The sequence below is a fragment of the Streptococcus sp. 27098_8_148 genome (assembly GCF_041432105.1).
GTDB classification, from domain to species: Bacteria; Bacillota; Bacilli; order Lactobacillales; family Streptococcaceae; genus Streptococcus; species Streptococcus parasanguinis_AE.
In genome coordinates, this window is the sequence record NZ_JAPVYY010000006.1 from 1 (window position 1) to 56,549 (window position 56,549).

Here is a 56,549-nt window from a genome sequence, read left to right on the forward strand (position 1 = left end):
CTCTTACTGTCAACACTTTTTTCCAAAAAATTTTATTTTTTTGAAAGTTTTTTTAAAGTAATAAAGAAAAGCCTGCAATAAGACTTTTCTATTAGTCTAGTTCTTTGTTAATGATGAGAAATTTTTCTTCCCTGTAACCTCTTTTAATTAATCCTGCTTTAGCTATGCCTATTAGATCTTTTGAAAAGGATTGTATCGCTTCTTTTTCTTCTGTACTTAGAATTTTCTTTGAATATTTCTTTCTAAGTTTTCGATAATCCTGTTCTTCATTGTAAATGAATGAAGAATCTTCTAAATAGTCTTCTAGTTTTTCTAACTGTACAAATAAGCCCAACTCAAAGGCTATCGGGGCAAAGGTGGTTTCTAATGGTTGTGTACAAACACTTCTAAATTCCACAGTCCCACGAGCAGTTAAATCTTGAAATTGGTAACTTCGATGTTGTTTTAGATCTTCTTTTACAGGGTTAATGATCTTCTCATTTCCATCAGCCGTATAGGCTGTAATTTCTTTTTGATCTAGATAGTCCTCCACTCGAATTGGTTTAAAATAATATGATTTCCCCTCTCTAGTTGCTGTAAAAATAGCCGTTCTAGCGAGATTATTAAAAAACTCTTCTTCGCTTTGGTAGTCCTTAGGATAAATCCCTACATTTTCCTTATAATAACCATGTAAGGATTCTTCCCAGAAAATATCTCTAGCAATTTTTGTATTCCAAGCCTCTGCTGAAAATTCTGAGTTAGAAAACAAATATGCTTTTGCTGCTTCAATTTTATTAAATGCATTAATGATGCGAATATAATTATCGCACCTTACATCCAATTGAACCTGGTTTCCGCATATAAATGCTCCGTACGAAGGATAGGAGTGTGTCTTCATCCCTGTACCATTCATTGCAAGGAAAGCCATTAACATCTTGTATCGTTCGATTTTCACTGGGCTATTATCATTTTCTTTCCACAAAGGATGGATTCCGTGCCCTTGAATTTCGTGATTATTTTCTTGTAAAATCGGTTGAATGATCTTCAAATAAGCCTCAAAACGTTTGGCTACCTCATTTATAGAATGAGCTCTCTCAAATGCAAATTCAATTGTATTGTAACTCAACTCGAATAGAATACGATCTTTAGAAGAACAGTGAATCAATTGAATGGGATTTTGATTGTCATCTATTTTTTCAACTTCAAAATCTGATAAGTTGGCTAAGGTTCGAAAAAGATTTTTCGTCACCTCTATATTTGTTTTGTTTCCATTTGTTTCTACAATCGGAAACTCTAATTCAACTCCGACAAAGAGTTCCGAATCCTCTTTCATATTACTAAGGTACTTCTCTTTTAGTAATTTAATTGCTTGTTGTTTTGTCATTGAATCCTTTTTCTTCTATTGGAGATATGGGTTCCATTATATCATTTTTTGCTATTCTCGACTACTCATGAAAAGCAAGACAAAACGCCTGCTTACGAAATTGTTTTAAATTAAAGCAATTTCGTAAACAAGCGTCTACCATTCATTCAATATGATGAGTGTTCCCGCTGGGGAAAATCCCCAGCGGTAGACCAGAGCTAGACTAAGAATAACAGTGTATTCCATCATCATAACACTCAACAAAATTGATGATATTATACCAATTCGATGATAGCCATTGGCGCAGCATCACCACGACGTGGTTCAGTTTTAAGGATACGAGTATATCCACCATTGCGCTCAGCATAACGAGGTGCTAATTCAGAGAACAATTTTTGAAGTGCAGTTGTTTCTGAGTATTTACCTGTTTCTTCATCAAAGTTTTGTGATGCAACTTCGTTACGTACGAATGCAGCAGCTTGACGACGTGCATGCAAATCACCACGTTTACCCAAAGTAATCATTTTTTCAACTGATTTACGGATTTCTTTCGCACGTGCTTCAGTTGTTACAATTGCTTCATTGATGATAAGATCTGTAGTCAAATCGCGAAGCATTGCTTTACGTTGTGAGCTAGTGCGTCCTAGTTTACGGTAAGCCATGTATTCCTCCTCTATTTATCGTTTTTTAACCCAAGGCCTAAGTCGGCAAGTTTGATTTTAACTTCTTCAAGACTCTTACGTCCTAAGTTACGAACTTTCATCATTTCTGCTTCTGATTTTTCAGTCAAATCGTAAACAGTATTGATGCCAGCACGTTTCAAACAGTTATATGAACGAACTGAAAGATCTAATTCTTCGATCGTACGTTCTAAAATACGATCATCAGAAGTTGTATCTACTTCTTTCATAACATCTGTTGCAATAGCAATTTCAGTTAAGTTTGTAAATAGATTTAGGTGTTCTGTCAAAATACGGGCAGACAAACCTAAGGCATCTTCTGGAATGATTGTCCCATTTGTCAAAATTTCAAGGGTTAGCTTGTCAAAACCGTCATTGCTACCAACGCGAGCTGGTTCAACTTGGTAATTGACTTTTGTCACTGGCGTATAGATTGAATCTACAGCAAGTGTTCCCACTGGTGCATCATCTTTTTTGTTTTGATCAGCTGGAACATAGCCACGTCCACTGTTTACAGTAAGCGTTGCTTTCAAAGACGCTCCTTCTCCGATCGTAAATAGATAATGATCAGGGTTTACAATTTCGATGTCACTATCCGTAAGAATGTCACCGGCAGTAACTTCTGCTGGTCCTTCTACATCAAGTTCAATAATCTTTTCGTCTTGGACGTAAGATTTAACGGCGATTCCTTTAACGTTAAGAATAATTTGCATAACGTCTTCACGGACTCCTGGAACCGTATCAAATTCGTGGAGTACACCTTCAATGTTGATTGAAGTAACAGCCGCACCTGGAAGTGAAGCTAGAAGTACACGACGAAGTGAGTTTCCAAGTGTTGTACCATAGCCACGTTCAAGTGGTTCTACGACAAACACGCCATAATCTTTATTTTCATCAATTTTTGTTATATTTGGTTTTTCAAACTCAATCATTTGCTATACTCCCTCTTAAACGAAAAGCTGTGTAATTGTTGATGATTATACACGGCGACGTTTTGGAGGACGAGCACCATTGTGTGGTACAGGAGTTACATCGCGGATTGCAGTTACTTCAAGACCAGCAGCAGCAAGTGCACGAATAGCAGACTCACGACCTGAACCAGGACCTTTAACAGTTACTTCAACAGATTTAAGTCCGTGTTCTTGAGCAGCTTTTGCAGCAGCTTCTGATGCCATTTGAGCAGCAAATGGTGTAGATTTACGAGAACCTTTAAATCCAAGTGCACCTGCAGATGACCAAGCGATTGCGTTACCATGCACATCAGTAATCATAACAATTGTGTTGTTAAATGTAGCGTGAATATGAGCAATACCAGATTCGATATTCTTTTTCACACGACGTTTACGTGTTGGTTTAGCCAAGATTTTTACCTCCTTATTTTATTTTATTTTTTCTTACCTGCAATCGCAACAGCTTTACCTTTACGAGTGCGAGCATTGTTTTTAGTGTTTTGTCCACGAACTGGAAGTCCACGACGGTGACGGATACCACGGTATGAACCGATTTCCATCAAGCGTTTGATGTTCAAGTTTACTTCACGACGAAGGTCACCTTCAACTTTGATTGCGTCAACTTCACGACGGATAGCATCTTCTTGATCTGGTGTAAGATCGCGAACACGAATATCTTCAGAAACGCCTGCAGCAGCAAGGATTTTCTTAGATGTTGGAAGTCCGATACCGTACACATAAGTCAATGAAATTACTACACGTTTGTCATTTGGAATGTCAACTCCAGCAATACGAGCCATGTTTTCTCCTTTCTATCTTATCCTTGACGTTGTTTGTGTTTTGGATTTGCTGGGCAAATTACCATAACACGACCATTACGACGAATTACTTTACAGTATTCGCAAATTGGTTTGACCGATGGTCTTACTTTCATTTTTATCCCTCCAAGTTTTTCGATTATTTAAAGCGGTATGTGATACGTCCACGTGTCAAATCGTACGGACTCATCTCCACTGTAACACGATCTCCCGCTAAAATACGAATATAGTTTTTACGAATTTTACCAGAAACTGTTGCTAAAATCTGATGTCCATTTTCAAGTTCAACCGTAAACATAGCATTCGGCATAGTATCAACTACTTTGCCTTCTACTTCAATCACATCGTCTTTTGCCACGCAAAAGTACCTCCATAAATTTCGATTCATTCCTCTGAGCACAGAGGTAACAATTATAAGTCAGACTAACTAATTGTATCACTTGTTGTCAAATATTGCAAGTGACTAAAACGTTTTTATTTCAAATTCTCCAAGACTTTTTGGATATCTTTGAAGACGTCGTTGATGTCTTGATTTCCTTCAATATCATGGACCAATCCTTTTGCACGGTAATGAGCAAGAATTGGCTCACCTTGAGCAATATTTACATCCAAACGGCGTTTCACTGTTTCTGGTTTGTCATCTTCACGTTGGTAATAGTCTTCTTCCTTGTAGTCAGCTGGTGGGTTAAATACTTTATGGAAGGTTTCACCTGTTTCACGATGGATGATACGACCACTTAAGCGCTCGAGGAGGCAGGATGGATCCACTTCAATATTGATCACTCCTTCAAGCTCCAAACCAAGGTCTACCAAGATTTGATCCAAGGCATGAGCTTGTTCAATCGTGCGAGGAAAACCGTCCAAAAGGAATCCTTTTTCCTTAATGTCGTCTTGAGCCAAACGTTCTTTTACAATTCCGTTTGTCACATCATCGGGCACCAATTCACCTTTGTCAATGAATGATTTTGCCAATACACCCATTTCAGTTTGGTTAGCCATCGCTGCGCGGAACATATCGCCGGTAGAGATATGCGCTACGTGAAACTCTTCCACGATTTTCGCTGCTTGGGTCCCCTTACCTGCTCCAGGCAACCCCATAATTAAAAGATTCATGATGAATTCTCCTTATTTTGTTTTTAAATGGAAGCAGGAGCGAATTCCTATTTCCATTTAAAAACAAAATAGAAGGCTGACAAAGTCAACCTTATTCTATTCTGTTGTTGTGTCCATAAATCCGACATACTTACGTTTTAATAAGTAGCCTTCTAATTGTTTCATTCCCTCAATACCTGTTGAAATAATGATTAACAAACTAGTTCCTCCAAGAGCAACTGCATCTGTCAAACCAAATAAATCTCGAGCCAGGATTGGAATGATGGTAATAAAGCCAAGGAATACTGATCCGACGCTTGCTAAACGACGTAGCAAACGAGACATAAACTCTTCTGTTCCTTTACCAGGGCGAACGCCTGGGATATAGGCACCACTCTTTTGAAGGTTTTCTGCCGTTTTTTCAGGATTGATCTGAACAAACGTGTAGAAGAAGGTGAAGAGAATGATCAATAAGGCATACATTGCCACACCAGTTGGTGTATTTGTAGCCAACATGGCCTGAGCTGTTTTCACCCATCCTGCATTGTAACCCATAGCGCTAATCACTTGGAAAATTGCAGCAGGCGCTGCTGTAATCGAACTAGCGAAGATGACGGGAATAACTCCTGCTGGGTTTACTTTCAAAGGAAGGTAAGAACTTGATGGAGCTCCTTGTGCAATCTTTGTATATTGGATTGGAATCTTGTATTGTGCTTGCTCTACAAAGGTTGTAAAGTAAACAATAACCAAGACGGCAAGGATTAATACCCCAACAAAAATGAGGGAATTGGTCATTTGACCAGAACGAACGTTCACAAATGCATTTTCATAGATTTCTTTAATCATCTCAGGAATTGATGACACAATCCCTGCAAAGATAATCATTGAAACACCATTACCGTACCCTTTATCTGTGATTTGTTCTCCAAGCCAAGTCACAATCATGGAACCGGTCGTCAGAATCGCACCGATTAACAGATAGGTCTTGGTATTTGGAGTTGCGACTAATTTCGCCTGAGACAAGGTGTGGAAGGTAGCTGTAATCCCGATGGATTGAACAAAGGCTAGAACCAAAGAAATATAGCGTGTTGCTTGGTTGAGCTTTCTTCGACCAACTTCCCCTTGTTTGCCCCATTCAACAAACTTAGGTAACAGATCCATTTGCAAAAGTTGCACGACGATCGAAGCTGTGATGTATGGGCTAACCCCTAATGCGAAAACTGAGAAGTTCCTCATGGCATTCCCAGAAACCAAACTGAGCATGTTCAAGAAGGACACATCTTGAAGGTTGTTCAGAATTTTCGCATTTACACCAGGCACTGTAATCGTGGTCCCAATGCGGAAAACAAGAATGATGAAGATCGTAAATAAAATCTTCGACCGTACTTGTTTCACCTTAAATGCATCTTTTAATAATTTAAAAAACATAGGTCACCTCACTTAGATGACTTCAACTGAACCACCTTTAGCAGTGATAGCTTCTTCAGCTGATTTAGAGAATTTAGCTGCTTTAACAGTCAACTTCTTAGTCAATTCTCCGTTACCAAGAATTTTGATACCTGATTTTTCAGCTTTTACAATTCCTGATTCTACAAGTACTACTGGAGTTACTTCAGCACCATCTTCAAAGGCGTTCAATTGATCAAGGTTCACAATAGCATATTCTTTAGCGTTGATGTTTGTAAATCCACGTTTTGGAAGACGACGGAACAATGGAGTTTGTCCACCTTCAAAACCAAGACGTACACCGCCACCGCTACGAGCTTTTTGACCTTTTTGACCACGGCCAGAAGTTTTACCATTACCAGATGAAGTACCACGACCAACACGGTTGCGGACTTTACGTGAACCTGTAGCAGGTTGTAATTCATGAAGTTTCATTATTAATTTTCTCCTCTTTTGTAAATTGCTAACGCATGTAATCAGGAAAAGGTGTCCTAACTACAAACTCGCCTATACTTATATTTAGTTTTAGGGGATGAGAACCTCTCATACCCCTGAAAACTTTGTTTCTATTTCAAATAGATTATTTTACTTCTTCAACTGTTACTAAGTGAGATACAGCAGTGATCATACCACGTACTGCTGGGTTATCTTCTTTAATAACAGAGCTGTTCAATTTGCCAAGTCCAAGTGCTACAACAGTTTTACGTTGTGACGGGATGCGTCCGATTGGAGACTTAGTCAAAGTAATTTTAATTTGAGCCATTTGAATCTCCTTTCTTAAGCCAAGTCAGAAACTGAAATACCACGAAGGGCAGCAACTTCATCAGCGCGTTTCAATTGTGCCAAACCGTTAACAGTTGCACGAACGATGTTGATTGGAGTGTTTGATCCAAGTGATTTAGATGTAACATCTGCAATACCTGCCAATTCGACAACGGCACGAACTGCTCCACCTGCAGCAACCCCAGCCCCTTCGATAGCTGGTTTCAACAATACACGAGCTCCACCAAATACTGATGTTACTTCATGTGGAATTGTTGTTCCAACCATAGGAACTTCGATCAAGTTTTTCTTAGCATCTTCAACAGCCTTACGGATTGCTTCTGGAACTTCTTGAGCTTTACCAGTACCAAATCCAACACGGCCATTACGGTCACCAACAACTACAAGAGCTGCAAAACGAAGACGACGTCCACCTTTAACAACTTTTGTTACACGGTTGATGGCAACTACGCGTTCTTCAAGTTCAACTGCATTATCTTTAAATGCCATTTTCTAGTGTCCTCCTATTAGAATTTCAATCCGTTTTCACGAGCTGCATCAGCCAAAGCTTTAACACGTCCGTGATATAGATATCCACCGCGGTCGAACACCACTTCAGAAATACCTTTAGCAACTGCACGTTCAGCAACAAGTTTGCCGACAACAACGGCTTGTTCAGTTTTAGTTCCTTTTGAAACTTCTTTGTCAAGAGTTGAAGCGCTTGCGAGCGTTACACCCGCTACGTCATCAATTACTTGAGCGTAGATGCCTGTATTAGAACGGAATACGTTCAAACGTGGGCGATCAGCAGTTCCAGAGAGTTTTCCGCGAACGCGACGGTGGCGTTTTTGACGGATTTTGTTTTTATCTGGTTTCGAAATCACAATTTTCACCTCTTAATTTTAAAATCATGTGCTAAGCACTGAGTTGGTAAGATGAAGGTTGGTTGAAAAACAACCAAACTACATTATTTACCTGTTTTACCTTCTTTGCGGCGAACGTATTCACCAACATAACGGATCCCTTTACCTTTGTATGGTTCAGGTGAACGAAGGCTACGTACATAAGCAGCTGTTTGACCAACTACTTCTTTTGAAATTCCGCTAACAACGATTGTTGTTGGGTTTGGAAGTTCAAAAGTAATTCCTTCTGGAGCTTCAACTTCGTCTGGGTGTGATTTACCAACAGCCAAAACAAGTTTTGATCCTTGAAGTTGTGCACGGTATCCAACCCCGCGCATTTCAAGTTCTTTCTTGAATCCTTCTGATACACCAGTAACCATGTTGTTCAAAAGGGCACGAGTTGTTCCGTGGATTGTTTTCATTTCTTTTGAATCGTTTGGACGGTGAAGTGTTACTTCAGTACCTTCCACACGGATTTCAATATCTTTTGAGAACTCACGAGTAAGTTCTCCTTTAGGTCCTTTTACAGTTACAACGTTGTCATTGTTAGTGATTTCAACACCAGCAGGCAACACGATAACTTTATTACCAATACGTGACATGTTTTTTATTCTCCTGTTAAATTGTCAGGCCTTTGCGGGCCAGTTTTCACGGGGTTTAAATCTTTTTGATTTAAAAGTTAATGTTTAGGTCTCATTTTCTAAGTGAATCAAGGCATTGTCTCGCAGACATAACTTTGGGTTAGGCAAGAGACAATAACGAAGAGTCACAACGAAATCGGGAACTAAATATTACCAAACGTAAGCGATAACTTCCCCACCAACGTTCTTTTGGCGTGCTTCTTTATCAGTAAGCAAACCTTCAGAAGTTGAAAGGATAGCAATTCCAAGTCCGTTAAGAACTTTTGGAAGATCTTCACGTTTTTTGTAAACACGCAAACCTGGTTTAGATACACGTTTCAAGTTTGTGATAACTTTTTCACCGTTTTGTCCGTATTTCAAGAATACACGGATGATGCCTTGTTTGTCATCTTCGATGAATTCAACGTTTTTTACAAAACCTTCGCGTTTAAGGATTTCAGCAATCCCTTTTTTGATGTTTGATGCAGGTACTTCAAGTACTTCGTGTTTTGCTTGGTTAGCGTTACGAATACGTGTAAGGAAGTCTGCGATTGGGTCAGTCATAACCATTATAATTTCTCCTCTTACTAGTAGTTTGCAAGTTGCACTTGCTAGTTAATACATGATACAGTGAGCGTAACAGCGAGAGCAAAAATAGGCAATTTGATGCAGGAGCGATGCTCCAAAGAAAATTGGTCTTTTTTGCCAAAGCTGTAGCTCGTGTTCAAATTGGCAAGCCCAACTGAACCCGGGCTAAACTCTGTGTGAAAAAGATAAACTTTCCTAGAAACTAAAGTTTCTTCGTCAAGTTTCCTATTTTCACTTGGAGTTTTAACGCCCTTGATATCTTAAATTACCAAGATGCTTTTGTGACACCTGGGATTTGACCTTTGTATGCCAATTCACGGAAGCAAACACGGCAAAGTTTAAACTTGCGGTAAACTGAGTGTGGACGTCCACAACGTTCACAGCGAGTGTATGCTTGAGTAGAGAACTTCGCTGGGCGTTTGTTCTTAGCAATCATAGATTTTTTAGCCATTAGTTTTACCTCCTATATTATTTTGCAAACGGCATTCCGAGGCCAGTAAGCAATGCACGTGATTCTTCGTCTGTGTTCGCTGTAGTTACGATTACGATATCCAAACCACGAGTTTTATCAACATCATCAAAGTTGATTTCTGGGAAGATCAATTGTTCTTTCACACCAAGTGTGTAGTTTCCGCGTCCATCAAATGATTTAGTTGGAACACCATGGAAGTCACGTACACGTGGAAGTGAAACTGTTACCAATTTATCCAAGAATTCGTACATACGTTCACCACGAAGGGTAACTTTTGCACCGATCGCAACACCTTCACGAAGACGGAAGCCGGCGATTGATTTTTTAGCCTTAGTGATCAATGGTTTTTGACCTGAGATCAAAGCAAGCTCTTCAGCAGCTTTTTCAAGGTTTTTAGCATTTGATACTGCATCACCAACACCCATGTTCAAAACGATTTTATCAACTTTTGGCACAGCCATAACTGATGAATAGTTGAACTGTTCAGTCAATGATGGTACTACTTCATTAAGGTATTTTTCTTTTAAACGATTAGCCATTATACTTCTCCTTTCCTTCGTGATTAGTCAAGCACTTCGCCTGATTTTTTGTTGTAGCGAACTTTTTTGCCGTCTACAAATTTGTAGCCAACACGTCCAGCAACACCGTTTTTGTCCAAAACTTGAACGTTAGAAGCATGGATTGGAGCTTCTTTTTCAACGATCGCACCTTGAGGGTTTTCGTTATTTGGACGTTGGTGTTTCTTGATGATGTTTACACCTTCTACAACAACTTTATTTACTTTTGGAAGAGCAGTAAGAACAACAGCTTCTACGCCTTTGTCTTTACCAGCGATAACGCGAACTTTGTCGCCTTTTTTTACAAACATTTTATTCTCCTTTTATTCTTACGCCCGATGGGCACCCTGGCTAAGCCAGGGGACTGTGTTTGTTTTTTTATTGATTAAAGTACTTCTGGAGCAAGTGACACGATCTTCATGAAACCACCGTCACGCAATTCACGTGCAACTGGGCCAAAGATACGAGTTCCGCGAGGAGTTTTGTCGTCACGGATGATTACTGCTGCATTTTCGTCGAATTTGATGTATGAACCATCTTTACGACGAGCACCTGATTTAGTACGAACGATAACAGCTTTTACAACGTCACCTTTCTTAACCGCACCACCAGGAGTAGCTTGTTTTACTGATGCAACGATTACATCACCGATGCTCGCGAATTTACGTTTTGAACCACCAAGAACTTTGATTGTCAAGATTTCGCGTGCGCCACTGTTGTCAGCGACTTTCAAACGAGTTTCTGTTTGAATCATTTACGTTTTCTCCTTTCAGGTATGATTAGATGATGACCGCTTCTTCAACGACTTCTACAAGACGGAAGCGTTTTGTAGCTGAAAGCGGACGAGTTTCCATGATACGAACGATATCGCCTTCTTTAGCAACATTGTTTTCATCATGAGCTTTGTATTTTTTAGAATAGTTGATACGTTTACCATAGACTGGGTGGTTACGTTTAGTTTCAACTACAACTGTGATTGTTTTGTCCATTTTGTCAGACACAACGCGTCCAACAAGAACTTTACGATTATTGCGTTCCATTGAAATTCTCCTTCCCTAGTCTATTATTTAGCTTCTGATTGAACAGTTTTGATACGAGCGATTTGTTTTTTCACTTCTTTCAAACGTCCAGTTTGTTCCAATTGACCAGCAGCCGCTTGGAAACGAAGTTCAAACAATTCTTTCTTCAATTCATTTTCACGCTTCGCGAGTTCTTCTTGAGAAAGACCACGAAGTTCTTTAACAAATTCTTTTACTTCTGTAAGTTTCATGACCTCTCCTTATTCTGCTTCACGTTTCACAAATTTAGTTTTAACTGGCAATTTGTGGCTAGCAAGACGAAGCGCTTCGCGTGCGATCTCTTCAGATACACCAGCGATTTCGAACATCACTTTACCACGTTTAACTGGTGCTACCCAACCTTCAGGAGCCCCTTTACCAGATCCCATACGTACCCCGATAGCTTTAGCGGTGTATGATTTGTGTGGGAAAATTTTAATCCAAACTTTACCACCACGTTTCATGTAACGAGTCATGGCGATACGAGCAGCTTCGATTTGACGGTTTGTGATCCAGTGGCTAGTTGTAGCTTGAAGACCGTATTCACCGAATGCTACTTCTTTTCCACCTTTTGCTTCACCGCGCATTTTACCACGGAATTCGCGACGGTGTTTTACACGTTTAGGTACTAACATTGGTTATTTACCTCCTTTAGCGTCTTTACGAGCTGGAAGAACTTCACCACGGTAGATCCATACTTTAACACCAAGTTTACCGTAAGTAGTGTCTGCTTCTTCCCAAGCGTAATCAATATCAGCGCGAAGTGTGTGAAGTGGAACAGTTCCTTCAGAGTATCCTTCTGCACGGGCAATATCTGCACCGTTCAAACGACCTGATACTTGAGTTTTGATTCCTTTAGCTCCAGCACGCATAGCACGTTGGATCGCTTGTTTTTGTGCACGACGGAAAGCAACACGTTGTTCCAATTGACGAGCAATTCCTTCACCAACAAGGTGAGCATCCAAATCAGGACGTTTGATCTCAATGATGTTGATGTGGACTTGTTTACCAGTCAATTTGTTAAGAGCTGCACGAAGTGCATCAACGTTTGCTCCACCTTTACCGATAACCATACCTGGTTTAGCAGTGTGAAGTGAAACGTTAACTTTGTTTACTGCGCGTTCGATTTCAATAGTTGAAACGGCTGCGTCAGCCAATTCTTTTTGAATGAATTTACGGATTGCAAGATCTTCATGAAGGTAATCCGCGTATTCTTTTTCAGCATACCATTTGGCATCCCAATCACGGATGATACCAACACGCATACCAATTGGATGTACTTTTTGACCCACGAGTTTACCTCCTTATTTTTCTGCAACAGCTACTGTGATGTGAGCTGTACGTTTGTTGATTGGTGATGCTGAACCTTTCGCACGTGGACGGAAACGTTTCATAGTTGGTCCTTCGTTTGCGAATGCTTCAGATACTACCAAGTTAGCTTTTTCCAAACCAAAGTTGTTTTCAGCGTTTGCTACTGCTGAGTTCAACACTTTAAGGATGATCCCTGCAGCTTTGTTTGGTGTGAATGTCAAAATAGCGATGGCATCGGCTACGCTTTTACCACGGATGTTGTCAAGAACAAGACGTGATTTACGAGGTGAAACACGCACTGTACGAGCCATTGCTTTAGCTGAAGTAATTTCTGCCATTTATGTTCTCCTTATTTTCTACGTGTCTTCTTGTCGTCTGCCGCGTGACCTTTGTAAGTACGAGTTGGTGCAAATTCACCAAGCTTGTGACCTACCATGTCTTCTTGGATGTAAACAGGTACATGTTTACGTCCATCATAAACTGCGATAGTGTATCCGATGAAACTTGGGAAGATCGTCGAACGACGTGACCAAGTTTTAATTACTTTTTTCTTTTCGTCGTTTGCTTGAGCTTCAACTTTTTTCATCAAATGCTCATCGACGAAAGGTCCTTTTTTAAGACTACGTCCCATTTTTTAATTTTCTCCTTTAAAATTTAGTACCACAGCGGCTTGCGCTGCTATGCAGCGCTACCGAGCTGGCGGAAAGTGTAAGCTAGTTGCTTATGATTATTTTTGGTTGCGACGACGAACGATAAGTTTGTCAGATTTCGCTTTCTTGTTACGAGTTTTAAGACCAAGCGCAGGTTTACCCCAAGGAGTAGATGGCGCTTTACGTCCAACTGGTGCTTTACCTTCACCACCACCGTGTGGGTGATCATTCGGGTTCATTACAGAACCACGAACTGTAGGGCGAACACCTTTCCAGCGGTTACGTCCCGCTTTACCAAGGTTTACAAGTCCATGTTGTTCGTTTCCGACAACACCAACTGTAGCACGGCAAGTTCCAAGAATCATACGAACTTCGCCTGATTGAAGACGAACAAGTACATATTTACCTTCAGAACCCAATACTTGAGCAGAAGCTCCAGCAGCACGTACCAATTCTCCACCTTTACCAGGTTTCAATTCAATGTTGTGGATCAAAGTACCAACTGGGATGTTAGCAAGTGGAAGAGCATTTCCGACTTTGATATCTGCTTCTGGTCCTGATACGATGCGTTGACCTACTTCAAGACCTTTAGGGGCGATGATGTAAGCTTTCACACCGTCAGTGTAGTGTACAAGCGCGATGTTTGCTGAGCGGTTTGGATCGTATTCGATCGTTTTAACGACTGCTTCAACTCCATCTTTGTTACGTTTGAAATCGATCAAACGGTAATGACGTTTGTGTCCACCACCTTGGTGACGAACAGTGATACGACCGTTATTGTTACGACCTGCTTTGTTTTTAAGAGAAACAAGCAAAGTTTTCTCAGGTGTGTTTGTTGTGATTTCAGCGAAATCCAAAGAAGTCATATTACGGCGACCGTTTGTTGTTGGTTTATAAACACGAATTCCCACGATATTTCCTCCTTAGATTATTCAGCTTCAGTAGCAAACAACTCGATTGCTTTAGAATCAGCTGCAAGCGTGATGATAGCTTTTTTAGTTTTTGATGTAAAACCAGTGTAACGTCCAACGCGTTTTGCTTTAGGTTTTACGTTTACAGTGTTCACATTCGCAACTTTTACACCTTCAAACGCAGCTTCAACAGCTTGTTTGATCAAAAGTTTGTGAGCGCGAGTGTCAACTTCGAATACATATTTGCCTGCTTCAAGTTGAGCCATTGACTTTTCAGTGATAACAGGTTTTTTGATAACATCATACAAATTCATTATGCAAGAACCTCCTCGATTTTAGAGATAGCTGCTTGAGTAACAAGAAGTTTGTCACTATTTGCGATGTCAAGAACACTTGCAGTTGTAGCAGTCGCAACTTTCACGTTTGGAAGGTTACGAGCTGAAAGAGCTGCGAATTCGTTTCCTTCTTCAAGAATAACAAGGACTTTAGAATCGATGCTCAAAGCTGCAAGAACTTTTGCAAATTCAGCAGTTTTTGGAGCTGTAAATTCAAGAGAATCAACGGCTACAAATTTGTTTTCAGCAACTTTTTCTGAGTAAACAGATTTAAGTGCAAGGCGACGAACTTTTTGAGGAAGTTTGTACGCATAGCTACGTGGAGTTGGTCCGAAGACGATTCCACCACCACGCCATTGTGGAGAGCGGATAGAACCTTGACGAGCACGTCCAGTTCCTTTTTGACGCCATGGTTTGCGTCCGCCACCTGAAACGGCTGAACGGTTTTTAACAGCGTGAGTTCCTTGACGAAGGCTAGCACGTTGGCTGATGATCACATCAAATACAACTGCTTGGTTTGGTTCGATACCAAAGATCGCATCGTTAAGAACAACTTCGCCCGCTTGTTTACCAGTTTGGTCGAATAATGTTACATTTGCCATTTTGACTGTATTCCCCTTTCCTTATTATTTACCAGCTTTAACTGCTGACTTGATAGTGATAAGAGATTTCTTAGCACCTGGTACGTTACCTTTGATAAGGATAACGTTCTTTTCTGGAACAACTTGTACAACTTCAAGGTTTTGAATCGTTACACGATCGCCACCCATACGTCCTGCAAGGTTTTTACCTTTGAATACGCGGTTAGGTGCAACAGGTCCCATAGAACCTGGACGACGGTGGTAACGAGAACCGTGAGCCATTGGTCCACGTGATTGTCCGTGGCGTTTGATAACACCTTGGAAACCTTTACCTTTAGAAGTACCAGTTACATCAACAATGTCTCCAGCTTCGAAAGTGTCAACTGTGATTTCAGCACCAACTTCCAAGCCTTCAACGTTTTTGAATTCACGAATGAAGCGCTTAGGAGCCGTGTTAGCTTTTGCTACATGTCCTTTAGCAGGTTTGTTGCTCAATACTTCGCGTTTGTCATCGAAACCAACTTGGATAGCGTTGTAACCATCTGTTTCAACAGTTTTAACTTGAAGAACAACGTTTGGAGTTGCTTCGATAACTGTTACAGGGATCAATTCGCCAGCTTCAGTGAAGATTTGAGTCATTCCCACTTTTTTCCCTAAGATTCCTTTTGTCATGAGAAAATAGTTCCTTTTCTATAGTTTTTTATTCAAAAAGTTTTTAACGAGCGTTTTTTATGCTCTCGATCAAGCTTTAGATTAAAGTTTGATTTCTACGTTTACACCACTTGGAAGATCCAATTTCATCAAAGCGTCAACTGTTTTTTGAGTTGGGTTGATGATGTCGATCAAACGTTTGTGTGTACGCATTTCGAATTGTTCGCGAGAATCTTTGTATTTGTGAGTCGCACGAATGATTGTGTAGAGGCTACGCTCAGTTGGAAGTGGGATTGGACCCGCAACTTGTGCACCTGTACGAGTAGCTGATTCTACGATTTTTGCAGCCGCTGTGTCGAGTGTACGGTGTTCGTACGCTTTCAAACGGATGCGGATTTTTTTGTTTGCCATCTTTTTCTCCTTTTCGTCTATTTAAGATAATAGGCTAGCTCCACAAGAAAACCGACGCGCGTTGCGTGGCAATGCAACCGAGCGTGTCGCAACCTCTTGCATCAAAGCTAATAGCTGTTTTTCACAGCACCATAGTAGTTTAACACAAACAAAGGCCCAATGCAAGGGATTTGAGAAGATTTTTTTCGTTTTTTTGATGAAAGTGTTTTCGAAAGAAAAAGCGTGCTAAAAAAGTTGCTATTATATAGGAAAAAGGGAGCGAGACAGAACAAATTTATATCCAATTTGTTCGTCGTCTCGCCCCCGCACAGTTGATTAGGTTATCTTTGGAGCTTAACAAGCGAACAAAGATACCAATCAACCACTGCGTCTAGCAGTTATTCCTATTATTCTCAGATGGCTGTAGTCTTTTTTCTTCCTATTTATCTATTTCTAGAAATTCCGTCCTGACTTGTTATAGCCATATTTTTCGACGAAATGCTCACGGAATTCTAAGAGATTGTCATCCATGATGGCTTGACGGACCTGCTTCATGAGGTTGATCAAGAAATACAAGTTGTGGTAGCTGGTCAAGCGAATGCCGAAGGTCTCATCTGCCTTGAGGAGGTGGCGAAGATAAGCTCGGGTGTAATTCTTACAAGTGTAGCAATCACATTCGGGATCCAGCGGTGTAAAGTCTTCTGCAAATTGCGCATTTTTCACTACTAGGCGACCTTGACTAGTCATACAGGTACCATTTCGCGCAATCCGCGTCGGCAAGACACAGTCAAACATGTCCACTCCACGAATAACGCCATCGATCAGACTGTCTGGAGCTCCTACTCCCATGAGATAGCGTGGCTTGTTTTCTGGTAAGAGCGGAGTTGTGAAATCCAACACGGCATTCATCTCTTCATGGCTTTCCCCAACAGCTAAGCCACCAATGGAATAGCCTGGGAAGTCCATACTGACCAGATCTTGAGCAGACTGACGGCGCAAGTCTTCAAATCCAGCCCCTTGGACAATCCCGAAAAGACCTTGATCATGAGGGCGACGGTGAGCCTTCAGTCCACGTTCTGCCCAACGACTGGTCCGTTCGATCGATTTTTTCACATAATCATAGGGCTGATAGAACTGAGGGCATTCATCAAAGGACATCATGATGTCGCTCCCTAGATTGTTTTGGATGGAGATGGCCTTTTCCGGAGAGAGGAACATCTTTGAGCCGTTGAGGTGGTTTTTAAAGGTTACCCCTTCTTCAGTGATGTTGCGGGTATCCGCTAATGAATAGACCTGGAAGCCTCCACTATCTGTCAAAATCGGCTGGTCCCAGTTCATGAACTGGTGCAATCCTCCTGCTTTTGCAACCAAGTCGTCCCCGGGACGAAGCCAGAGATGGTAGGTGTTGGCCAAGATAATTCCAGAACCCATTTCCTTGAGTTCTTCTGGCGATTGGGTCTTAACGGTTGCCTGAGTCCCTACAGGCATAAACATTGGGGTCGGGAAGGTCCCGTGAGGGGTGATAATTTCTCCCAGACGAGCACCTGTATGCTTTTCTTTTTTGATTAATCGATATTGAATCGGTGAATCTGTCATGGTTACCTCCGTACTGGGAAAAACAGTCCCAGCCTTCTTATTCCTGTCACAGTTTTCCTGTGAGCACCTGTACGATTGTACCAAATTTTACCGGCTCTGTCACGGACTTATGTTATAATAAAAAGTACTACTATGAAGAGAGTGTCATCTATGAACCTTAAACTGATTCGCCTCCGGGCACGTACCATGCAAGTCCAGCAACCGGGCTTAGCTATCCTTTTTGCTCTTCCGGTCCTGTTGACCATTCTTGCTAACTTTCTCTTAAGTGGGCAAGATCTGGTCGATCTACTACCGGATATGACCTTGCAGCAAGCAAGTATCTACATGATCCAGCGACAACTCTTTCCTTCTGTCGTCTCCTTTGTCATCTCCATTTTAGTGGTTGGTGCGACTTTTAGCTATTTAGATACGATTAATCCCAAGATCGAACACCGAACACGCGTCTTAGATATCTTTAAACAAGATCGCTTTACCTCTGTATTTGCCACCTTGATTTTGAAGCAAGCCGTCCTCTTTTTATGGGGACTCATCCTCTATGTGGGGAGTCTCATCAGCACCTACGCCAGCATTCGATTTTTAGCGATTTACGACAAGGTGAGCAACCCTAGCACTTTGAGTGCTTCCAGTCCTGAATTTCAATCTCTCATGCAACAAATGCCTCTGATGACTGCTGGTGTCGTGCTGGGCCTACTTGGCCTCCTCTTTTACCTGCCACAATACTACAGTCTCAGCTTGGTCGAATTGATCCTCTACGAGCAATTACGAGACGGCGACTACAAGGGAGCCTTTGGAGTCCTTCGCCAAAGTCGTGAAACTATGAAAGGGTTCCGCAGCAATCGCTTGGTGCTCGATCTAACCTTGATTGGTTGGTACTTCTTGAATTACTTCACGCGCGATGTCATCGGCTTTTATACCATGCCTTACTTTATTAACTGCCAAATTGCATTTTATGATCAAATCAAGCAGATCAAACAAGGGCCGCGCCATTTTACAGGCCATCCAAGCCATGAGACTGAATAAGAGTAAGAAGAAAACCCCAGCAAGCTGGGGTTTTCTTCTATGTCAATTGTTTATCATTTATAAACCGTATAGGGAGTCTCCTAAGATCAGTCGGGTGTGTTCTCGTTTGATACAGCGGTTCATGACGATATCTTCTCGTCCAGCTCCACGAAGGATTTCTTCTGCTTCTTGATTTTCCAGTTCCAATTGTGCCCAGAAAATTTTCGCATCCGTCTCAATAAAATCACGTGCCACATCTGGTAAAAACTCACTGCGACGGTATACATCGACGATATCTACTGGGAAAGGAATCTCCTGCAGGCTAGCATACACCGTTTCTCCAAGAATCTGGCCACCAGCTGCACGAGGGTTGACAGGAATAATCCGATAGCCCCGCTCTTGCATCTCCTTGCTAACACGATGACTGGTCGTCTCTTCACGGTCAGATAATCCAACCACAGCGATGATCTTGCTGGTTTCTAGGTAATGTTTGATAATGCCATCACTAGGATTGCGAAATGAATAAGCCATAAGAATCTCCTTTTTGTGTTTCTTGTCTTAAGAATTTATATGGTACTGGACGTACTTGTACGACTTCCATTTTATTTGGCTTCATACCATGTTTTGCCTTCGTTCTCATCAGCTTCCAGTGGTACTGCAAGTTCAATAGCGGATTCCATGGTCTCTTTGACGAGTTCTTTGATCGCTGCCAGTTCATCACTTGGTACTTGCAGAACGATTTCATCGTGCACCTGAAGAAGCATCTTGGTCTTGTATGCTCCTGCTTCTAGCGCTTGGTCCAAGTGGATCATGGCAATTTTCAAGATATCTGCTGCAGATCCTTGGATTGGTGAGTTGATAGCCGTCCGCTCCGCAAAGCCTCGAACATTGAAGTTGCGAGAATTGATATCTGGAATCTCCCGACGACGCTTGAAGAGGGTCTCCACATAGCCTTTATCACGCGCTTCCCGTACCACTCTCTCCATATAGTCCTTGATGCCAGGGTAGCGTTCGAAGTAGGTCTCAATATAAGCCTTGGCTTCTTTTCGACTGATCCCTAGGTTGTTAGACAGTCCAAAGTCGGAAATTCCATAAACCACACCGAAGTTTACTGCTTTTGCATTGCGACGGTCGTTCGGCGTCACATCTTCAGGTTTTTCAATATTGAAGACCCGCATAGCGGTCGATGTATGGATATCTGCCCCATGCTGAAAGGCATTGATCAAATGCTCATCTCCTGAAATATGGGCCAAGACGCGCAATTCGATCTGTGAATAGTCCGAACTCAGCAAGACACTGTTTTCCTCTTCTGGGACAAAGGCCTTACGAATGAGACGGCCTTGTTCCAAACGGACAGGAATGTTTTGTAGGTTGGGATCCACACTAGACAAGCGTCCGGTCTGCGTCAAATCCTGTACATAGCGAGTATGGATCTTCCCGTCTTCCAAAATCCAGTCTTGAAGACCGATGACATAGGTCGACTGAATCTTAGCAATTTGGCGGTATTCAAGAATCTTAGACACGATCGGTGCGATGGGAGCTAGGCGTTCCAAGACATCAACAGCTGTGGAATAGCCGGTTTTGGTCTTCTTAGTATATTCAAGAGGGAGTTCCAATTTTTCAAAGAGGATGACACCCAATTGTTTTGGAGAATTGATGTTAAATTCTTCTCCTGCCAACTCGTAGATTTCTTGAGTCAAGCGCTCCAAGACTGCTTCGTTTTCCACCTGCATGTCTTGGAGGGTCTGGCGTTCCACCTTAATCCCTGCGATTTCCATCTTGGCTAAAACAGCCGCTAAGGGTTGCTCCATATCATAGAGCAAATCTAGTTGGTCGTGAGCTTGTAACTGCTCCGTCATAGGCTCTTCAGTGTCTAGTAAAACAGCGACTTTTCTTACCAAATGCTCTAATAGGACCGCCTTTTCTGGAATGGCTTTTTTGGCTCCCTTGCCATAAACGACTTCGTCCAGAGGCAGCGCAATCTGGCTATAGAGACTCGCAATGGTGGAAATTTCATTGTCCTCTACGGTCGACAAGAGATACTTGGCCAATCGACTGTCAAACGCGGGATTTTGAAGGGTAATACCCAAGTGGCTGAGCAAGACTTTGGCCCGTTTGAAGTCATAGACCTTGAGGGGCGTTTTTTCGAGAAATTCTTTGAAAATCGGTGTTTGTAAAAGACCAGTATCTGTACTCGCGTAGAGCTGACCTTTGGTCCCCCACGCGAAACCGATGATGGGTTCCGTATGGTAATTGTCCCCAAACATCTCAAAATGGAAGAAACTATCTTCTGTGAGCATATCTGAAGTGACCTGCTCGACTTCTGTATAGTCAAGGGCTACAGGAGTTGCTGCTTCCCCGCTTAAATCCAAGGCCTGACGGAGTTGCTTAAAGCCCATCTCCTCATAAAACTTGGCGAGATTTTCTAGATGAGGTCCCGTATAGGTGATATCGTCCAGCCCGATCTCAATGGGCGCATTGGTATCAATGGTCGCAAGGGTCTTGGACAGATAGGCCTGTTCCTTATCGTTGATGAGATTTTCCTTCATCTTAGAAGCCTTCATCTCATCGATATGCTCGTAAATGCCATCGAGAGAGCCATACTCAAGGAGCAGTTTGATCCCGGTCTTTTCTCCGATCTTAGTAACACCTGGGATATTATCCGACTTATCTCCCATCAAGGCCTTGAGGTCGATAAATTGCTCTGGTGTCAGTCCCATCTTTTCTTTTAGATAGGCTGGAGTGAATTCTTCAAACTCTGCCACTCCTTTTTTTGAGATTTCAACCACCGTATTGTCATCCGTTAGCTGAATCAAGTCCTTGTCCCCTGAGACAATGGTCACATCAAAAGGAACAGAAGTTGATTCTGCCAACTTGTCCAGCGTTCCAATAATATCATCTGCTTCATATTGAGCTAGCTCATAGTGACGGATTCCCATATGGTCCAGTTGTTCACGAATGAAAGGAAACTGCTCGCGGAACTCATCTGGTGTTTTTGCACGGCCCCCTTTGTAGTCGGCATACATCTCCGTCCGAAAAGTCGTCTTTCCTGCATCAAAAGCAACAAGGACATGGGTTGGTTGGATGCGCTCCAAGAGATGGCTCAACATGAGATTAAAGCCATAGACCGCATTGGTATGCAGACCATTGGCATTTTTGAAGCGATCAATTTGATTATAGAGTGCGAAAAAGGCACGAAAAGCGACGGAAGACCCGTCGATGAGTAGTAATTTGTTCTTTTTTTCCATAGGCCTATTATACCACGAATCACAAGGTCTCTGGTACATAAAAACTCTACCCTTTCGGGTAGAGCCTTCTTTAGGAGTTTCTTATGAAAAATGAAGAGAAGTGTTTATTCGCCGTAACAAGAACCTTGTTGTGGCAATTTCTTAAAGCGTTTTGGATAATTAACTGAGATTTTCATTTTCTGTACCTCATTTCTTATTGGATGAGTACAGTATACAAGAGAAACCTAAACGATTCCTTATAGAAAGCTTCAAGAAAACTAAAAGCTGAGGCGAAAAACACGCGGTTGTTTTTTGCTGCAAGCTGGTAACTGAAGATGGAGGCCTGCCTCATCTTGGCTCCAAGAAAGGAGCTGGCTTTCGCCAAGGAGCTCTACCTGCCGAATACGCGCATGAAGGATTCTCGGTTGCTTGAAATCATAGGCTAGAGACGGCAAGGTCAACTCTTCTGTCCGTCCACTTGGTTCTAGCTGGATAGCATAAAGCAGGCCTTCACGCATGGTATAGCGGAAATCTTGGCTGGTATAGAGTGGCGCTTCCCCATCTGAAAAGGAACCTTCCTGGGCCTCGGTCGGTCCGTCCGATGACACCCACCAAGGCCGGCTCTGATAAATGGCTTCTCCGTTTACCGCCAGCCAGTCCCCTATCTCTGTGAGGATGTCTTGGTCTTGCTCAGGGATGGTGCCATCTGCCTTGGGTCCAATATTGAGCAGAAGATTCCCATTTTTGGCCACAACATCAACTAAATTTTGCAACAATTCCTTGCTGGTCTTGTAGGCTAGATCCTGGGTATAGCACCAAGAATTACGGGCAATCGCAGTATCCATTTGCCACAGAAAGGCTTGCGTCTCTCCGTAGCCTCCCCGCTCCATCTCAACGATTCCTGAACCAAAAGGTAGGGCATCCTGTTTATAACAAACGGCCACCTCGCGATCCTCTTGTGCTGCTAGATTGTAATAGTAAGCCAAAAAGCGCATTAAGTAGGGACGGAAACTCTCATGCTGGATCCACCAATCGAAATAAAGGAGCTCTGGCTGATAATCCCGCACCAGTTCGCAGGTCCGCAAGAGCCAGTCTTCCAAAAACTCTTCACTTGGATAGGGCTTGGAGGTGAGATCAAAATGATCCTTGGGCTCTGGCTCTGCTGGCCAATAGAGGCTGTCTCTTGGGACTTCTTGCAGAATATCACTGGCAAACTCCTTGCCATGTGAAAAGAAAAACTGGTGCTCTGCCCGGTGAGAAGATGTACAGAAGTGTAGACCACGTTTTTCTGCTTCCGCCCTCAGTTCTCCTAAAACATCTCGTCTTGGCCCCATTTCTAAGCTATTATAAGGCGAGAGAGTAGAGGCATACATCTGAAACCCATCGTGGTGCTCTGCAACTGGGAAAAGATACTGAGCGCCTGCTTTTTGAAAGAGAGCCAGCCAAGATGCCGGATCAAATCGATCCGCTGTAAAAAGAGGAATGATATCCTTGTAGCCAAAGCTAGCCTGATCTCCAAAATGCTCCCGATGGTAGTGATAGCAAGGATTCCCTTGGATATACATATTTCGTGAATACCACTCTGATCCAAAGGCAGGTACACTGTAGATACCCCAGTGGATAAATATTCCAAATTTAGCATCCCGATACCAGTCTGGACAAACTTGATGGCTAAGAGAGTCCCAGCTTGGTTCAAAAGGACCCGACTGGATGACTTGATCAATCTCTTCAAGGCTTATCATTGTCTTCTCCTCTTTTCTTGTTACTATCTCTATTGTAACGAGAAACCCTTGTTTGTAAAGACAAACGAGGGGAATGTTTAAAATAGTAGACAAAGAGCTTGATCTAGGAGAATCGAGCCAATTACAAGTAGAATAGACCTGCTAGCCCTTTACTGCTTGAGAAATAAAATGAGCGACGGCGTCTGTCTCCCCTTGGTGGAGAGCCTTAACGATTTTAGATCCCACAATAACGCCATCTGAGACCTTGTTGAAACGGTGAACATCCTCCATGCTGGAAACTCCAAAACCTGTTAAAACAGGAATCGAAGCTATTTCGTGTAATTGGGCCAAGTGGTGGTCCAGATCGTCTCGATAGCTACCAGCTTTCCCCGTCACTCCATTAACCGCTACAGCATAGATAAAACCTTCTGCACCTTGGATCAATTTTTTCTGGCGCTCGATTCCTGTGGTTAAGCTCACTAGTGGAACCAAAGCGATGTCTTTATCCGCTAACAGAGGCTCTACCAGATCCGCATGCTCATGAGGAAGATCCGGAATAATCACTCCTTTGACCGCTGTTCCTTCTACATCTCTAAAAAAGCTTTCTAGACCATATTGGAACAAGGGATTGAAATAGGTCATGATGACCAAAGGAACACTTGTCTCCAGACGCTGGATCGTTTGCACCAGACCCTCTGTCGTCGTCCCATGGCCTAAACTTCGTAGTCCTGCCTCTTCAATCACAGGGCCATCTGCCACCGGATCCGAAAAAGGAATACCAACTTCAATAGCTGAGACACCAAGATCTTCCAAAAATTGGATGGTTTCCTGCAAACCTGCTAAACCTTTTTCATGATCTCCTGCCATGATATAAGGAACAAAGATCCCTTGCTGCTGGTCTTTCAGCTTTTGTAAATGCTCTGTTAAGGTCTTTCCCATCTTACTCTCCTCTCTCTTGTTCTAGGCGGTCTTTGACTTGTACCACATCTTTGTCCCCACGACCTGACAAGCAAACGATCATGGATTTTTCAGGTCCCATCTCCTTGGCCAATTTCACCGCATAGGCGATAGCATGGCTCGATTCCAGGGCTGGAATGATTCCTTCTACTTTTGAAAGTAATTGAAAGGCTTCTAGGGCTTCTTGGTCTGTCACAGGCACATAGGTTGCCCGCTTGATTTCATGGAAATAAGAATGCTCTGGCCCAATTCCTGGATAATCGAGACCTGCTGAAATCGAGAAGGCTTCTAAAATCTGTCCATGCGCATCCTGTAAAACATCCATCAAGGCGCCGTGAAGGACTCCTGGACGTCCCTTGGTCAAGGTTGCTGCATGCTGGTCTGTATTTACTCCAAGTCCAGCAGCTTCCGCCCCATACATGGCAACAGTTGTATCCTCTACAAAAGGATAAAAGAGGCCAATAGCGTTCGATCCACCTCCTACACAGGCTAGGATGGCATCTGGCAGAGCCCCGTCATTTTGCTCTGCAAATTGGCGTTTAGCTTCCCTGCCAATGACACTTTGAAAATCACGGACAATCTCTGGGAATGGATGAGGTCCTAGAGCAGATCCCATGATATAGTGGGTATCTTCCACGTTTGCTACCCAGGCTCTAAGGGCAGCATTGACTGCATCCTTGAGAACACGCGATCCATCTGTTACTGATTGAACCTTTGCCCCCAACAACTCCATCCGAAAGACATTAAGGGCTTGGCGTCTGACATCTTCTTCCCCCATGTAGATGGTACATTCCATATCAAATAAAGCAGCGGCTGTTGCCGTTGCAACACCGTGCTGTCCGGCTCCTGTTTCTGCGATGATCTTCTTTTTACCCATTCGGTGTGCCAGCAAAACCTGTCCTAGAGCATTATTAATTTTATGAGCTCCTGTGTGGTTGAGATCTTCTCTTTTTAGAAAGATCTTGGCTCCGCCGACATACTTGGTTAGATTCTTAGCGTAATAGAGCGGTGTTTCCCGACCGACATATTGTTTCAGAAGCTGATCCAATTCTGCTTGAAAAGAAGGATCTGCTTGACTTTCTCTGTAGGCTTCTTCTAATTCTAAAACTGCTGTCATCAAAGTTTCAGGGACAAATCGTCCCCCGAACCGCCCGTAAAATCCGTTTTTATCTGGTTGTTTATATGCCATGCTTGACCCTTTCTATAAATCGTTTTATCTTTTCTTGATCTTTTTTTCCATTTGTCTCGACCCCACTGGATACATCCACCGCATAAGGATGAAAGAAGCGAATGGCATCTGCTACATTGTCTACCGTCAAGCCTCCTGCAATAAAGAAGGGCTTTGTAACGTTTTGACTTTCGAGCTTTTTCCAGTTAAAAGTCTCTCCACTTCCTGCTACAGGAGCATCAAAGAGCAGATAGTCGGCACTGGTATCAGGAAGTGCTGCATCTTTCCCCACTTGAACAGCGCGAATCGTTTGTTGGGGAAACTCTTGCAAGATGGTATCATCCATCGGTCCATGCACTTGTATCAGGTCCAAGCCCACAACTTGGCAAGCTTTCGCCACTTCTTCTCTTTGTGGTGATACAAAAACACCGACTTTTTGAACCCCCTTTGGAATCCCTGTAGCTAACTGCTGGGCTTGCTCCAGCGTGACTTGCCGTTTGCTTGGTGCAAAGACAAAACCAATGTAATCCGCACCTGCCTCAACAGCCGTCTGGACAGCTTCTGGGGTGGATAATCCGCAAATTTTAACCTTTGTCAATCTGCAACTCCTTTACTTTTTCAGCCACATTGTCTGCCTTCATGAGGGCTGTCCCAACGAGAATGCCATTGAAATAAGGAGCGAGCATGCGCGCGTCTGCTGCTGTAAAAATAGCAGACTCCGAGATGTAAACCGGTTCTTGTTCAAAATTGGCCGCCAATTCAAGGCTAGTATGGAGATCTGTCTCAAAGGTCACCAAGTTGCGATTATTGACCCCTATGATCTGAGCCCCAATCCGGTGAGCTACCTCTAGTTCTGTCAGATTGTGGGTCTCCACCAAAACCTCCAGGCCAAGATGGGTCGCAAACTCATAGAGCTCCTTCAGACGAGCCTCTGATAAGGCTGCAACTATCAACAAGATAACGGTCGCCCCTGCGTTTCGCGCCCGAATTATTTGCTTTTCATCCACAATAAAATCTTTATTGAGGGTGGGGATACGTACTTGACTAGATATTTCCCGGAGATACTCGATACTGCCCTTGAAAAATACTTCATCGGTCAAGACAGAAATCATCACAGCCCCATTTTCTTCGTAAGTCTTAGCCTGCGCGACGATATCCACATCGACATGAATATCTCCCAGACTCGGACTAGCCTTTTTCACCTCTGCGATTACCTGAAGCTTATCTGGATGGCTCTTTAGGTAATCATACAAGCGGTAGGTCTCACGCAAAGGTTGGAGCTCCTCTTCTTTCATCACAGCCACTTCACGCGCCTTTTCCTTTAGAATCTTTGGTAAGAATTCTTGACTCATTTTTGATACTCCTGTAATAATCTCAATTTCTCAAGGGCAGCCCCACCGGCAATCACTTCCCGTGCCAAGGCAATCCCCTCCTTGATAGAATCTACCTTGCCGTTAGCATAAAAACCAAGGCCAGCATTTAAGACCGTCACCTCTAAAAAGGGACTCGCTTCATTCTTCAAGACGCTGAGCAAAATTTCTGCATTGCGTTTAGCGTCTCCACCACGTACTTGATCAATTTCGATGCGCTCCATTCCCATATCTTCTGGTTGAAAGCTGGATAAGGTAACCTGTCCATTTTCCAAAATAGCGAGCTGGGTTTCTCCATCAAGGCCTGCCTCGTCCAAACCTTGTGGGCCACTCACTACCACTGCGCGTTTTCGACCCAAATTCTTTAGAATCTCTGCCGTACTTTCTAGCATGTCCGGACGACTGGTTCCCAATAGCTGGGTTTCTAGAGGAATCGGATTAATGAGAGGACCGGTCAAATTCATCACCGTCGGAACTCCTAGCGCCAAGCGAGCTGGCATAATATAGCGCATGCCAGGATGCAGATTTTTGGCAAATAGAAAGACAATGCCCGCTTTTTCAAACACTCGTCCCAAATATTCTGGACCCAAATCGAGGTTAATCCCTAGAGCTTCTAGGACATCAGCAGAACCGGATTTAGAAGAGATCGAGCGATTACCGTGTTTCGCCATCTTGACACCACCACCAGCGAGAACAAAGGCAGCTGTTGTTGAAATATTGAAACTATACGAACGATCGCCCCCCGTTCCACAATTGTCCATTGCTCCTTGAACTCCTGTAGGAATAGCGACCGCATGGGCCTGCATCACTTTTGCAATAGCCGTCCGCTCTTCAACAGTTTCCCCCTTCATTTTGAGGCCTAAAAGTAGGGCCGTCACCTGCGCTTCTGAAGCACGACCAGCGACAACTTCCTCCATGGCCGCTTCTAATTCTGCGCTGGTTAGATCTATTCCTTCCGCTACCTTTGCAAGCACTTGTTTCATCTTCCGCTCCTTGACTAGTTTGACAAAATTTTCGATGGTCTTCAGCCCATCTGGTGTTCCGATACTTTCTGGATGGTATTGAAAACCATAAATCGGTAAGCTACGGTGTTGGATCCCCATAATCGCTCCATCATCCGTCGTCCGAGAGGTAATGACAAACTCCTCTGGCATGTCTTCAATCGTCAGCGAATGGTAGCGCATGACTGGAACTTCTTTTGCGACACCTGCATATAGCGGAGAGGGAGCTTCTAGCCGGATCTGGCTTTGTTTCCCATGCATGACCTGTGGCGCCAATCCCAAACGTCCTCCAAAAACCTCTGCAATCGCTTGATGTCCCAAGCAGATCCCTAAGATTGGTTTGATCCCCGCGAAATCTCGGATCATCTCCTCCATCTTGCCCGCATCCTTTGGCCAACCTGGACCTGGAGAAAAGACCAAGGCATCTGCTTCTTTGGCAACCTGGTACAAGTTCGCATCATCATTTCGAAGCACCTGGACCTCATCAAATTTCCCGATATACTGCGCTAAATTGTAGGTAAATGAATCGTAATTATCAACTAATAAAATCATCCTTCTTCTCCAATCCTTGTCATCAATTTTGCCTTATTGACGGTTTCTTGGTATTCATTTTCAGCAATCGAATCATAAACAATTCCTGCTCCGGCCTGTACATAAGCCTTCTTATTTTTGAGGATCATGGTTCGAATCGCAATAGCAAAATCGAGATCCCCCGTCACAGAGAGATAGCCAATCGCCCCCGCGTAGACGCCTCTTTTCTCTTTTTCTGCCTCATAGATCCGCTTCATGGCTCGGATCTTGGGAGCACCCGAAACGGTCCCAGCAGGAAGAGTTGCCTTCAGAGCCTCAATGGAGGCTAGCCCCGGAAGTAATTGTCCCTTGACCACACTGGTCAGGTGCATGACATAACGGAAGAATTCCACTTCCATATATTTGGTCACTTCGACCGTCCCAGTTTGAGCGATACGACCAATATCATTTCGCCCTAAATCCACCAACATGCGGTGTTCTGCGACTTCTTTAGGATCTCCTGCCAAATCAGCTGCCAACTGCCGATCAGCCTCTTCATCGATCCCTCTTGGACGCGTGCCGGCAATAGGGTTAGTCGTCACCACTCGATCCTTGACCGATACCAGACTTTCTGGACTAGCACCGATAATTTGGTACTCCCCAAAATCATAAAAGTAGAGATAATTCGAAGGATTGGTCACACGCAAATTGCGGTAATAATCTAGCGGTTTTCCTGAAAAATCAGCTGAAAAACGTTGACTGAGCACGCATTGGAACATATCTCCTTTTCGAATATAATCCCGCGCTAGGGCCACCATTTCCTCAAACTCTTTTTGCTCCAAATGATTGTGGAAATGAAGCGCATGCAGGTCCTTGTCCTGAAACTCTTCCTTTGCAGGTCTTGCCAACTGCTCTAACACTTGCTCCAGACTCGAGGCTTGCTCTGCTTCACTTCGCCCACTATAGAGGTTCTCTTCCACCACATAGACCTTTTCCTTTTTGTGGTCAAAAATCACATAGCTTTCATATAAGAAAAAGTGGAGATCCGGAGTGCCGATCGTATCTTCAGGAATGGAACCAATGTTCTCATAGAGACCAATCAAGTCATAGCCGACAAATCCAATCGCCCCACCGTTAAAAGGAAGCTCTTCTGAAGTTTTCGTTTTGACCGTGATGCGGTTCAAAAAGTCCAAAGGATCCTCTTCGATAATTTGATCATTGTAATAGAGGACACCATTTTCAAACTTGACTTCACTGACCGGCCGATAAGCTACAATTGAAAAACGCGCATTCTCTTTTTCACGAGGGATCGACTCCAAGATCATTTTATGGGGCGCATCCAAACGCATATAAGCCAAAATTGGACTCAACACATCAGCAGATAAAACTTTTTTCATATCAGAAACCTCTCTTTTAGAACTCTTTTATTCTAAGGAATTCAGCCGCACCTTGGCTTGCTAAGGCGATCACGGTTATCCCACGCTCTATTTCCGCTTTGGGATCAATGTGCCTAAGCTCGCTTCGCTTGCTAAGGCACATAGAAAAGCCCTCACACAAAAACTGTGTGAGGGCGTAATGTCCGCGGTGCCACCTCTTTTATAGGGAAAAATAGCTGGTCTTTCCCTACATCTCTATCTCCTCTATCAAGGAGTTGCACGGTAAGGGGTGCCAACCGAATTCACATGGGTTAGAATTCATTGATCATAACAGTCCAATTTTCATCAGTCGCTATTGCTTGTTCACAATTCCCACAAGCTCCCTGAAAATAGCTGACTCATTACTTTTCTGTTGCTACCATTATAACCCTTTTTCTTAGAAAGTCAATAAAATTTTTAGTCTTTTTTTATACTTTTTTCTACACTTATTTAATAAAATCAGCTCAAAGAGCCCTAGTGGCCCGTCCTTTTTATCCCAAAAATAGGATACTCAACAATGCTAAAATTGCAGGACCGCCTTGGGTCAAGATAATCTTTTTATTAGCTGTCATCGCACCGTAGGCCGCGGCTCCAATAATAAAAAGTACAAAAATCGTAACAATTTCACTATTTTTAGAGACAAACAATCCATACAAGAGGAAGACACCAATCAAGGCATTGTAGATTCCTTGATTCTTAAATAAAGAGGTCACAGATGGGCGAGCGAGTTCTTCTTTATCCATGTTGAAAACCCGACTGGTGGTATCAGATGTAGTTCTGATGCTCTCCAAATAAAAAATATACAAATGCTCCAGTGCAGCAAGACTTGCTAAAATAATCGTCAGTAATGACATCGTAGATTCTCCTTTTTATTCGACTGTTATTTGTTCAATGCCAGAGACTAATTTGTCCAGCAGGTAAGAAAATTGCTCTTGTTCTTGAGCAGTCAAAATCCGACTCATCTGTTCTTTCACCGCCACATGATGGCGAGGGGGATGTTTGACCAACCGATTATAGGCCGTATCCGTCAAATGAATTAAGATTTCCCGCTGGTTTTTTGGATTTCGACTCCGATGGACAAACCCTTCCTTTTCCAATATTTTGAAATGTCGGGTTAAAGCCGCTGGATCAATCTGCAAGCGTTCCTGAACCGCGATCTGATTGCAAGGTGCTTGTTCTAATAAATCCTGCAAAATTTGATAACGTGTTAAGCTAATCCCTAGGCGCTTTTCAAAAAGTTGCGTAGTTGATTGATCCGCCAAGCGTAGTTGGTAGAGCAAATCATTCATTTCTTCCATATTCCTTCCTCTATTCATTTTTGATAAATCAATAATTGACTAATCAATTGTAAAACATTTCATATCCTCTTGCAAGGAAAAGAGCTGGCACTGTTTTTTCGCACAAAAAAAGCCGCCTGATTGGGCGACTCTTAGGGAGATTATTATGAAAAAGAAAAGTTTTAGGATTTTTCTAAACAAAGTTAGGAGGTCTTTGTTTATGATTCTATTATAGCGGACATTTCTTAAAGAAAGCTTACGACTTTATTTCAAAATGAAAACAAATTCTTTACAGATTCTTTTCAACGTTTAAAATAGCTGGAATATCTAATAAACTTTCCATCTGATGATTACCTTCATAGTCAGACGTCAAGAAATTGATACTCTGAATCTGGCTATTTCTTGCAAAGTCAATATCCAGGCTCCGATCCCCTATATAGTAGATCTTTTCCGGATGCAACCCATACTTCTCTATCAGATACATGGCAGCTTCTGGGTCAGGCTTGCGGGCAAAACCACTTTGACTGGTCAAAATCTCTGTAAAAAAAGATTCCAAGCCCAAGTCCCGCAGGATGACCAAGGCATTCTCTCCCTTATGGGTATAGACAAATTGTTCTATCCCAGCATCCTTCGCCCAAGATAAGACATCACGCGCCCCAGCCATCAGAAGGACCTGGGCATTTTTCTCTGATAGACTTTCTGCTCGGCGATGATTCAAGTCCGTCACATCCAGTTGATACTCTGCTGCCACCGCTACTAAAAGATCTTGAACCGAATGCTTCAAGATGTAGTCTTTAATGCTAGCTCGGTCAAACGGAAGCTGATAAGATGCATAGGTCTCCTCAAGACCCGCCAGAATAGCATCATAGGAATCCAGCAAGGTCCCATCCAAATCCCAAATAAAAGCTCGTTTTGTCATTTTCTCTCTCCTACTTTTCGTCTATAAAGTTGACTCAAAAACAGCCAACGGAAACCATTGTCGAGCAGCGTCCCCGTCCAGACACCTGGAAGGCCAAAGCCAAGGGTTACTCCAAGCAGATAACCGGCTCCAATTCGAATGACCCACATGCCAATGGTCGTTGCATAAAATGGAAGTTTCCCATTTCCCAAGCCTTGCCAAACAGCTGTATAGATGACCGTTCCTGCTGTAAACGGCGTTCCCAACAAAGAAAAGAGGACAACCGACAGGCTAGCTTCTACTGCTTTTGTATCTTGTGTGTAGAGATGGGTCAGAAAGGTGCCCCCAAAAAAGATTCCCAAGGCAATGGGCAACATCAACACGAAAGACAGCCAGTAAGACTGCTTTCGAAGGCGGTCAATCTGCTCAAGATCACCTTCACCGAGGCTCCGTGCTACGAGCATGACCGTCGCTGTGGCCACTCCAAATACCGGCATGTAGTTAAACTGGGTCAAGGTCTCTCCGATGGCATTGCCCGCGACTGCCTCAGTCCCAAAAGCAACCACGATCGCAATGATCACCACATCTCCAGCCCGCATCATCAGCCGCTCTCCGGCAGCTGGCAGCGCTAAGTTCAAGAGCTTACGATCCAATCCCCAACGTAGGGGGGCAAAGGGCAACCGGACCTTTTGCCACAAGAGGATGACGCCCACCAGACGGGCCAGCACTGTCCCCAAAGCTGCACCAACAATGCCCCAACCAAAAAGGAAAATGGCTACAGAGGAAAACAGAGCGTTTAATAAATTGGTCAACAGGCTCACATACATAGGAAGACGTGGATTGTTGGCCACCCGAACCAAGGAGCCCAAGGTCGTCATCAATCCTAAGAGAACTATGGTCCCGCCAACCAAGGAAAGGTAAATCCCCCCGCTTTCGGCTACTGCAGCTTCAGTCCCCAACAGCGAAATCATCTGGCGTCCAAATAACAGCGAAGCCCCTCCTAAGAGAGCACTCAACAACAAGGTCACCTTCAGTGACTCTGTCGCATGGTAGGCAATGTTGGCTTGATTTTTTTCACCCAAGCTTTTGGACATAACACTGGCAACTGCCGCACCCAGTGCCAAAAAGATGGCTTGATAGATGGTGATGATATTCCCTGCGACGGAAACACCTGAAATGGCAATCAAGCCCAGGTGAGCCACTAAATAAGAGTCCACCATGCCCATCAGCATTTGTAAGAAATTTTCACCCATGGCAGGAAGGGCGATATTTAAGATTTTTTTGTATGAATTCATGCGTATATAAAAGAGCCAAACGGCTCTTTTGATCTTTCTAATAGGAAGAATTAAAGTCCCAAGTAGTCTTCTACGGCTGCTTGCATGTCTTTGGTTGCCACGCTTGTACGATGGCGAACCGGTGCAGTTTCAAGGCCGTCTACAGCCGGTGGCACAGGAACACCTGAGAGTGTGTGTAATTTAGCCAAGGCTTCGAAATCGCCTAGACCTGTCTCGCCTGTCACCGCTTCTACTGCTACAACTGGGAACTTATAAGGACTTGCTGTAGAGGCAATGACTGTTTTAGCAGTATCCCCTGTTTGGGTCCGGTATTTTTGATAAACGGCTGATGCTACGGCGGTATGAGGGTCTTCAATGTAATCAGACGCTTCATAGACCCGCTTGATCTCTGCAGCAGTTTCTGCTTCATCTGCGTATGCAGCCGCAAACAAATCTAAGATGTCTGCATCAAAGTTGGACAACTGGTACTGACCTGTTGCAACGAGGTTTTCCATCAACTCTTTGGTCTTTGTGGCATCATTGCCTACCAAGTGGAAAATCAAGCGTTCCAAGTTTGAAGAGACCAAGATATCCATTGATGGGCTAATGGTCACCTTAAACTCACGTTTCTTATCATAGACATGTGTTTTGAAGAAGTCTGTCAAGACATTGTTTTCATTTGACGCACAGATCAATTTCCCAACTGGAAGACCGATTTGTTTGGCATAGAAAGCTGCCAAGATATTTCCAAAGTTTCCTGTTGGCACGGTAAAGTTGACTTTTTCTCCCGCTGTGATTTGGCCTGTCTTCACCAATTGCGCATAGGCGTATACGTAATAGACAACCTGAGGCACCAAACGGCCAATGTTCATCGAGTTAGCTGATGAGAATTGCATCTTGTTGGCTGCTAATTTTTCACGAAGCGCCACATCATTGAACATGTGTTTGACATTGGTTTGGGCATCGTCAAAGTTTCCATCGATGGCGATGACATGGGTATTGTCCCCCGTTTGAGTCGTCATTTGCAATTCTTGCACCTTGCTGACACCGTCTTTTGGATAAAAGACAATGATCTCTGTTCCTGGAACATCGGCAAAACCTGCCATAGCAGCTTTTCCAGTATCTCCAGAAGTCGCTGTCAAGATGACAATTTTATTTTCCAAACCGTGCTTTTTAGCTGCTGTTGTCATAAAGTAAGGCAAGATCGACAAAGCCATATCTTTAAAGGCAATAGTGGAGCCGTGGAAAAGTTCCAAGTTGTATTGCCCATCGAGTTTGACAAGCGGAGCAATAGCTGGGGTATCAAACTTGCTGTCATAAGCATGAGAAATACAGTAGTCCAACTCTTCTGCTGTAAAGTCGTCCAAAAAGGCTGACAAAACAAGCTTGGCCACTTCTTGGTAAGAAGCGTCTTTGAGGGTATCAAGATCCAGCTCTACTTGAGGATAAGAGACTGGAGTAAACAAACCGCCATCTGTCGCCAATCCTTGAAGGATGGCTTGACTAGCTGTTACAGTATTTTTTTCATCTCGTGTTGATTGATAAACTAATGTCATGACTGTTTCATTCCTTTACTAGTAGTCTTCTCATTATATCATAAATGTCAGAAAATTTAACGACTTTTCGCCAAATCTTGGCAAAGGTTGGCAAACAGAAGCTAGATAAAAGAGAGCAGGCGCAACGACTTTGCTCCTACTCCCATGCGAATCTGTTTTTCAGGTGTCTGCAAGACTTGATCAAGCCAATCCCAACTCTGCTAAAACAGATGGGAAGTCTTTCTTCAAGCTTTCAAGAGCTACCGTTACTTCTTGACGAGTTTGGTTATTTTTCACAGTAACTTGACCGCTCTCAACTTCACTACTTCCTAAGGTAATCAAGGCTTTGGCCGCAAAGACATCTGCTGACTTAAATTGTGCCTTGAGCTTGCGTCCAAGGTAATCACGTTCTGCCTTGAAACCTTGGATTCGAAGGGCCTGAACCAAGCTAAGCGCTGCTTCATTGACCTCATCTCCTAGGACAGCGATATAGGCATCTAAGCCTGTTTCGATCGGTAATTCAATGCCTTTCTTTTCAAGAACGAGAAGGATCCGTTCCACACCGATACCAAATCCAAAACCAGCTGTCGCAGGGCCACCGAAGTATTCAACCAACCCATCATAACGACCACCCGCACAAACTGTCAATTCATTGCCTTCAATTTCTGTAATGAACTCAAAAATCGTGTGGTTGTAGTAATCTAAGCCACGCACCATATTGGTATCGATGACATAGGCTACACCTAAGTCTTCTAACATCCGACGAACTGCATCAAAATGCGCTTGGCTTTCTTCATCTAGATAGTCTAGGATGGAAGGGGCCTGTTCAACCGCGGCCTTGTCTTCTTTTTCTTTTGAATCCAAGACACGAAGCGGATTTTCTTCTAAGCGACGTTGGCTGTCCTTAGACAATTGATCCTTCATTGGCAAGAGGTAATCAATCAAGGCTTGACGATAAGCCTGACGACTGGCAGGGCTTCCCAAGGTGTTCAAGTGCAAGGTTACATTGTCAATCCCTAGTTCTTTCAGGAATTGCGCTGCCATGGCAATGGTTTCGACATCCGTTGCAGGATTGCTCGATCCAAAGCATTCTACCCCAATTTGGTGGAATTGACGCAAACGACCTGCTTGAGGACGTTCGTAGCGGAACATTGGGCCTATGTAATAGAACTTACTTGGTTTTTGTACCTCAGGCGCAAAGAGTTTATTTTCTACATACGAGCGGACAACAGGAGCTGTTCCTTCTGGACGAAGCGTAATATGACGGTCTCCCTTGTCATAGAAATCATACATTTCTTTGGTAACGATATCCGTCGTATCCCCTACTGAACGGCTGATGACTTCATAATGTTCGAAGATCGGTGTGCGGATTTCATCATAATTGTATCGCGCAAAGACCTTGCGTGCAAAGCCTTCTACATATTGCCATTTCGCTGAATCGCCAGGAAGGATATCCTGGGTCCCTTTTGGTTTTTGTAATTTCATAGCCTTCATCCTTTGTCTTACTTTTGCCTCTATTTTACCACAAATTCGAAGAGAAATGGAGACTGGACCGAATTTCCTTCGTTCGACACGTTCAAATCCTCTTTCTCTTCTTGCCTTATTAGCCGAATTATGAGAAAATGGAAGCCATACTACACTGAAAGGATCTTGCGATGAGAGAGGATATCAAAATCAATGACCGCGCCCTGGCACTAGAGAAGTCGTTAATCGAAAAATTGGAGCTTGTATTTGATACCGATGTTGAGTTAGATGTCTATAACCTAGGACTGATCTACGAGATCCATCTAGATGAAGCCGGCACTTGCAAGGTGGTTATGACCTTTACCGATACGGCTTGTAGCTGTGCTGAGAGCCTTCCGATCGAAATCGTCGCTCGCCTAAAAGAAATCGAGGGGATCGAAGATGTCAAGGTTGAAGTAACTTGGTCACCCGCTTGGAAAATTACACGAATCAGCCGATACGGGCGCATCGCCCTCGGCCTTCCACCGCGATAATAAGCATTACCTTTTAAAAAATACATTCAACGAATGAAGGAATGCATCTTCGGAAATCCGATCCACAATAAAAAACGAGGAACACCAGCTCTACCATCAGAGTCTGTTCCTCGTTTTTTATGATGATTGAATCCATTATAACTTTTTCAACACCAGAACAAACTAAGCCTCGTCAGCTTTTGGTTCTGGAAGAATTTGATACAACACGATTCCTAGAATCGTTGAAGTTGCCACACCCGTGATTTGAAGACCACCGAGGTCAATCATCAAACCACCGATCCCTGATACCAAGATCACACTAGCAATCAAGAGATTCTTTTTATTATCAAAATCAATCTTATGTTCAACTAAAATTTTCAAACCGCTAGCAGCGATAACCCCAAAGAGGGCAATAGACAACCCTCCCAATACAGGAGTTGGAATAGAGTGCAAGAGTGCTGATAGCTTCCCAATAAAGCTCATGACAACCGCAATCACTGCTGCGCCTGAAATAACATAAACTGAGTAGACCTTACTAAGGGCCATAACCCCAATGTTTTCCCCATAAGAGGTTACTGGAGGAGCTCCAAAGAATCCGGCAATAATCTGTGCCAAACCATCACCAGTAAGCGTATGGTCAAGCCCTGGATCCTTGAAGTAATCACGCTCCGTCAAACTATTTAAAACCATGAGGTGTCCAAAATGTTCCGTCATGGTCACAAAGGCAATCGGAGCCATGGTCAAAATCGCACTTGGATAGAGCTTAAAGCTATAATCCACAAATGGAATGTCAAAGTTTGGAACTTGAATCCAATGCGCCGCACTGACCTCTGAGAAATTGACAAAACTATGTCCTGTCAGCAAACCAAGAGCCACTGAGAAAATATAGCCCACAATTAATCCAAGTAAAATTGGGACGACACCGACAATCTTCTTGCCATACATGTTAAATAGGATAACCGCAAAGAGGGTCACCATCGAAATCAATAGAGCATAACCACTATAGCTTTTATTTAAGGTTGTTGCATCAGTGACTGCATTCGCCGCAAGATTCAAACCAATGACCATGATAATGGGACCAACCACGATTGGTGGAAGGACCTTATTAATCCAATCTTTACCTGCATACTTAACAATCAGAGCTACAAACAAGTAGACCAAACCACCTGCCATGGCACCTTGGGCAACTGCTGCGATTCCATCTGTTTTCATCAACATCTGCATAGCAGCAATATAAGCAAAACTAGATCCCATGTAGGCTGGAATCTTATACTTGGTCACTGTCAAGTGAGCCAAAGTTCCCAAACCAGATGAGAAGAGGGCGATGGCAGGATCAATTCCAACCAAAATCGGCACCAGCACTGTCGCCCCAAACATGGCAAACAAATGCTGGAAAGATAAACCAACCAATAAACCAGGTTTTGGCATATCATTCACATCATATTTAACGTCATTCACGATCGTAAAAACCTCCTAAAATTAAGATGCGACAAGCTATGGCTGAACAAAAACGTCTACCTTCGATGAGCAAATTGTAAGCGAGCGCTTCATGCTCCATCATCGGCGATTTCTTTTTTATCAAACCACTTTTCAATATACAAAAAAATCCCCCACAACAAGGAGATACACAAAATATAGGCTGGTCTTCCCAGGCCTTTCATTTCCATAGCTCCTTGCCTGCCTCTCTGGACAGTATTAAAGGATTGATTCGATTAGTCACAATTATAGCAAATTATAGACGGATTTACAAGAAAAATGACAGATGATACACCCAAATCCCCCAAAAAGTAATATTCATACGATTCAGCGATAGGGTTGAAAATAGCCACTTTGAGCTAAAAAAAGAGGCTGGGACAAAAGTCCTAGCCTCTCAATTGTTTTTGGATTGTCGAGCAAGACGCACTGGTTGAGTGGGCTCTACTACGCTGATTTCATCAGCTTTTACAGCCCTACTCAACTGTGCGGAGGTGGGACGACGAAATCGAATTCTAACGAATGACCGATTTCTGTCCCACTCTCTCTTTGAACAAAGTCGTCCTTGCAATTATTGTTTACCAGACTGTTCCATATTCCAGAAGTCGGTCACTGCCCCACGTGATGCTGAAGAAACGATATGGGCGTATTTACCCAGAACCCCACGGCTATACAGTGGTGGCAAGGTTGTTTCAGCTTTACGTTTTGCTAACTCTTCGTCTGAAACGTGCATGGTGATTTCTTTGGTATCTTGGTCAACTGTCACCTTGTCCCCTGTGTGGAGGTAAGCGATTGGGCCACCGACCTGAGCTTCAGGTGCGATGTGTCCGACAACGAGACCATACGTACCACCTGAGAAACGTCCGTCTGTCAAGAGGGCCACCTTGTCCCCTTGGCCTTTCCCAACGATCATAGATGACAAGGACAGCATTTCTGGCATACCAGGACCACCCTTGGGACCTACGAAGCGGACAACAACAACGTCGCCATCCACAATTTCGTCTGAAAGAACGGCTTCAATGGCAGCTTCTTCCGAGTCAAAGACCTTAGCAGGACCCGTGATGTTGCGAACTTTTACACCTGATACTTTAGCAACCGCCCCTTCAGGAGCCAAGTTCCCTTTCAGGATGATCAATGGACCATCCGCACGTTTTGGATTTTCAAGTGGCATGATGACTTTTTGACCTGGTGTCAAATCAGCGAAGGATTCTAAGTTTTCAGCCACCGTTTTACCGGTACATGTGATACGATCCCCGTGAAGGAAACCATTCTTCAGAAGGTATTTCATGACAGCTGGCACGCCACCGACATTGTAAAGGTCTTGGAAGACGTATTGACCAGAAGGTTTCAAGTCTGCCAAGTGAGGCACGCGCTCTTGGAAATCGTTGAAGTCTTCCAGGGTCAAGTCCACGTTAGCCGCGTGAGCGATCGCAAGCAAGTGCAGAGTGGCATTGGTAGATCCACCCAGCGCCATGGTCACTGTAATCGCATCTTCAAAAGCTTCACGGGTCAAGATATCTGATGGTTTGAGTCCCATTTCCAGCATCTTGACAACAGCACGACCCGCTTCTTCGATATCGGCTTTTTTATCAGCTGATTCAGCAGGGTGAGAAGAGGAACCAGGAAGACTCATGCCAAGGACCTCGATCGCTGTCGCCATGGTGTTGGCCGTATACATCCCACCACAGCCACCAGGGCCAGGGCAGGCGTTGCATTCCAGTTGCTTCACTTCTTCAGCCGTCATATCACCATGGTTCCATTTCCCGATACCTTCGAAAACAGAAACCAAGTCGATATCTTTTCCATCGAGATTCCCTGGAGCAATGGTCCCACCATAAGCAAAGATCGCTGGAATATCCATATTGGCAATGGCAATCATCGAACCAGGCATGTTCTTATCACAACCACCGATGGCTACAAAGGCATCCACGTTGTGACCCCCCATAGCCGCTTCGATAGAATCCGCAATGATATCACGTGACGTCAAGGAGAAGCGCATCCCTGGAGTCCCCATAGCAATCCCGTCCGCAACCGTAATGGTGCCAAATTGGACCGGCCAAGCTCCTGCATACTTCACACCTTCTTTGGCCAGTTTTCCAAAATCGTGGAGGTGGATGTTACAAGGGGTATTTTCCGCCCATGTCGAAATCACTCCGACAATCGGTTTCTCAAAGCTTTCATCGGTCATTCCCGTCGCGCGAAGCATGGCACGGTTGGGCGATTTTACCATGCTATCGTAGACACTACTACGATGGCGTTTGTCTAATTCTGTCATCTGATTCCCTCTCATCGTATTTTTTATTATTATAGCACAATTCAAGCTTCAACGATAGAAGAAAATTCTTGAATTTTCAGACAATTCAGCTTGCTCGGTTTCTTGCTAAAATAATTTACAGTTATATCTTGACTTTTGTTAGCAAAGTGATATCATTTAGATATCACAAAGAAAGAAGAGTTCGTCCCATGGAAGAAAAAATTTTAACCCAAAAGAAAAACGGCTTAGCTGCCCTTATAGGCTTGCTAGTTGGGGATCTTGTCTTAGTTTTAGCATTTATTAGTGCGATTGCTAGTCTACCAGAAGGTTTTCCACTTGCGATTGCAGTTATTACCTGTATTTTTCTCTTTATTGCTAGTCTGGTGTGCTATGCGGGGATCAAAATCATTAAACCGCAAGAGGCCTTGGTTTTGACCTTGTTTGGGAACTATATTGGAACCATTCGAGAAGCGGGTATTTACTTTGTCAATCCCTTCTGTGTCGCTGTCAATCCTGCCAATAACACCCGCTTGGGCCAAAGTGGTGATGTCACCACCAAGTCACCCATGTCTGTCCGTAAAACAGCAGAAGGTAACAATATTTCTATCGAGACAGGTAAAAAGAATATTTCCTTAAAAGTGATGACCTTGAACAACTCTCGTCAGAAGATTAATGACTGTTTGGGAAATCCTGTAGAAATCGGTATTGCAGTCACTTGGCGTGTAGTGGATACGGCTAAAGCAGTCTTCAATGTGGATAACTACAAAGAATATCTCTCATTGCAGTGTGATAGTGCTCTTCGTAATATTGTCCGCATCTATCCTTATGATGTAGCTCCTAATGTCGATACGACAGGAGACGGCCAGGCAGATGAGGGTAGCCTAAGAGGCTCCAGTGAAATTGTGGCCAGTCGTATTCGAGAAGAGATTCAAGCACGTGTAAAAGATGCTGGACTCGAAATTCTAGAAGCTCGTATTACCTACTTGGCCTATGCTCCAGAAATCGCAGCTGTCATGCTTCAACGCCAACAAGCTTCTGCCATTATCGATGCGCGGAAGATGATTGTCGACGGAGCAGTTGGGATGGTTGAAATGGCCCTTGAACGCCTGAGCGAAGGAGAGATTGTAGAGCTAGACGAAGAACGGAAGGCTGCCATGGTTTCGAACCTTCTTGTCGTTCTCTGTGGCAATCATGATGCACAACCAATTGTTAATACGGGAAGTCTCTATTAAGAATGGCTGACCAAAAGAAAAAACAGATTCCACTTAGATTGTCAGCCAAGTTATATGCTGCTATCGCATCATGGGCAGAAGATGACTTTCGATCGGTCAATGGGCAGATCGAGTACCTGCTGACAGAATGTGTCAAACAACGAAAAAAGGATGGCAAATACGTTTCGGAAACGATTGATGAGCCATTTGAAATAGACCTTTAAGGAGAACTCCTGTCCCATTTGATGGGGCGGGAGATTTTTTTAACAATTTTTTGTCAAGTAACTTTACTTTACAAAAAAGTTTTGTTATACTGTTACAGTTGATGAAAATCAAACCTAATTGAATTTATATCTTAAAAGGAGAAAAACGAAATGGCAGTACCTGCACGTCGCACATCAAAAGCGAAGAAAAACAAACGTCGTACGCACTACAAAGTGACAGCTCCATCTGTAAACTTTGACGAAGCAACTGGAGATTACTCACGTTCACACCGTGTATCACTTAAAGGATACTACAAAGGACGTAAGATCGCTAAAGCTGCATCAGCTGAATAATAGAAGGGAGATACCATGCGCGTAAATATTACACTTGAACACAAAGAATCTGGTGAACGCTTGTACCTTACTTCTAAAAACAAACGTAACACTCCAGACCGTCTTCAATTGAAGAAATACTCACCAAAACTTCGCAAACACGTTGTGTTTACAGAGGTGAAATAGGGGTTCACTACACGTCAATAGATGTTAGAAACCTTGATTTTAAGCGATTCTTGAAATTCTAAATTTCACTACATTGCAATATAAATCAACCGAATCACTACCTTTTTCACTACCTTTTTTGAAATAAGAATAATGATTCGGATATATAAAAGAAGAGGAACTTTATTGTGAAGCTCCTCTTTTTGTTATGTGTTCTTTTTCTCACAGATCGTATGACCTGGTTTGGAAAGTATGAGTTTCAGTTGGACTAAAAACAGCGTCATATCAAGGCTTTTCAGAACGATATCTACTGATTAATTTCATAAAATTTGAATCAATAATCTTTAAACGGGGGAATAGTTTAGGTCTATAAGTATTGAACAATACACTTATAAAGCTTATTATACTAGACTTTTCCCAGTTTTATAAAATAGGTAGAGATTAAAACAACATCTAGATTTTACAAAAATTCTTTCTTAAACTTCAAATCTAATAAGAAATCAAATCGATTTACTTATTTTTAAATGTCCCATCATTATAGTTTATCTCATAACCATTTGCAGTATTATATACGACAGCTACTTCATCTATTTCTCCATCCGAAGATTTCATTGAAACAATAACATATCTAGGAATAAGTTCCTTTTTATGATAGTAAGGAGTTGCTTGGTAATATAAAACCCCTCCTTCCTTATGAGTCTCTAACCATTGCTGAGCTTTTTTCTCTGTATAACGCATCCCACCATCAGTTTCACCAACATTTTGAGTACGAGTTCCTGTAATTAAATTTTCACGTTTCGCATTTCCCCCAAGGCTGTTAGCAATTAAGTGACTACGATTCCAAAAGAAACCGTTATATTTAGACCCATTTGAACTAATGATTTCGGCCTTTTCCTCATTCTTTTTCCAACCGCTTGGATCAGACGATCCATCAGTCGCAAAAGGTAGTCTATTCCCTCTCGAATTCTCAACATTTTGATAAATCAGACTACCTTTTACTTCAGTTGTCCTTCCAAGATCATCTAATCCTCCGTATTCAATTTCACCATTTTTGGGAAACTTTTTTGGTTTGATTGAACTTTTGCCAACTGATACATAGTAATTAGAATACTTGTCTATTGACCATTTAGGAATCTTTATCTTTTCACCATTGATTTTTACTTTAGCCTCTGTATTTCCCCATGCAGCTACATTATTAACACCCACAAAAGAACTACTAATTAATAATATAAGAATGACATATATTACTTTTCTTAATGTTTTCATATTTTTCTCCCAAACTTTTTCTACTCCAATTATACCAAAAATAAGAAAGCGTTTTTAATATTTTTAAAAAATTATTAATACCTTTTTTAGGGTTCTAGCTGTTAAAGTAATTCTATTGCAAACCATCATAGAAATAGTTTACTATCTAACTTTTTTAGGTCAATACACTAACAACCACTGTTTATGATTGATTACGTAAGATAAATATTATATATTATGGATAATAAAAGCAAGGGAGATAACGTTTATGAATCTTACAAACTTGGTTGCTCGATATAAAGAAAAAATTGGTGAAATAGAAACCGCTCAGAATTTCTTAGATAAATTTAGTCCTTGGACTAATAACACCGAAATAATAAACTCTTTTTGGGAAGCAATAGAGCAAAATTCTACCTCATTTTCTTGGACACATATTGATTCAAATCTCAAAACATTAAAATTAAGTAAATATGAACATTACGGTATCCCAAATCATATTAGAGGAGATATTCAAAATTCAAAATTATATTTATGTTTAACAAATCCTAATATTGCTAAAGTCGATGAACGTAAAAAGGGAATTTCTGATTTTTATAAATCGGCAAATAATATAAACGATGGTGATCCTTCTTTAAAAATTATAGATAGTTTTGGAAATCATTTAAAGAATGATTTATTTTTAAACAATCACATTATGGATATTTCATCAGAAGGTAGTATTTTATTTCAAGAATTAGAAATGATTGAGAATGGTAAAAAACAGGAAGATACGTACTATCTTAAACATTATTTCTCGAATATTTGTATGGCTTATTTAGGTATTACAGATAAACCTAAATCTTTTGCTAATCGATTGAATCCTAAAGAGTTACAATCACTAAAAGAAATGTCTAAATCAATCGCTAATCTAGAATCATACCCTTTTAGAAGTCAAAATCCAAATTATAAGTTAGCTTCAAAAAAATCTGAAATTAACATGCTGAGTGCTAGAACAATTATTTGGCGAATTGTCAAAAACGAAATAGACGCAATAGATATTAATCCTATATTTATTTTTAGAAGATTCAACGATACATGGTTAACTTCAATAAAGAATGTATTAAAATATGATTTACAATTCACAGAAAATGAAATAAATAACTTGTTAGTAGAATTACATGACAAATATTTTCTTACTTTTCAAAAGCAAGAATTTAAAAATAGTACAAGTTCTCTAGGAAGAGAAAGTCTTTACAGAAATAATAAAAAAATAACTAGTAATGAATTCAACCAACTATTTTATAATTTGTTTAAATCCTAAATTGTAAGTCAAGTAAAACAGAGCAGTAAGTCAGATTAATCAACACACTAGACTCTACAATATCTGTAATGAGTTCTCCTCCATTTCAGATATTGTAGAGCTTTTAAAGTACAACAAATAAACAATCAACTAATCTTTAGCGAGAATTGAAGTCCGCTAAAAACGTTGTCCACTAATCTTTTCAAAGACTTTCTCTGAATCTTGTTCCTTAAGCTAGTCATCTTTTTTAAAGTGAAATTAATCTGTTTTAAAGCTACCCATACCGAAGTGACAGCACAATCAAAATGTGCCGCAATTTTCCGTAAAAGCATCTAGATGTGCCTCTACAAAGGCTTTCAACCCCTCCAAAGGAATCTTTCGAAATTTGACGACTCACTTTCTCCTCTCTAAGTGTCCTTGTCCACATAATTTCTTTTCCAAGTGAAGAGAGTTCTGACGCCAACATCAAAAGCTTTGGATTCCTAGTGCTAGTTGTTTAAAATCAATAAAATATGCCAGATTTATTACAACATACTTGTTATAAACTAAGCAACTTTAAGTCCTTTAATTAGTATTCCCATCTTATCTTCGGTTTAAAATCAATATTTTATTCCGTACGGTACAAGTCACCTAGTTTGCTTATTGATATTTTAACGATGTTTCATAACTTTACTACAAGGAATTTAATCTTTTGGCATTTACACAACTTATTTCAGCAATGTTATCTTTTGTGTTTTCATTTTTTTGAGAGTTCTTTCCGAAAAATTAGTATTTTCCTGAAAGTTTTAAATTTGAAACGATGAACAAGCAAAAACAACCGGAAAAGAAACAGTTCACAACTGCTTCTTCTCTGGTTGTTTTTCATACTAACGATTTTTCCGACTTAATTGATAAGAGTACATCACAGGGATAAACACAATAACGAGGATGACCAGCACCAATACATAAGAAAGCGCGAATTGAAGGCCTGATTCAAGAAGAAGGATCAACCCTCCGAGGACCCACAACCTCCCCGCCAAGCGATGGGTTTTGTGCCAGTTATCTTCACTCTGTAAGGTCCAGGGCAGACGGATTCCAACCGTGTGATTCACTTTCAACTTAGGCATGTAATTGCCCATGATCACAAAGATAAGACCCAGCAAAACAGAAACAAAAACAGATGGATTGGTAGTAGAGCCTAGCGCCTTGCTATAGATGAGATAGGAGACGATTAAGGAGACTATTGGAATCAACCAGTAGATCACTTTGACCATTTTTTCATTCATAGCGCTATTCTTAGAATCGCGACCGATCATAAAGATCATAAACAGATGCACCATGAGATCGAAAATAGGAAGACCAAACACAACCAGGGGTTTCGATTGGAAGTTATTGGCCTGGCCAGCAAAATTGAAGTGAATCGGGATTTGGTTAGGCAATTGCGACCAAATCATCAGCCCCCAAAGCATGGGGAAAAGGATCACCATAGAAGTTAATAGCAATAGTTTTTTATTCGTTTTCATCAGTAGAGTCTCCTTTCAAATCAACGAGCCAGACCATTAAATCCTCCAAGACAGAAGTATTGAGTTCATAGTAGATAAAATTCTTCTCTTTTTCCTCTCGAATTAAATCTGCCTGCTTGAGGAGGCTTAAATGATGGGAAATGGTCGCTCCTGCCACATCAAAGTGGCCAGCGATATCACCAGCAGATAATTTCCCCGCCTTTAGCAGTTCTAAGATACTTCTTCTTATCGGATTCGATAAAGCTTTAAATGTTTGCGCAAAATTCATTCTCTATCTCCTCTAATCTATTTAGAAATCTTTCTAAATAGATTCTAGTACTTTCGGATGGGTTTGTCAACTCTATTTAGAAAAAAATCTAAATAGCTTCTGTTGTAAAAAAATATCAGACCTAAGACCGATTCTTATAAACAGCGTCTTTTCTTAAGTTTTCTTTAAGAAATCAGCCTTATAATAAAACCATCAAATGAAGACCTCCTAACTTTGTTTGATAGAAAATCCTAAACTTTTTCATAATAATCTCCCTATAAGAGCCACCAAAACCGGTGGCTTTTTCTACGTACCTTTACGAGCATCAGCGAGTTTAGGTACGTTGATGCAGTTCGAACGACAGTGAGAACTACGTTCCTTACTATTCTTAGTGAGTCAAGTCCAATAGGGGCTTAGACGAACTTAGGTACGTTGACGCAGTTCGAACGTTAGCGAGAACTACGATCCTTAGAATGGAATAAGTAATTTTACTGTTTGGAATGATGATTAATGCATTTTGTCAGACTTAAGACCTATTTTTTAAACACAACCTTTTCTTAAGATTTCTTTAAGCAAACCGCCTTATAATAAAACCATCAAATAAAGACCTCCTAACTTTGTTTGATAGAAAATCCTAAACTTTTTCATAATAATCTCCCTATAAGAGCCACCAAAACCGGTGGCTTTTTCTACGTACCTTTACGACCATCAGCGAAGTTTAGGTACGTAGACGCAGTTCGAACGATAGTGAGAACTACGTCCCTTCTCCTTCATTTGTACTAATACTCCAATTTATGCTCGATCTATGTTATAATGAAGAGAATTTTTGTCTGAGGAGGATTTATGAAAAAAACACATTCTACGCTATTCATCCCGGGCATCATTATGCTTGGGATTGTTTTACGAACACCATTTACTACGCTTCCGACGGTCTTGTCTGACATCGCAGCTGGTTTGGGGGTAGATGTGAGCTCTCTGGGACTATTGACTAGCTTGCCACTTCTCACCTTTGCCATTTTCTCACCTTTTGCGATTCAATTTGCTAAAAAGTTGGGGATTGAGCGCCTCTTTTTCCTAGTTTTGATCGCGATTACGATCGGATCTGCCATTCGGATTATCAACCTCCCCTTCCTCTATCTGGGAACCATCTTGATTGGAGCTGGCATCGCCTTTCTCAATGTGCTGCTTCCAAGCCTGATTCAGGCGAACAGACCCCGCCAACTAGGCATTCTGACCACTTTGTACATCACTTCTATGGGGATGTCCACAGCGATCGCCTCTTCTGTCGCTGTTCCGATCACCAAAGCCACTTCTTGGCAAGGTTTGGTCAACATCTTGACAGCCTTGTGTGCTCTTGCCTTGGTCATCTGGATTCCTAACCTTCGCTACAACCACCATCTAAAAAAGACGGCTACTACAGAATCTAGTAGCAAGTGGTATACCAATAAATATGTCTGGGCTATCATGATTTTTGGAGGCTTGCAGTCACTACTTTTCTACACAAGTATGACCTGGCTTCCGACCATGGCTGTTCAAGCTGGCCTTTCAAAGGTTGAATCTGGACTACTTGCCTCCGTGTTTACCCTGATCAGTCTCCCATTCTCCTTGACGATCCCAAGTTTAACGACACGGTTATCCGATCGCAATCGACGCTTGATGCTTGCCATTGTTGTCGGAGCAGGGATTCTGGGGGTAGCCATGCTCTTAATCCCGACCAGCAACTTCTTCTATTGGCTCGTCATCAATGCCCTGATAGGAAGTTCCGTTAGTTCGCTCTTTCCTTACCTCATGGTCGCTTTCTCCATGAAATCCAGTACACCTGAAAAAACAGCTCAACTTTCTGGTCTTGCCCAAACAGGAGGCTACGTCTTTGCAGCCTTTGGTCCCATCCTCTTCGGCTACAGTAAATCTCTCTTCCACTCTTGGACACCGGCTATTCTCATGCTCCTGGTCTTAACCATCATCATGGCCATTGCCCTTTATCAGGTGGAAAAAGTCGATCATATTTTATAACCATTGTCCGGCTGAAAGATTCGTCTTCCGGCCTTTTTTGTGCATACAAAAAAAGAACTAGGCACTTGTCCTAGTTCGAAGTTTTATTATCCGTTAAATGAGATATGTACGTGGTCGTTGTGGTTTGCTGTATCTCCACCACGGTCTGGCATTTGGTTCCATGTATTAGCTGGTCCGTAAATGTTATTTACTGGCATGTAGAATTGTTGTTTCCAGATAATATATGAGATACCTGCACGGTCCATGTTATCAATCGCATACTGTGCAACTTGATCTCCAAGCTCTGAATTTGTTGGAACCATCACGTCTACTGCAAGTCCTTTACCATGGTCTTCTGGATCCCCTTCACGGTAACCACCGATGTTTGTGATACCGAATTTCGCTGCAATTTCTTGACGGAAAGCTTCCGCTTGCGGTTGAAGATTTGGATCAGTTGGAATAGCATTACCAGTTGTTGGAGTTGATGCTACTGGTTGTACTTCAGGTGCTGCAGTCGTTTCTGCTGCTGGTTGTGCTGCTGGAGCTTCTTCTACTACTGGAGCAGATTGAGGAGTTGCTGGAGCTTCAGGAGCAGCAGCTGGCGCTACTTCTTGATTTTGTACTTCAACATTGACAGCTGGAGCACCGTAGTTTGGTGTTTCTGGAACAGCTGGTTGTACTGGTGTTTCAGCTGCTGGTACTTCAACCACTGGAGCTTCCGCTGGGGCTTCTTGAGTTTCCGCTGCTGGAGCAACTGGTACAGCTTTGTTATCTTCGTTAACTGGTTTTGACAAATCGTTGACAGCGACTGTTTGGTCATCAACTGTCACTTGGTTTGTTGTCAAATCAGCACTTGCAACGGTTGCATCTGTCGCACCTGCTTGAGGAGTTTGGATTTCAACTGAAGTTACTTCTTTTTGATCATTTACTGTTGTTTTCAAAACAGTACCTGGGTAGATCAAATCCATGTTGCTGATGTTGTTTAAGTTTGCCAACACATGAACATCGATTCCAAGCGCTTCTGCGATCGAACTCAATGTATCACCATATTTGATGGTATAAGTTTGTTGGTTTTCACCGCTTTGTTGGATATCATGTTTGATTTCATCTACTGAGCGAGCTACCCAATCTTCAAGTGTTTCTGCAGTGGCTTTTGTAAATGGAATCACTGCAAGAGCTACTGTTGAAGCGATCAAGGCTTTCGTATTAACTTTTAATTTCATCTTTTATCCTCTTTTTTCTTTGTTTTTTTGTTCAAGATTTTCTTGAACAAATGAACTACTATACTATCTTATCACAATTTAAAAATAATAAAAGGCCTTTTTGGCTATTTAACAAAACTGTATTTTTCTTGTAACATTTCGTCTTTCTTGTCACATTGTTACAAACTAGTAACATAAAAAGAGGGGGCTGGAAGAAGAGTTCGAGGGCGTAAAAGAACCTCATCTAGGAATGGTTTCTTGATGAGGTTCTTGTATTTTTTAAGTAATTGAACACAGCTTTTTACGGCTTTGTATCTTGATGCATCTTATTTTACCTTCATGATTCTGACGAGGTTGGCGCGTTCGGCTTCTTCGAGTTTCATTTCGATATAATAGATAGTTTCTTTGAGATCTGGGATGGTCGCATACTCGAGTCCGTTCACTCGACGGCGGGTTTTCTCGATTTCATCTGCCATGAGTTGGCAGCTTTTTTCGATTTCCGCTAACTTGAGCAAATCTGGGAGTAGATCCCCCATTTCTTGGATCGTGCTGTCCATTTGACTGTTGGAGGCGAGGTAGCTATAAACCACGTCCCCTTCATCCTCTCCGTATGGATTATCGATACGGGCATGGAGCTTGGGCACGCGCACACTCATGACATTTTCTTCCTCGATATGGAGCATCACTTCTCGAGTGGGAACAGCAAAGATTTCTTCTACCATGAGGTCACTCTCTAAGGATTTGGCCATCACGAAATCTTGCATATTGCCCACCAGCGCCGCCTCCACCTTTTGGCGCAGACGATTATTCTCACGCACAGCTTCAATAAAGCGACGCATGAGTTCATCCCGCTTATCCTTGAGCAACTTGTGCCCCCGGGTTGCTGTCTTGAGGCGCTCTTTGAGAATATTAAGCTCCATCCGAGTTGGTTTTACATTTAATCGTGCCATAGGCTAATCCTCTTTGTTTGGAAGATACTTGTCAATCATCTCATCCTTGATCCGTTTAAGCTCTGTTCGTGGAAGGATGGATAAGAGTTCCCAACCGAGATCCAAACTTTCCTCAATCGTCCGATTGGTGGTAAAGCCTTGGTTGATGTATTCTTGCTCAAAGCGGTCCGTAAATTTAACATAGAGCTTGTCGGTATCGGACAAGGCAGACTCTCCAAGCACTACAGCTAGTTCTTTGGCTTGTTTTCCTTGGGCGTAAGCCGCAAAGAGCTGGTTCATGGTCGCCGCATGGTCTTCCCGAGTCTTGCCTTCACCAGAACCCTTGTCCTTCAAACGAGAAAGGGACGGAAGAACATTGATCGGTGGGCGGTAACCACTATTGTAGAGATCACGGGACAAGATAATCTGACCTTCGGTGATGTAGCCTGTCAAGTCAGGGATGGGGTGGGTGATGTCATCTTCTGGCATAGAGAGGATTGGAATCTGGGTCACAGATCCTTTCTTTCCAACCAAGCGTCCTGCACGTTCGTAGAGGGTTGAGAGGTTGGTATAGAGGTAACCTGGATAACCCCGACGACCTGGAACTTCCCGGCGGGCAGCAGATACTTCCCGAAGGGCTTCACAGTAGTTGGTCATGTCGGTCATGATAACCAAGACGTGCATGTCTTTTTCATAAGCCAAATATTCGGCAGCTGTCAAGGCGATCCGGGGAGTCGCAATCCGCTCGATAGCTGGGTCATTGGCTAGGTTGATAAAGAGGACCGAGCGGTCAATGGCCCCAGTTTCCCGAAGGTCGTTCATAAAGAACTCGGCTTCTTCAAAGGTAATCCCCATGGCCGCAAAGACCACGGCGAAGTTTTCTTCAGAATTAAGAACCGTTGCTTGACGAGCAATCTGAGCCGCCAACTCCTTGTGAGGAAGACCAGAACCTGAGAATACTGGGAGTTTTTGGCCCCGAACCAAGGTATTCAAATGGTCAATGGCTGAGATCCCTGTTTGGATAAATTCATCTGGATAGTCCCGTGAAACAGGGTTGATGGCTTGTCCATCAATGTCCAAGTATTTCTCTGGGATAATCTCCGGACCGCCATCGATGGGTTTGCCCATCCCGTTAAAGATGCGTCCGACCATGTCTTCAGACACAGGGAGTTCTAGGGGACGTCCGGTAAAGCGGACTTTGGCTTTTTCCAAGTTGATCCCGCTAGATCCTTCAAAGAGCTGGACCATGGCCTTGTCTTCTTGGACTTCGAGGACTTGTCCCTGACGGGTCGTTCCGTCATGGAGTTTGATTTCTACTAGTTCATTGTAGTGAACCCCTTCGACCTGATCGACAATCATCAAGGGGCCAACAACTTCGCTAACAGTACGGTATTCTTTAATCACGCTCATTGTCTACTCCTCCTTTTGCGACGATTTGGTGTAGGGTTTCTACGATTTCTTCTTTCAGGGCTTGAATGGTTGCCAACTGATCCTCATGGATGAACTTGCTCCGGGCAATGCGGTCTCGAAGAGCCACGGTTCCTTCCATGATTTCTGTGAAGTAAGCCCCTAATTCTAATGCTTTTTGACTTTCTTGGTCAAAGGTTAAAATGTTTGTCAACAAGGCCACCTGCTTGCTGAATGAGGTATAGGTATCGACCTCATCAAAGGCATTTTGTTGCAGGTAGTCTTCACGGATCATCTTAGCCGCATTCATGGTCAAGCGGTCTTTTTCAGACAAGGAATCTAGACCAACCAAGCGGACGATTTCTTGCAATTCACTTTCCTTTTGAAGCAAATTCATAGCGCGGGTCACTTTTTCAGACCAGCTGATTTGTTCATGTAAATCGATATAGCGACCAACTTCATCTTGGTAAAGAGAATAAGAACTCAACCAGTTGATGGCTGGGAAGTGGCGGCGTTGGGCCAATTGAGCATCCAGTCCCCAGAAGACCTTAACAATCCGCAGGGTATTTTGGGTCACCGGCTCTGAAATGTCTCCACCTGGAGGAGAGACGGCACCGATAGCGGTAATCGAACCTTCACGCGCAATGGCACCGAGTGTCTTGACCCGACCTGCACGCTCGTAATATTCAGCAATTCGGCTACCAAGATAGGCTGGGTAGCCTTCATCCCCTGGCATTTCTTCTAGACGACCAGACATTTCACGGAGAGCTTCTGCCCAACGAGAAGTAGAGTCCGCCATGATGGCAACGGAATAGCCCATATCACGGAAGTATTCGGCAATAGTAATCCCTGTGTAGATGGAAGCTTCCCGCGCCGCTACCGGCATGTTCGAAGTGTTGGCGATCAGAACGGTCCGTTGCATGATGGATTGACCAGTCGTTGGATCAATCAATTCTGGAAATTCATTCAGAACGTCCGTCATTTCATTTCCACGTTCCCCACAACCAACGTAAATGACGATGTCTACATTGGCAAACTTGGCCACCTGGTGTTGCACGACTGTTTTTCCAGCTCCGAAAGGACCAGGAACAGCTGCAGCTCCACCTTTTGTCACAGGGAAGAAGGTATCGATGACCCGTTGACCGGTGACCAAAGGCTCTACTGGAATCAGTTTTTGTGCAAAGGGACGGCCTCGACGAACCGGCCATTTTTGCATCAGGGTCCCAGTAAAGAGGCTACCATCTGTCTGCTGGATCTCATAAACCGGCTCTTCTACCGTGTAAGAACCTGCTGCGATCTTAGTCACACGTCCACTCACACCAAAGGGTACCATGATGCGGTGTTCCACCATATTGGTCTCTTGAACGGTACCGACGATGTCTCCAGCGACCACTTCTGTCCCTTCAGTCACACTTGGTTCGAAGGCCCATTTGGTATCCCGATCTAGATTTGGAACTTGCACCCCACGAACTAAAAAATCACTGGCAGTAACTTCTTGGAAGCGTTCCAAGGGGCGTTGGATCCCGTCAAACATCTGAGAGATCAAGCCTGGTCCCAATTCAACAGAAAGGGGGGCTCCGGTTGTGACCACTGGTTCTCCTGGACCGACTCCAGACGTTTCTTCATATACTTGGATAGAGGCTTCATCCCGCCGCATCTCAATAATTTCGCCAATCAAACCAAGATCGCCGACCCGGCAAATGTCTTGGATATTGGCCTCCTGCATCCCTGATGCAACCACCAAGGGACCGGAAACTTTGATAATTTTTCCTTGAGTCATGTATTCCTCCTGGGAATCCTTTGTTTCTTTGTTTTACTTTTGTGCTATCTCTCTTAGAGATTGCTTTTGTTGGCCATTGGCATCGAAATTGCTTGGATCCAACCAGGCTTCGAAGCGCTGTTTGATAGCTGGCCATTCTTGGTCAATGATGGACAACCAGTCTGTATCACGGGTCCGATCCTTATAAACAACAGCCTGACGGAAACAGCCTTCATAGGTGAAACCTAAGCGCTCAGCTGCTTTGCGAGAAGCTTGGTTTAAGGTATCGCATTTCCACTCATAGCGGCGGTAGCCTAAATCTTCAAACACGTAGCGCGCTAACAGATACTGGGCTTCCGTAGCCATGCGTGTCTTTTGGAGCGCTGGTGAATAGGTCACTGCTCCGACTTCGATCACCCGGTTAGCTTGATCGATCCGCATGAGAGAGAAAGTTCCCAAAGCCTTGCCTGAATCTTTGTCTACAATCGCATAGTAAAAGCGACCTTGGGCTGTCATGAGATCATCTAATAAGTGGTCCCACTCCTCTTCATTGCGGGCAGGGCCTTTGAACAGAAAGGTCCACATAGCTGCTGGAGAGTCCGGCCCGTAGACCTGATAAAGATCTGCTCCATGTTTTTCTTTTGAGAGGCGCTCGATCACGGTATAGCGACCTTCGATCCGCTCAATAGCTGGCAGACGCCCCGGTGTAAAATCGGGCAGTGCATCGCCAATCGCTTGGCCAAATTCATTTGTTCTCATAAAATATCCTGTCCTACTGCTTTTTCGACATTATCACGAATCCGCTGTTGGCCCAGTCCTGTAGTCCCTCTATGGGTCGGGATAAGAATCAGAGCCGGTGTCAGCTGCTGGTCGTAAAACGCCACTGTATCTGGAATGGCCTGAGCAATATCCTCTGTCAGGTAGATAATCCCGAAGTTTTCCCGACTGAGTTTTCGCAAGGTATTGATCGCTTCTTGCGGCTCTGTGACCGGATAGGTTTGAAAGCCAATCAGGCGAAAAGGAAGGATGGCGTCCCGATTGCCCACAACGGCGATCTTATAGGTCTGTTTGTCCATAAATCGGTCTCATCCTTTCTTTGATGTCTGCTAGCGGAAAACCATTGTCCAAACCAGAGAGGACCAAACGAAGGTTGGTCACCTCTAACTCTTTTCCGTAAAGATAACGAACAAGAGGGAGTGGTCCATCGACTTCAAAACGGCCAGCGTCTAGAAGACTGAATTTCACCAAACTCTCTAAATACTCCAACTCTACGGTCTTTAGTTGACCGGTGCGCATCTTTTCTTCATAAGTCTCTAAGGCGAGATCGTAGTCCAGCGGATTAACTTGATAAAACCAGGTCAACCACTGACCGGATTCTAACAGGTCGATCACCTGATGGGCACTGAGGCTCCCTTCATCTGAGAGTAATTGGTGCATAAAGCTATGCGGTTTTTGCTGATCCAAGGCCCGCTTAACTGTAATCGCATTGTAAAAGTCAATGGTCACGTCCACCAACTGCTTCAGAATCGGATGATCTAGGCTGTCCCCTAAGTATCTCAGATGTTTAAAATAAGCTAAGTCCATCCCAATTTCGAGGACCCGCAAGTCCTGATAGTCTTGGAATTCTTGCCAGGTTGCAGCCACTTCTTCCGCCATAAAGGCCGGACAATGCTCTGCAGAAAAGGTCGCCACCAAATGCTCAAGCACATCGAGAGAATAAGGACCGATAGGGATCAATAAGTGCCCCAACTTGCGCTCTGTCGCCTTGTGTTTTAGATAAACCTTGAGATTGTGATAGGTGTATTTCAAGGTAAAAAGGCTAACCAGGTCTGACTGAGGGCTTACCCCAAAAGCCCATTGGTATTCTGCCAACAAGGCTGCCATCAGGCGGGCTTCAAGAGCTGATAAATCCTTGATCTCCTGGCTGTCTAAAGCATAAGGCGTCCCCTGCAGCAAGCCTTCTCGACTCTCACTGGAGGGACTTGCAAGCAACTGCTCGAACTGACTGGGACTGACAAAACTAGCCTCACGTACGCTGATTCCTGTATTGACTTGAGAATAGGTCCGTTCGCTCATTGCAACCTCCTAGTTCTCTTCATCTGTGAAAATGCTGGCTGCCATCTGGTAACTTTCTTGCTCCCAAATGGAATCCACCAAATCACGGTAGAGATAGTTGTCATCAATCTTCCCAACCGACAAGACAAAGCCTGCTTGAGCTGGGATTGTTGCATCTGCAACTGTCACATTCTGATGTGTCTGCTTCAATCTCTCGAGAGCTGCTGAATCAAATTTTGCAGCGCTCACCGCC

67 protein-coding genes and 1 pseudogene (1 of these 68 running past the window's edge) are annotated in these 56,549 nt (G+C 43.0%); 8 read left to right on the forward strand and 60 right to left on the reverse strand.

Translation table 11 applies throughout. From position 1 onward, the window contains the following. Positions 1-91: 91 nt before the first annotated feature. The 31 genes from O3646_RS06240 to tgt form a co-directional block, all read right to left on the reverse strand. A complete protein-coding gene (locus O3646_RS06240) occupies positions 92-1,363 on the reverse strand; it encodes a gamma-glutamylcysteine synthetase (RefSeq protein ID WP_134974739.1) in 1,272 nt (423 codons plus the stop codon). 254 nt (positions 1,364-1,617) lie between these two features. Beyond that, positions 1,618-2,004, reverse strand: a complete 387-nt coding sequence (rplQ, locus tag O3646_RS06245) for a 50S ribosomal protein L17 (protein WP_003002399.1) — start codon at positions 2,002-2,004, stop codon at positions 1,618-1,620. A gap of 11 nt (positions 2,005-2,015) precedes the next feature. Beyond that, on the reverse strand, positions 2,016-2,954 hold the full coding sequence (locus O3646_RS06250) for a DNA-directed RNA polymerase subunit alpha (protein WP_003009635.1): 939 nt from the start codon (positions 2,952-2,954) through the stop codon (positions 2,016-2,018). A 45-nt stretch (positions 2,955-2,999) separates the two neighbouring features. Further along, positions 3,000-3,383, reverse strand: a complete 384-nt coding sequence (rpsK, locus tag O3646_RS06255; RefSeq protein WP_003002390.1) for a 30S ribosomal protein S11 — start codon at positions 3,381-3,383, stop codon at positions 3,000-3,002. A gap of 23 nt (positions 3,384-3,406) precedes the next feature. Beyond that, entirely contained in the window at positions 3,407-3,772 is a 366-nt protein-coding gene (gene rpsM, locus O3646_RS06260) for a 30S ribosomal protein S13 (RefSeq protein WP_003009631.1), read from the reverse strand. Between the two features lie 17 nt (positions 3,773-3,789). Beyond that, on the reverse strand, positions 3,790-3,906 hold the full coding sequence (gene rpmJ / locus O3646_RS06265; RefSeq protein WP_001808836.1) for a 50S ribosomal protein L36: 117 nt from the start codon (positions 3,904-3,906) through the stop codon (positions 3,790-3,792). A gap of 23 nt (positions 3,907-3,929) precedes the next feature. Next, positions 3,930-4,148, reverse strand: coding sequence for a translation initiation factor IF-1 (gene infA, locus O3646_RS06270; RefSeq protein ID WP_001029883.1), 219 nt, complete (start codon positions 4,146-4,148; stop codon positions 3,930-3,932). 116 nt (positions 4,149-4,264) lie between these two features. Beyond that, positions 4,265-4,903 carry an adenylate kinase gene (locus O3646_RS06275; protein WP_003009627.1) on the reverse strand — a complete coding sequence of 213 codons (639 nt, stop codon included), beginning with the start codon at positions 4,901-4,903 and terminating at the stop codon, positions 4,265-4,267. 96 nt (positions 4,904-4,999) lie between these two features. Continuing rightward, entirely contained in the window at positions 5,000-6,310 is a 1,311-nt protein-coding gene (gene secY, locus O3646_RS06280; RefSeq protein WP_023920186.1) for a preprotein translocase subunit SecY, read from the reverse strand. A gap of 12 nt (positions 6,311-6,322) precedes the next feature. Beyond that, complete coding sequence (gene rplO, locus O3646_RS06285) at positions 6,323-6,763, reverse strand: 50S ribosomal protein L15 (protein WP_003002405.1); 441 nt, start codon at positions 6,761-6,763, stop codon at positions 6,323-6,325. Between the two features lie 145 nt (positions 6,764-6,908). Next, the gene (rpmD, locus tag O3646_RS06290; protein ID WP_002894509.1) at positions 6,909-7,091 is read right to left on the reverse strand and encodes a 50S ribosomal protein L30; all 183 of its coding nucleotides are present in this window, start codon (positions 7,089-7,091) and stop codon (positions 6,909-6,911) included. A gap of 14 nt (positions 7,092-7,105) precedes the next feature. Further along, positions 7,106-7,600: a 30S ribosomal protein S5 gene (rpsE, locus tag O3646_RS06295; RefSeq protein ID WP_003009617.1), complete on the reverse strand. Its 495-nt coding sequence runs from the start codon at positions 7,598-7,600 to the stop codon at positions 7,106-7,108. A 17-nt stretch (positions 7,601-7,617) separates the two neighbouring features. Further along, positions 7,618-7,974, reverse strand: coding sequence for a 50S ribosomal protein L18 (gene rplR, locus O3646_RS06300; protein ID WP_003010871.1), 357 nt, complete (start codon positions 7,972-7,974; stop codon positions 7,618-7,620). A gap of 83 nt (positions 7,975-8,057) precedes the next feature. Next, the gene (gene rplF / locus O3646_RS06305) at positions 8,058-8,594 is read right to left on the reverse strand and encodes a 50S ribosomal protein L6 (RefSeq protein WP_003009612.1); all 537 of its coding nucleotides are present in this window, start codon (positions 8,592-8,594) and stop codon (positions 8,058-8,060) included. A 189-nt stretch (positions 8,595-8,783) separates the two neighbouring features. Then, complete coding sequence (gene rpsH / locus O3646_RS06310) at positions 8,784-9,182, reverse strand: 30S ribosomal protein S8 (RefSeq protein ID WP_003010897.1); 399 nt, start codon at positions 9,180-9,182, stop codon at positions 8,784-8,786. Between the two features lie 283 nt (positions 9,183-9,465). Next, positions 9,466-9,651: a type Z 30S ribosomal protein S14 gene (locus O3646_RS06315; protein WP_001085699.1), complete on the reverse strand. Its 186-nt coding sequence runs from the start codon at positions 9,649-9,651 to the stop codon at positions 9,466-9,468. Positions 9,652-9,668: 17 nt separating this feature from the next. Further along, positions 9,669-10,211, reverse strand: coding sequence for a 50S ribosomal protein L5 (gene rplE, locus O3646_RS06320; RefSeq protein WP_003009606.1), 543 nt, complete (start codon positions 10,209-10,211; stop codon positions 9,669-9,671). 23 nt (positions 10,212-10,234) lie between these two features. Continuing rightward, positions 10,235-10,540: a 50S ribosomal protein L24 gene (gene rplX, locus O3646_RS06325; RefSeq protein WP_003002315.1), complete on the reverse strand. Its 306-nt coding sequence runs from the start codon at positions 10,538-10,540 to the stop codon at positions 10,235-10,237. A 74-nt stretch (positions 10,541-10,614) separates the two neighbouring features. Continuing rightward, positions 10,615-10,983: a 50S ribosomal protein L14 gene (gene rplN / locus O3646_RS06330; RefSeq protein ID WP_003002384.1), complete on the reverse strand. Its 369-nt coding sequence runs from the start codon at positions 10,981-10,983 to the stop codon at positions 10,615-10,617. Positions 10,984-11,008: 25 nt separating this feature from the next. Further along, positions 11,009-11,269 carry a 30S ribosomal protein S17 gene (gene rpsQ, locus O3646_RS06335; RefSeq protein WP_000440801.1) on the reverse strand — a complete coding sequence of 87 codons (261 nt, stop codon included), beginning with the start codon at positions 11,267-11,269 and terminating at the stop codon, positions 11,009-11,011. 23 nt (positions 11,270-11,292) lie between these two features. Continuing rightward, positions 11,293-11,499 (reverse strand): 50S ribosomal protein L29, encoded by a 207-nt coding sequence (rpmC, locus tag O3646_RS06340; protein WP_003002350.1) that lies wholly within the window; start codon positions 11,497-11,499, stop codon positions 11,293-11,295. 9 nt (positions 11,500-11,508) lie between these two features. Next, positions 11,509-11,922 carry a 50S ribosomal protein L16 gene (gene rplP / locus O3646_RS06345; protein WP_000960947.1) on the reverse strand — a complete coding sequence of 138 codons (414 nt, stop codon included), beginning with the start codon at positions 11,920-11,922 and terminating at the stop codon, positions 11,509-11,511. Positions 11,923-11,925: 3 nt separating this feature from the next. Continuing rightward, positions 11,926-12,579, reverse strand: a complete 654-nt coding sequence (gene rpsC / locus O3646_RS06350) for a 30S ribosomal protein S3 (protein ID WP_003002336.1) — start codon at positions 12,577-12,579, stop codon at positions 11,926-11,928. 12 nt (positions 12,580-12,591) lie between these two features. After that, a complete protein-coding gene (gene rplV, locus O3646_RS06355) occupies positions 12,592-12,936 on the reverse strand; it encodes a 50S ribosomal protein L22 (RefSeq protein WP_000818139.1) in 345 nt (114 codons plus the stop codon). An 11-nt stretch (positions 12,937-12,947) separates the two neighbouring features. Then, positions 12,948-13,229: a 30S ribosomal protein S19 gene (gene rpsS / locus O3646_RS06360; RefSeq protein WP_000533766.1), complete on the reverse strand. Its 282-nt coding sequence runs from the start codon at positions 13,227-13,229 to the stop codon at positions 12,948-12,950. A 96-nt stretch (positions 13,230-13,325) separates the two neighbouring features. Beyond that, positions 13,326-14,159: a 50S ribosomal protein L2 gene (rplB, locus tag O3646_RS06365; RefSeq protein ID WP_000512900.1), complete on the reverse strand. Its 834-nt coding sequence runs from the start codon at positions 14,157-14,159 to the stop codon at positions 13,326-13,328. Positions 14,160-14,176: 17 nt separating this feature from the next. Further along, complete coding sequence (locus O3646_RS06370; RefSeq protein ID WP_003009593.1) at positions 14,177-14,473, reverse strand: 50S ribosomal protein L23; 297 nt, start codon at positions 14,471-14,473, stop codon at positions 14,177-14,179. After that, positions 14,473-15,096 (reverse strand): 50S ribosomal protein L4, encoded by a 624-nt coding sequence (rplD, locus tag O3646_RS06375; RefSeq protein ID WP_003009591.1) that lies wholly within the window; start codon positions 15,094-15,096, stop codon positions 14,473-14,475. Before rplD ends, O3646_RS06370 begins: the two co-directional genes overlap by 1 nt. Before the next feature lie 24 nt (positions 15,097-15,120). Continuing rightward, the gene (rplC, locus tag O3646_RS06380; RefSeq protein ID WP_003010846.1) at positions 15,121-15,747 is read right to left on the reverse strand and encodes a 50S ribosomal protein L3; all 627 of its coding nucleotides are present in this window, start codon (positions 15,745-15,747) and stop codon (positions 15,121-15,123) included. A gap of 81 nt (positions 15,748-15,828) precedes the next feature. Beyond that, positions 15,829-16,137, reverse strand: a complete 309-nt coding sequence (rpsJ, locus tag O3646_RS06385) for a 30S ribosomal protein S10 (RefSeq protein WP_003009585.1) — start codon at positions 16,135-16,137, stop codon at positions 15,829-15,831. A gap of 432 nt (positions 16,138-16,569) precedes the next feature. Then, positions 16,570-17,712, reverse strand: a complete 1,143-nt coding sequence (gene tgt, locus O3646_RS06390) for a tRNA guanosine(34) transglycosylase Tgt (RefSeq protein WP_003010858.1) — start codon at positions 17,710-17,712, stop codon at positions 16,570-16,572. A 150-nt stretch (positions 17,713-17,862) separates the two neighbouring features. Between tgt and O3646_RS06395 the strand changes: the two genes are divergently transcribed. Beyond that, positions 17,863-18,732, forward strand: a complete 870-nt coding sequence (locus tag O3646_RS06395) for a DUF975 family protein (protein WP_070449173.1) — start codon at positions 17,863-17,865, stop codon at positions 18,730-18,732. Positions 18,733-18,789: 57 nt separating this feature from the next. Here the strand turns inward: O3646_RS06395 and O3646_RS06400 are convergent, their stop codons facing one another. From O3646_RS06400 to hisS, 16 genes and pseudogenes are all read right to left on the reverse strand, one after another. After that, positions 18,790-19,242 (reverse strand): CoA-binding protein, encoded by a 453-nt coding sequence (locus O3646_RS06400; protein WP_031576673.1) that lies wholly within the window; start codon positions 19,240-19,242, stop codon positions 18,790-18,792. A 71-nt stretch (positions 19,243-19,313) separates the two neighbouring features. Then, positions 19,314-21,959: a DNA polymerase I gene (gene polA / locus O3646_RS06405; protein ID WP_070594347.1), complete on the reverse strand. Its 2,646-nt coding sequence runs from the start codon at positions 21,957-21,959 to the stop codon at positions 19,314-19,316. Between the two features lie 257 nt (positions 21,960-22,216). Next, complete coding sequence (locus O3646_RS06410) at positions 22,217-23,680, reverse strand: alpha-L-fucosidase (protein ID WP_070594346.1); 1,464 nt, start codon at positions 23,678-23,680, stop codon at positions 22,217-22,219. 141 nt (positions 23,681-23,821) lie between these two features. After that, complete coding sequence (gene trpA / locus O3646_RS06415; protein WP_070594345.1) at positions 23,822-24,598, reverse strand: tryptophan synthase subunit alpha; 777 nt, start codon at positions 24,596-24,598, stop codon at positions 23,822-23,824. A 1-nt stretch (position 24,599) separates the two neighbouring features. Continuing rightward, positions 24,600-25,805, reverse strand: a complete 1,206-nt coding sequence (gene trpB / locus O3646_RS06420) for a tryptophan synthase subunit beta (RefSeq protein WP_070594344.1) — start codon at positions 25,803-25,805, stop codon at positions 24,600-24,602. Further along, positions 25,795-26,382 carry a phosphoribosylanthranilate isomerase gene (locus tag O3646_RS06425; protein ID WP_070594343.1) on the reverse strand — a complete coding sequence of 196 codons (588 nt, stop codon included), beginning with the start codon at positions 26,380-26,382 and terminating at the stop codon, positions 25,795-25,797. The genes trpB and O3646_RS06425 overlap by 11 nt, the downstream gene beginning before the upstream one ends. Next, positions 26,369-27,136, reverse strand: a complete 768-nt coding sequence (gene trpC, locus O3646_RS06430) for an indole-3-glycerol phosphate synthase TrpC (protein WP_070594342.1) — start codon at positions 27,134-27,136, stop codon at positions 26,369-26,371. The genes O3646_RS06425 and trpC overlap by 14 nt, the downstream gene beginning before the upstream one ends. Next, complete coding sequence (trpD, locus tag O3646_RS06435; RefSeq protein ID WP_070594352.1) at positions 27,133-28,137, reverse strand: anthranilate phosphoribosyltransferase; 1,005 nt, start codon at positions 28,135-28,137, stop codon at positions 27,133-27,135. Before trpD ends, trpC begins: the two co-directional genes overlap by 4 nt. 9 nt (positions 28,138-28,146) lie before the next feature. Continuing rightward, positions 28,147-28,707 (reverse strand): annotated as a pseudogene (locus tag O3646_RS06440) (aminodeoxychorismate/anthranilate synthase component II); the annotation flags it as partial. Further along, complete coding sequence (gene trpE / locus O3646_RS06445) at positions 28,704-30,062, reverse strand: anthranilate synthase component I (RefSeq protein ID WP_070594341.1); 1,359 nt, start codon at positions 30,060-30,062, stop codon at positions 28,704-28,706. The pseudogene O3646_RS06440 and the gene trpE, both read right to left, overlap by 4 nt. Positions 30,063-30,571: 509 nt before the next feature. After that, entirely contained in the window at positions 30,572-30,934 is a 363-nt protein-coding gene (locus O3646_RS06450) for a DUF1304 domain-containing protein (RefSeq protein WP_371610690.1), read from the reverse strand. 15 nt (positions 30,935-30,949) lie between these two features. After that, positions 30,950-31,378 carry a MarR family winged helix-turn-helix transcriptional regulator gene (locus tag O3646_RS06455; RefSeq protein ID WP_009732014.1) on the reverse strand — a complete coding sequence of 143 codons (429 nt, stop codon included), beginning with the start codon at positions 31,376-31,378 and terminating at the stop codon, positions 30,950-30,952. Positions 31,379-31,646: 268 nt separating this feature from the next. Beyond that, positions 31,647-32,276, reverse strand: a complete 630-nt coding sequence (locus O3646_RS06460) for an HAD-IA family hydrolase (RefSeq protein ID WP_371610691.1) — start codon at positions 32,274-32,276, stop codon at positions 31,647-31,649. Continuing rightward, positions 32,273-33,550, reverse strand: a complete 1,278-nt coding sequence (locus O3646_RS06465; protein WP_371610692.1) for an MATE family efflux transporter — start codon at positions 33,548-33,550, stop codon at positions 32,273-32,275. The genes O3646_RS06460 and O3646_RS06465 overlap by 4 nt, the downstream gene beginning before the upstream one ends. Positions 33,551-33,600: 50 nt before the next feature. Then, positions 33,601-35,085 (reverse strand): threonine synthase, encoded by a 1,485-nt coding sequence (thrC, locus tag O3646_RS06470; RefSeq protein ID WP_371610693.1) that lies wholly within the window; start codon positions 35,083-35,085, stop codon positions 33,601-33,603. A gap of 180 nt (positions 35,086-35,265) precedes the next feature. Next, a complete protein-coding gene (gene hisS / locus O3646_RS06475; RefSeq protein WP_003010893.1) occupies positions 35,266-36,549 on the reverse strand; it encodes a histidine--tRNA ligase in 1,284 nt (427 codons plus the stop codon). A 170-nt stretch (positions 36,550-36,719) separates the two neighbouring features. Here hisS and O3646_RS06480 point away from each other — a divergent pair, with 170 nt between their 5' ends. Beyond that, positions 36,720-37,061: a metal-sulfur cluster assembly factor gene (locus tag O3646_RS06480; RefSeq protein ID WP_013904437.1), complete on the forward strand. Its 342-nt coding sequence runs from the start codon at positions 36,720-36,722 to the stop codon at positions 37,059-37,061. A gap of 162 nt (positions 37,062-37,223) precedes the next feature. On the opposite strand, the gene O3646_RS06485 is transcribed toward O3646_RS06480, so the two are convergent. Both O3646_RS06485 and ilvD read right to left on the reverse strand, forming a co-directional pair. After that, complete coding sequence (locus O3646_RS06485) at positions 37,224-38,498, reverse strand: uracil-xanthine permease family protein (RefSeq protein ID WP_371610694.1); 1,275 nt, start codon at positions 38,496-38,498, stop codon at positions 37,224-37,226. Positions 38,499-39,084: 586 nt separating this feature from the next. After that, positions 39,085-40,788, reverse strand: coding sequence for a dihydroxy-acid dehydratase (gene ilvD / locus O3646_RS06490; RefSeq protein WP_371610695.1), 1,704 nt, complete (start codon positions 40,786-40,788; stop codon positions 39,085-39,087). Between the two features lie 188 nt (positions 40,789-40,976). Between ilvD and O3646_RS06495 the strand changes: the two genes are divergently transcribed. The 4 genes from O3646_RS06495 (at position 40,977) to rpmG (ending at position 42,700) form a co-directional block, all read left to right on the forward strand. Next, on the forward strand, positions 40,977-41,999 hold the full coding sequence (locus O3646_RS06495) for an SPFH domain-containing protein (protein ID WP_003011526.1): 1,023 nt from the start codon (positions 40,977-40,979) through the stop codon (positions 41,997-41,999). A 2-nt stretch (positions 42,000-42,001) separates the two neighbouring features. Then, positions 42,002-42,202, forward strand: coding sequence for a PTS ascorbate transporter subunit IIC (locus tag O3646_RS06500; RefSeq protein ID WP_003011522.1), 201 nt, complete (start codon positions 42,002-42,004; stop codon positions 42,200-42,202). A gap of 150 nt (positions 42,203-42,352) precedes the next feature. After that, the gene (rpmF, locus tag O3646_RS06505; protein ID WP_003009516.1) at positions 42,353-42,535 is read left to right on the forward strand and encodes a 50S ribosomal protein L32; all 183 of its coding nucleotides are present in this window, start codon (positions 42,353-42,355) and stop codon (positions 42,533-42,535) included. Between the two features lie 15 nt (positions 42,536-42,550). Next, complete coding sequence (rpmG, locus tag O3646_RS06510) at positions 42,551-42,700, forward strand: 50S ribosomal protein L33 (RefSeq protein WP_001265622.1); 150 nt, start codon at positions 42,551-42,553, stop codon at positions 42,698-42,700. A 489-nt stretch (positions 42,701-43,189) separates the two neighbouring features. On the opposite strand, the gene O3646_RS06515 is transcribed toward rpmG, so the two are convergent. Next, positions 43,190-43,945 carry a DNA/RNA non-specific endonuclease gene (locus tag O3646_RS06515; protein ID WP_155169843.1) on the reverse strand — a complete coding sequence of 252 codons (756 nt, stop codon included), beginning with the start codon at positions 43,943-43,945 and terminating at the stop codon, positions 43,190-43,192. 247 nt (positions 43,946-44,192) lie between these two features. On the opposite strand from O3646_RS06515, the gene O3646_RS06520 reads away from it, so the two are divergent. Continuing rightward, on the forward strand, positions 44,193-45,224 hold the full coding sequence (locus O3646_RS06520; protein ID WP_154358746.1) for a hypothetical protein: 1,032 nt from the start codon (positions 44,193-44,195) through the stop codon (positions 45,222-45,224). Positions 45,225-46,069: 845 nt separating this feature from the next. Here the strand turns inward: O3646_RS06520 and O3646_RS06525 are convergent. Together O3646_RS06525 and O3646_RS06530 are read right to left on the reverse strand one after the other, a co-directional pair. Further along, entirely contained in the window at positions 46,070-46,705 is a 636-nt protein-coding gene (locus O3646_RS06525; protein WP_155169846.1) for an SdpI family protein, read from the reverse strand. Continuing rightward, on the reverse strand, positions 46,692-46,973 hold the full coding sequence (locus O3646_RS06530; protein WP_003009465.1) for an autorepressor SdpR family transcription factor: 282 nt from the start codon (positions 46,971-46,973) through the stop codon (positions 46,692-46,694). Before O3646_RS06530 ends, O3646_RS06525 begins: the two co-directional genes overlap by 14 nt. An 822-nt stretch (positions 46,974-47,795) precedes the next feature. Here O3646_RS06530 and O3646_RS06535 point away from each other — a divergent pair. Further along, positions 47,796-48,965, forward strand: coding sequence for a CynX/NimT family MFS transporter (locus O3646_RS06535; RefSeq protein ID WP_371610696.1), 1,170 nt, complete (start codon positions 47,796-47,798; stop codon positions 48,963-48,965). A gap of 86 nt (positions 48,966-49,051) precedes the next feature. On the opposite strand, the gene O3646_RS06540 is transcribed toward O3646_RS06535, so the two are convergent. The 8 genes from O3646_RS06540 to O3646_RS06575 form a co-directional block, all read right to left on the reverse strand. Next, a complete protein-coding gene (locus tag O3646_RS06540; protein WP_371610697.1) occupies positions 49,052-50,167 on the reverse strand; it encodes a LysM peptidoglycan-binding domain-containing protein in 1,116 nt (371 codons plus the stop codon). Between the two features lie 305 nt (positions 50,168-50,472). After that, entirely contained in the window at positions 50,473-51,096 is a 624-nt protein-coding gene (locus tag O3646_RS06545) for a V-type ATP synthase subunit D (RefSeq protein WP_003009455.1), read from the reverse strand. A gap of 3 nt (positions 51,097-51,099) precedes the next feature. Beyond that, a complete protein-coding gene (locus O3646_RS06550) occupies positions 51,100-52,485 on the reverse strand; it encodes a V-type ATP synthase subunit B (RefSeq protein WP_003002370.1) in 1,386 nt (461 codons plus the stop codon). Beyond that, a complete protein-coding gene (locus O3646_RS06555) occupies positions 52,472-54,262 on the reverse strand; it encodes a V-type ATP synthase subunit A (protein WP_195529481.1) in 1,791 nt (596 codons plus the stop codon). Before O3646_RS06555 ends, O3646_RS06550 begins: the two co-directional genes overlap by 14 nt. 33 nt (positions 54,263-54,295) lie before the next feature. Beyond that, positions 54,296-55,000 (reverse strand): GNAT family N-acetyltransferase, encoded by a 705-nt coding sequence (locus O3646_RS06560; RefSeq protein WP_371610698.1) that lies wholly within the window; start codon positions 54,998-55,000, stop codon positions 54,296-54,298. Then, a complete protein-coding gene (locus O3646_RS06565) occupies positions 54,997-55,317 on the reverse strand; it encodes a V-type ATP synthase subunit F (protein ID WP_003009443.1) in 321 nt (106 codons plus the stop codon). Before O3646_RS06565 ends, O3646_RS06560 begins: the two co-directional genes overlap by 4 nt. Next, positions 55,298-56,317: a V-type ATPase subunit gene (locus O3646_RS06570; RefSeq protein ID WP_195529479.1), complete on the reverse strand. Its 1,020-nt coding sequence runs from the start codon at positions 56,315-56,317 to the stop codon at positions 55,298-55,300. The genes O3646_RS06565 and O3646_RS06570 overlap by 20 nt, the downstream gene beginning before the upstream one ends. A 9-nt stretch (positions 56,318-56,326) precedes the next feature. Next, on the reverse strand, positions 56,327-56,549 hold the 3' portion of the coding sequence (locus O3646_RS06575) for a hypothetical protein (RefSeq protein ID WP_195529478.1). Its footprint extends 368 nt past the window's final position; 223 of the gene's 591 nt are visible here — the last part of the coding sequence; its start codon lies beyond the right edge, outside the window; it ends in the stop codon at positions 56,327-56,329.

Coding starts and splice junctions, on each gene's coding strand:
- O3646_RS06240 (WP_134974739.1), bottom strand. CDS start 1,363: ATGACAAAACAACAAGCAATTAAATTACTAAAAGAGAAGTACCTTAGT.
- rplQ (WP_003002399.1), bottom strand. CDS start 2,004: ATGGCTTACCGTAAACTAGGACGCACTAGCTCACAACGTAAAGCAATG.
- O3646_RS06250 (WP_003009635.1), bottom strand. CDS start 2,954: ATGATTGAGTTTGAAAAACCAAATATAACAAAAATTGATGAAAATAAA.
- rpsM (WP_003009631.1), bottom strand. CDS start 3,772: ATGGCTCGTATTGCTGGAGTTGACATTCCAAATGACAAACGTGTAGTA.
- rpmJ (WP_001808836.1), bottom strand. CDS start 3,906: ATGAAAGTAAGACCATCGGTCAAACCAATTTGCGAATACTGTAAAGTA.
- O3646_RS06275 (WP_003009627.1), bottom strand. CDS start 4,903: ATGAATCTTTTAATTATGGGGTTGCCTGGAGCAGGTAAGGGGACCCAA.
- secY (WP_023920186.1), bottom strand. CDS start 6,310: ATGTTTTTTAAATTATTAAAAGATGCATTTAAGGTGAAACAAGTACGG.
- rplO (WP_003002405.1), bottom strand. CDS start 6,763: ATGAAACTTCATGAATTACAACCTGCTACAGGTTCACGTAAAGTCCGC.
- rpmD (WP_002894509.1), bottom strand. CDS start 7,091: ATGGCTCAAATTAAAATTACTTTGACTAAGTCTCCAATCGGACGCATC.
- rpsE (WP_003009617.1), bottom strand. CDS start 7,600: ATGGCATTTAAAGATAATGCAGTTGAACTTGAAGAACGCGTAGTTGCC.
- rplF (WP_003009612.1), bottom strand. CDS start 8,594: ATGTCACGTATTGGTAATAAAGTTATCGTGTTGCCTGCTGGTGTTGAA.
- rpsH (WP_003010897.1), bottom strand. CDS start 9,182: ATGGTTATGACTGACCCAATCGCAGACTTCCTTACACGTATTCGTAAC.
- O3646_RS06315 (WP_001085699.1), bottom strand. CDS start 9,651: ATGGCTAAAAAATCTATGATTGCTAAGAACAAACGCCCAGCGAAGTTC.
- rplE (WP_003009606.1), bottom strand. CDS start 10,211: ATGGCTAATCGTTTAAAAGAAAAATACCTTAATGAAGTAGTACCATCA.
- rplX (WP_003002315.1), bottom strand. CDS start 10,540: ATGTTTGTAAAAAAAGGCGACAAAGTTCGCGTTATCGCTGGTAAAGAC.
- rplN (WP_003002384.1), bottom strand. CDS start 10,983: ATGATTCAAACAGAAACTCGTTTGAAAGTCGCTGACAACAGTGGCGCA.
- rpsQ (WP_000440801.1), bottom strand. CDS start 11,269: ATGGAACGCAATAATCGTAAAGTTCTTGTTGGACGCGTTGTGTCTGAC.
- rpmC (WP_003002350.1), bottom strand. CDS start 11,499: ATGAAACTTACAGAAGTAAAAGAATTTGTTAAAGAACTTCGTGGTCTT.
- rplP (WP_000960947.1), bottom strand. CDS start 11,922: ATGTTAGTACCTAAACGTGTAAAACACCGTCGCGAATTCCGTGGTAAA.
- rplV (WP_000818139.1), bottom strand. CDS start 12,936: ATGGCAGAAATTACTTCAGCTAAAGCAATGGCTCGTACAGTGCGTGTT.
- rpsS (WP_000533766.1), bottom strand. CDS start 13,229: ATGGGACGTAGTCTTAAAAAAGGACCTTTCGTCGATGAGCATTTGATG.
- O3646_RS06370 (WP_003009593.1), bottom strand. CDS start 14,473: ATGAATTTGTATGATGTTATCAAAAAACCTGTTATCACTGAAAAGTCA.
- rplD (WP_003009591.1), bottom strand. CDS start 15,096: ATGGCAAATGTAACATTATTCGACCAAACTGGTAAACAAGCGGGCGAA.
- rplC (WP_003010846.1), bottom strand. CDS start 15,747: ATGACAAAAGGAATCTTAGGGAAAAAAGTGGGAATGACTCAAATCTTC.
- rpsJ (WP_003009585.1), bottom strand. CDS start 16,137: ATGGCAAACAAAAAAATCCGCATCCGTTTGAAAGCGTACGAACACCGT.
- tgt (WP_003010858.1), bottom strand. CDS start 17,712: ATGACAGATTCACCGATTCAATATCGATTAATCAAAAAAGAAAAGCAT.
- O3646_RS06395 (WP_070449173.1), top strand. CDS start 17,863: ATGAACCTTAAACTGATTCGCCTCCGGGCACGTACCATGCAAGTCCAG.
- O3646_RS06400 (WP_031576673.1), bottom strand. CDS start 19,242: ATGGCTTATTCATTTCGCAATCCTAGTGATGGCATTATCAAACATTAC.
- polA (WP_070594347.1), bottom strand. CDS start 21,959: ATGGAAAAAAAGAACAAATTACTACTCATCGACGGGTCTTCCGTCGCT.
- O3646_RS06410 (WP_070594346.1), bottom strand. CDS start 23,680: ATGATAAGCCTTGAAGAGATTGATCAAGTCATCCAGTCGGGTCCTTTT.
- trpA (WP_070594345.1), bottom strand. CDS start 24,598: ATGGGAAAGACCTTAACAGAGCATTTACAAAAGCTGAAAGACCAGCAG.
- trpB (WP_070594344.1), bottom strand. CDS start 25,805: ATGGCATATAAACAACCAGATAAAAACGGATTTTACGGGCGGTTCGGG.
- trpC (WP_070594342.1), bottom strand. CDS start 27,136: ATGAGTCAAGAATTCTTACCAAAGATTCTAAAGGAAAAGGCGCGTGAA.
- trpD (WP_070594352.1), bottom strand. CDS start 28,137: ATGAAACAAGTGCTTGCAAAGGTAGCGGAAGGAATAGATCTAACCAGC.
- trpE (WP_070594341.1), bottom strand. CDS start 30,062: ATGAAAAAAGTTTTATCTGCTGATGTGTTGAGTCCAATTTTGGCTTAT.
- O3646_RS06450 (WP_371610690.1), bottom strand. CDS start 30,934: ATGTCATTACTGACGATTATTTTAGCAAGTCTTGCTGCACTGGAGCAT.
- O3646_RS06455 (WP_009732014.1), bottom strand. CDS start 31,378: ATGGAAGAAATGAATGATTTGCTCTACCAACTACGCTTGGCGGATCAA.
- O3646_RS06460 (WP_371610691.1), bottom strand. CDS start 32,276: ATGACAAAACGAGCTTTTATTTGGGATTTGGATGGGACCTTGCTGGAT.
- O3646_RS06465 (WP_371610692.1), bottom strand. CDS start 33,550: ATGAATTCATACAAAAAAATCTTAAATATCGCCCTTCCTGCCATGGGT.
- thrC (WP_371610693.1), bottom strand. CDS start 35,085: ATGACATTAGTTTATCAATCAACACGAGATGAAAAAAATACTGTAACA.
- hisS (WP_003010893.1), bottom strand. CDS start 36,549: ATGAAATTACAAAAACCAAAAGGGACCCAGGATATCCTTCCTGGCGAT.
- O3646_RS06480 (WP_013904437.1), top strand. CDS start 36,720: ATGAGAGAGGATATCAAAATCAATGACCGCGCCCTGGCACTAGAGAAG.
- ilvD (WP_371610695.1), bottom strand. CDS start 40,788: ATGACAGAATTAGACAAACGCCATCGTAGTAGTGTCTACGATAGCATG.
- O3646_RS06495 (WP_003011526.1), top strand. CDS start 40,977: ATGGAAGAAAAAATTTTAACCCAAAAGAAAAACGGCTTAGCTGCCCTT.
- O3646_RS06500 (WP_003011522.1), top strand. CDS start 42,002: ATGGCTGACCAAAAGAAAAAACAGATTCCACTTAGATTGTCAGCCAAG.
- rpmF (WP_003009516.1), top strand. CDS start 42,353: ATGGCAGTACCTGCACGTCGCACATCAAAAGCGAAGAAAAACAAACGT.
- rpmG (WP_001265622.1), top strand. CDS start 42,551: ATGCGCGTAAATATTACACTTGAACACAAAGAATCTGGTGAACGCTTG.
- O3646_RS06515 (WP_155169843.1), bottom strand. CDS start 43,945: ATGAAAACATTAAGAAAAGTAATATATGTCATTCTTATATTATTAATT.
- O3646_RS06520 (WP_154358746.1), top strand. CDS start 44,193: ATGAATCTTACAAACTTGGTTGCTCGATATAAAGAAAAAATTGGTGAA.
- O3646_RS06525 (WP_155169846.1), bottom strand. CDS start 46,705: ATGAAAACGAATAAAAAACTATTGCTATTAACTTCTATGGTGATCCTT.
- O3646_RS06530 (WP_003009465.1), bottom strand. CDS start 46,973: ATGAATTTTGCGCAAACATTTAAAGCTTTATCGAATCCGATAAGAAGA.
- O3646_RS06535 (WP_371610696.1), top strand. CDS start 47,796: ATGAAAAAAACACATTCTACGCTATTCATCCCGGGCATCATTATGCTT.
- O3646_RS06540 (WP_371610697.1), bottom strand. CDS start 50,167: ATGAAATTAAAAGTTAATACGAAAGCCTTGATCGCTTCAACAGTAGCT.
- O3646_RS06545 (WP_003009455.1), bottom strand. CDS start 51,096: ATGGCACGATTAAATGTAAAACCAACTCGGATGGAGCTTAATATTCTC.
- O3646_RS06550 (WP_003002370.1), bottom strand. CDS start 52,485: ATGAGCGTGATTAAAGAATACCGTACTGTTAGCGAAGTTGTTGGCCCC.
- O3646_RS06555 (WP_195529481.1), bottom strand. CDS start 54,262: ATGACTCAAGGAAAAATTATCAAAGTTTCCGGTCCCTTGGTGGTTGCA.
- O3646_RS06560 (WP_371610698.1), bottom strand. CDS start 55,000: ATGAGAACAAATGAATTTGGCCAAGCGATTGGCGATGCACTGCCCGAT.
- O3646_RS06565 (WP_003009443.1), bottom strand. CDS start 55,317: ATGGACAAACAGACCTATAAGATCGCCGTTGTGGGCAATCGGGACGCC.
- O3646_RS06570 (WP_195529479.1), bottom strand. CDS start 56,317: ATGAGCGAACGGACCTATTCTCAAGTCAATACAGGAATCAGCGTACGT.